Annotated in this window: 61 protein-coding genes, 1 tRNA gene and 1 pseudogene (2 of these 63 running past the window's edge); 36 read left to right on the top strand and 27 right to left on the bottom strand. The window is 69.9% G+C overall.

Annotated elements, in window-relative coordinates; all coding sequences use genetic code 11:
• The 3 genes from ABD086_RS04455 to ABD086_RS04445 form a co-directional block, all read left to right on the top strand.
• Nucleotides 1-159: the 3' portion of a hypothetical protein gene (locus ABD086_RS04455; RefSeq protein ID WP_343906034.1), read on the top strand. The gene continues 6 nt to the left of window position 1, outside the view; the window shows 159 of its 165 coding nt (coding positions 7-165); its start codon lies off the left edge, out of view; it ends in the stop codon at nucleotides 157-159.
• Between the two features lie 34 nt (nucleotides 160-193).
• On the top strand, nucleotides 194-394 hold the full coding sequence (locus tag ABD086_RS04450; protein ID WP_343906033.1) for a hypothetical protein: 201 nt from the start codon (nucleotides 194-196) through the stop codon (nucleotides 392-394).
• 100 nt (nucleotides 395-494) lie between these two features.
• Nucleotides 495-695, top strand: coding sequence for a hypothetical protein (locus ABD086_RS04445; protein WP_343906031.1), 201 nt, complete (start codon nucleotides 495-497; stop codon nucleotides 693-695).
• A 188-nt stretch (nucleotides 696-883) separates the two neighbouring features.
• Here the strand turns inward: ABD086_RS04445 and ABD086_RS04440 are convergent, their stop codons facing one another.
• Both ABD086_RS04440 and ABD086_RS04435 read right to left on the bottom strand, forming a co-directional pair.
• Complete coding sequence (locus tag ABD086_RS04440; RefSeq protein ID WP_343906030.1) at nucleotides 884-1618, bottom strand: hypothetical protein; 735 nt, start codon at nucleotides 1616-1618, stop codon at nucleotides 884-886.
• A 233-nt stretch (nucleotides 1619-1851) separates the two neighbouring features.
• Nucleotides 1852-2010 carry a DUF5679 domain-containing protein gene (locus ABD086_RS04435; protein ID WP_011754982.1) on the bottom strand — a complete coding sequence of 53 codons (159 nt, stop codon included), beginning with the start codon at nucleotides 2008-2010 and terminating at the stop codon, nucleotides 1852-1854.
• A 193-nt stretch (nucleotides 2011-2203) separates the two neighbouring features.
• Between ABD086_RS04435 and ABD086_RS04430 the strand changes: the two genes are divergently transcribed.
• From ABD086_RS04430 to ABD086_RS04420, 3 genes are all read left to right on the top strand, one after another.
• Complete coding sequence (locus ABD086_RS04430; RefSeq protein ID WP_343906025.1) at nucleotides 2204-2998, top strand: enoyl-CoA hydratase/isomerase family protein; 795 nt, start codon at nucleotides 2204-2206, stop codon at nucleotides 2996-2998.
• 312 nt (nucleotides 2999-3310) lie between these two features.
• Nucleotides 3311-4357, top strand: coding sequence for a PHP domain-containing protein (locus tag ABD086_RS04425; RefSeq protein ID WP_343906023.1), 1047 nt, complete (start codon nucleotides 3311-3313; stop codon nucleotides 4355-4357).
• 9 nt (nucleotides 4358-4366) lie between these two features.
• Nucleotides 4367-4906, top strand: coding sequence for a M48 metallopeptidase family protein (locus tag ABD086_RS04420; RefSeq protein WP_343906022.1), 540 nt, complete (start codon nucleotides 4367-4369; stop codon nucleotides 4904-4906).
• A 117-nt stretch (nucleotides 4907-5023) separates the two neighbouring features.
• Here ABD086_RS04420 and ABD086_RS04415 read toward each other — a convergent pair whose 3' ends face one another.
• Together ABD086_RS04415 and ABD086_RS04410 are read right to left on the bottom strand one after the other, a co-directional pair.
• Nucleotides 5024-5593 carry an NUDIX hydrolase gene (locus tag ABD086_RS04415; RefSeq protein ID WP_343906020.1) on the bottom strand — a complete coding sequence of 190 codons (570 nt, stop codon included), beginning with the start codon at nucleotides 5591-5593 and terminating at the stop codon, nucleotides 5024-5026.
• Nucleotides 5590-6921, bottom strand: a complete 1332-nt coding sequence (locus tag ABD086_RS04410; RefSeq protein WP_343906018.1) for a zinc-dependent metalloprotease — start codon at nucleotides 6919-6921, stop codon at nucleotides 5590-5592. Before ABD086_RS04410 ends, ABD086_RS04415 begins: the two co-directional genes overlap by 4 nt.
• Nucleotides 6922-7130: 209 nt before the next feature.
• Between ABD086_RS04410 and ABD086_RS04405 the strand changes: the two genes are divergently transcribed.
• The 6 genes from ABD086_RS04405 to ABD086_RS04380 all read left to right on the top strand — a co-directional run bounded on the left by ABD086_RS04405 (nucleotide 7131) and on the right by ABD086_RS04380 (nucleotide 12799).
• Nucleotides 7131-7556, top strand: a complete 426-nt coding sequence (locus ABD086_RS04405; RefSeq protein ID WP_343906016.1) for a molybdenum cofactor biosynthesis protein MoaE — start codon at nucleotides 7131-7133, stop codon at nucleotides 7554-7556.
• A 107-nt stretch (nucleotides 7557-7663) separates the two neighbouring features.
• The gene (locus ABD086_RS04400; protein WP_343906015.1) at nucleotides 7664-7909 is read left to right on the top strand and encodes a hypothetical protein; all 246 of its coding nucleotides are present in this window, start codon (nucleotides 7664-7666) and stop codon (nucleotides 7907-7909) included.
• Between the two features lie 35 nt (nucleotides 7910-7944).
• Nucleotides 7945-9009 (top strand): YlbL family protein, encoded by a 1065-nt coding sequence (locus ABD086_RS04395; RefSeq protein WP_343906014.1) that lies wholly within the window; start codon nucleotides 7945-7947, stop codon nucleotides 9007-9009.
• On the top strand, nucleotides 9006-9560 hold the full coding sequence (locus ABD086_RS04390) for a PPA1309 family protein (RefSeq protein WP_343906012.1): 555 nt from the start codon (nucleotides 9006-9008) through the stop codon (nucleotides 9558-9560). The genes ABD086_RS04395 and ABD086_RS04390 overlap by 4 nt, the downstream gene beginning before the upstream one ends.
• 67 nt (nucleotides 9561-9627) lie before the next feature.
• Nucleotides 9628-12663 carry a UPF0182 family membrane protein gene (locus ABD086_RS04385; protein WP_343906009.1) on the top strand — a complete coding sequence of 1012 codons (3036 nt, stop codon included), beginning with the start codon at nucleotides 9628-9630 and terminating at the stop codon, nucleotides 12661-12663.
• Between the two features lie 62 nt (nucleotides 12664-12725).
• Nucleotides 12726-12799: transfer RNA gene (locus ABD086_RS04380), tRNA-Met, on the top strand.
• A gap of 166 nt (nucleotides 12800-12965) precedes the next feature.
• On the opposite strand, the gene ABD086_RS04375 is transcribed toward ABD086_RS04380, so the two are convergent.
• The 5 genes from ABD086_RS04375 to ABD086_RS04355 all read right to left on the bottom strand — a co-directional run bounded on the left by ABD086_RS04375 (nucleotide 12966) and on the right by ABD086_RS04355 (nucleotide 16596).
• Nucleotides 12966-14078, bottom strand: a complete 1113-nt coding sequence (locus ABD086_RS04375; protein ID WP_343906008.1) for a tyrosine-type recombinase/integrase — start codon at nucleotides 14076-14078, stop codon at nucleotides 12966-12968.
• Nucleotides 14079-14171: 93 nt separating this feature from the next.
• A complete protein-coding gene (locus ABD086_RS04370) occupies nucleotides 14172-14603 on the bottom strand; it encodes a helix-turn-helix transcriptional regulator (RefSeq protein ID WP_343906006.1) in 432 nt (143 codons plus the stop codon).
• Nucleotides 14604-14668: 65 nt separating this feature from the next.
• Nucleotides 14669-16243: a hypothetical protein gene (locus tag ABD086_RS04365; protein ID WP_343906004.1), complete on the bottom strand. Its 1575-nt coding sequence runs from the start codon at nucleotides 16241-16243 to the stop codon at nucleotides 14669-14671.
• Complete coding sequence (locus ABD086_RS04360; protein ID WP_343906002.1) at nucleotides 16233-16394, bottom strand: hypothetical protein; 162 nt, start codon at nucleotides 16392-16394, stop codon at nucleotides 16233-16235. The genes ABD086_RS04365 and ABD086_RS04360 overlap by 11 nt, the downstream gene beginning before the upstream one ends.
• Nucleotides 16384-16596: a hypothetical protein gene (locus tag ABD086_RS04355; protein ID WP_343906000.1), complete on the bottom strand. Its 213-nt coding sequence runs from the start codon at nucleotides 16594-16596 to the stop codon at nucleotides 16384-16386. Before ABD086_RS04355 ends, ABD086_RS04360 begins: the two co-directional genes overlap by 11 nt.
• A 218-nt stretch (nucleotides 16597-16814) precedes the next feature.
• On the opposite strand from ABD086_RS04355, the gene ABD086_RS04350 reads away from it, so the two are divergent.
• Nucleotides 16815-17681, top strand: a complete 867-nt coding sequence (locus tag ABD086_RS04350; RefSeq protein WP_343905998.1) for a hypothetical protein — start codon at nucleotides 16815-16817, stop codon at nucleotides 17679-17681.
• A 41-nt stretch (nucleotides 17682-17722) separates the two neighbouring features.
• On the opposite strand, the gene ABD086_RS04345 is transcribed toward ABD086_RS04350, so the two are convergent.
• The 9 genes from ABD086_RS04345 to ABD086_RS04305 form a co-directional block, all read right to left on the bottom strand.
• Nucleotides 17723-17884, bottom strand: coding sequence for a hypothetical protein (locus tag ABD086_RS04345; protein ID WP_215816223.1), 162 nt, complete (start codon nucleotides 17882-17884; stop codon nucleotides 17723-17725).
• A gap of 10 nt (nucleotides 17885-17894) precedes the next feature.
• Nucleotides 17895-18125 (bottom strand): hypothetical protein, encoded by a 231-nt coding sequence (locus tag ABD086_RS04340; protein ID WP_343905993.1) that lies wholly within the window; start codon nucleotides 18123-18125, stop codon nucleotides 17895-17897.
• Between the two features lie 104 nt (nucleotides 18126-18229).
• Nucleotides 18230-18700, bottom strand: coding sequence for a molybdopterin-binding domain-containing protein (locus tag ABD086_RS04335; RefSeq protein ID WP_343905991.1), 471 nt, complete (start codon nucleotides 18698-18700; stop codon nucleotides 18230-18232).
• A gap of 14 nt (nucleotides 18701-18714) precedes the next feature.
• Nucleotides 18715-19239 (bottom strand): thermonuclease family protein, encoded by a 525-nt coding sequence (locus ABD086_RS04330; RefSeq protein ID WP_343905989.1) that lies wholly within the window; start codon nucleotides 19237-19239, stop codon nucleotides 18715-18717.
• Entirely contained in the window at nucleotides 19236-20174 is a 939-nt protein-coding gene (locus tag ABD086_RS04325; protein WP_343905987.1) for a helix-turn-helix domain-containing protein, read from the bottom strand. Before ABD086_RS04325 ends, ABD086_RS04330 begins: the two co-directional genes overlap by 4 nt.
• Nucleotides 20175-20189: 15 nt before the next feature.
• Complete coding sequence (locus ABD086_RS04320) at nucleotides 20190-20903, bottom strand: hypothetical protein (protein ID WP_343905986.1); 714 nt, start codon at nucleotides 20901-20903, stop codon at nucleotides 20190-20192.
• A 282-nt stretch (nucleotides 20904-21185) separates the two neighbouring features.
• Nucleotides 21186-21572 carry a hypothetical protein gene (locus tag ABD086_RS04315; RefSeq protein ID WP_343905984.1) on the bottom strand — a complete coding sequence of 129 codons (387 nt, stop codon included), beginning with the start codon at nucleotides 21570-21572 and terminating at the stop codon, nucleotides 21186-21188.
• A 392-nt stretch (nucleotides 21573-21964) separates the two neighbouring features.
• On the bottom strand, nucleotides 21965-23257 hold the full coding sequence (locus ABD086_RS04310; RefSeq protein WP_343905982.1) for an ATP-binding protein: 1293 nt from the start codon (nucleotides 23255-23257) through the stop codon (nucleotides 21965-21967).
• Nucleotides 23258-23320: 63 nt separating this feature from the next.
• Nucleotides 23321-23662, bottom strand: a complete 342-nt coding sequence (locus ABD086_RS04305; protein ID WP_343905980.1) for a hypothetical protein — start codon at nucleotides 23660-23662, stop codon at nucleotides 23321-23323.
• Nucleotides 23663-23983: 321 nt separating this feature from the next.
• Between ABD086_RS04305 and ABD086_RS25300 the strand changes: the two genes are divergently transcribed.
• The 15 genes from ABD086_RS25300 to ABD086_RS04235 all read left to right on the top strand — a co-directional run bounded on the left by ABD086_RS25300 (nucleotide 23984) and on the right by ABD086_RS04235 (nucleotide 36870).
• Nucleotides 23984-24448 (top strand): helix-turn-helix transcriptional regulator, encoded by a 465-nt coding sequence (locus ABD086_RS25300; protein ID WP_403113122.1) that lies wholly within the window; start codon nucleotides 23984-23986, stop codon nucleotides 24446-24448.
• A gap of 301 nt (nucleotides 24449-24749) precedes the next feature.
• Nucleotides 24750-25436: an SAF domain-containing protein gene (locus ABD086_RS04300; protein WP_343905979.1), complete on the top strand. Its 687-nt coding sequence runs from the start codon at nucleotides 24750-24752 to the stop codon at nucleotides 25434-25436.
• A gap of 3 nt (nucleotides 25437-25439) precedes the next feature.
• The gene (locus ABD086_RS04295) at nucleotides 25440-26279 is read left to right on the top strand and encodes a MinD/ParA family ATP-binding protein (RefSeq protein ID WP_343905977.1); all 840 of its coding nucleotides are present in this window, start codon (nucleotides 25440-25442) and stop codon (nucleotides 26277-26279) included.
• On the top strand, nucleotides 26276-27946 hold the full coding sequence (locus ABD086_RS04290; protein ID WP_343905975.1) for a TadA family conjugal transfer-associated ATPase: 1671 nt from the start codon (nucleotides 26276-26278) through the stop codon (nucleotides 27944-27946). The genes ABD086_RS04295 and ABD086_RS04290 overlap by 4 nt, the downstream gene beginning before the upstream one ends.
• Before the next feature lie 5 nt (nucleotides 27947-27951).
• On the top strand, nucleotides 27952-28884 hold the full coding sequence (locus tag ABD086_RS04285; protein WP_343905973.1) for a type II secretion system F family protein: 933 nt from the start codon (nucleotides 27952-27954) through the stop codon (nucleotides 28882-28884).
• Nucleotides 28881-29795, top strand: a complete 915-nt coding sequence (locus ABD086_RS04280) for a type II secretion system F family protein (protein ID WP_343905971.1) — start codon at nucleotides 28881-28883, stop codon at nucleotides 29793-29795. The genes ABD086_RS04285 and ABD086_RS04280 overlap by 4 nt, the downstream gene beginning before the upstream one ends.
• A gap of 69 nt (nucleotides 29796-29864) precedes the next feature.
• Nucleotides 29865-30068, top strand: coding sequence for a hypothetical protein (locus tag ABD086_RS04275; RefSeq protein ID WP_343905969.1), 204 nt, complete (start codon nucleotides 29865-29867; stop codon nucleotides 30066-30068).
• A 64-nt stretch (nucleotides 30069-30132) separates the two neighbouring features.
• Nucleotides 30133-30483 carry a TadE family protein gene (locus ABD086_RS04270; protein ID WP_343905968.1) on the top strand — a complete coding sequence of 117 codons (351 nt, stop codon included), beginning with the start codon at nucleotides 30133-30135 and terminating at the stop codon, nucleotides 30481-30483.
• On the top strand, nucleotides 30480-30929 hold the full coding sequence (locus tag ABD086_RS04265) for a TadE/TadG family type IV pilus assembly protein (RefSeq protein ID WP_343905966.1): 450 nt from the start codon (nucleotides 30480-30482) through the stop codon (nucleotides 30927-30929). Before ABD086_RS04270 ends, ABD086_RS04265 begins: the two co-directional genes overlap by 4 nt.
• A complete protein-coding gene (locus ABD086_RS04260) occupies nucleotides 30926-31375 on the top strand; it encodes a TadE/TadG family type IV pilus assembly protein (protein WP_343905964.1) in 450 nt (149 codons plus the stop codon). The genes ABD086_RS04265 and ABD086_RS04260 overlap by 4 nt, the downstream gene beginning before the upstream one ends.
• Nucleotides 31372-34629, top strand: a complete 3258-nt coding sequence (locus tag ABD086_RS04255; protein ID WP_343905963.1) for a LysM peptidoglycan-binding domain-containing protein — start codon at nucleotides 31372-31374, stop codon at nucleotides 34627-34629. The genes ABD086_RS04260 and ABD086_RS04255 overlap by 4 nt, the downstream gene beginning before the upstream one ends.
• Nucleotides 34630-34653: 24 nt before the next feature.
• Nucleotides 34654-34929 carry a hypothetical protein gene (locus ABD086_RS04250; RefSeq protein WP_343905962.1) on the top strand — a complete coding sequence of 92 codons (276 nt, stop codon included), beginning with the start codon at nucleotides 34654-34656 and terminating at the stop codon, nucleotides 34927-34929.
• A gap of 26 nt (nucleotides 34930-34955) precedes the next feature.
• Nucleotides 34956-35492: a hypothetical protein gene (locus ABD086_RS04245; RefSeq protein ID WP_343905960.1), complete on the top strand. Its 537-nt coding sequence runs from the start codon at nucleotides 34956-34958 to the stop codon at nucleotides 35490-35492.
• Between the two features lie 23 nt (nucleotides 35493-35515).
• Complete coding sequence (locus tag ABD086_RS04240; protein WP_343905958.1) at nucleotides 35516-36385, top strand: hypothetical protein; 870 nt, start codon at nucleotides 35516-35518, stop codon at nucleotides 36383-36385.
• Between the two features lie 56 nt (nucleotides 36386-36441).
• On the top strand, nucleotides 36442-36870 hold the full coding sequence (locus ABD086_RS04235) for an adenine nucleotide alpha hydrolase family protein (protein WP_343905956.1): 429 nt from the start codon (nucleotides 36442-36444) through the stop codon (nucleotides 36868-36870).
• A 225-nt stretch (nucleotides 36871-37095) separates the two neighbouring features.
• Here ABD086_RS04235 and ABD086_RS04230 read toward each other — a convergent pair whose 3' ends face one another.
• The 6 genes from ABD086_RS04230 to ABD086_RS04205 form a co-directional block, all read right to left on the bottom strand.
• Nucleotides 37096-39639, bottom strand: coding sequence for a DEAD/DEAH box helicase (locus ABD086_RS04230; protein ID WP_343905955.1), 2544 nt, complete (start codon nucleotides 39637-39639; stop codon nucleotides 37096-37098).
• Complete coding sequence (locus ABD086_RS04225) at nucleotides 39636-41612, bottom strand: site-specific DNA-methyltransferase (protein WP_343905953.1); 1977 nt, start codon at nucleotides 41610-41612, stop codon at nucleotides 39636-39638. Before ABD086_RS04225 ends, ABD086_RS04230 begins: the two co-directional genes overlap by 4 nt.
• 489 nt (nucleotides 41613-42101) lie before the next feature.
• The gene (locus tag ABD086_RS04220; protein ID WP_343905952.1) at nucleotides 42102-42440 is read right to left on the bottom strand and encodes a YnfA family protein; all 339 of its coding nucleotides are present in this window, start codon (nucleotides 42438-42440) and stop codon (nucleotides 42102-42104) included.
• Between the two features lie 13 nt (nucleotides 42441-42453).
• The gene (locus tag ABD086_RS04215; protein ID WP_343905951.1) at nucleotides 42454-43155 is read right to left on the bottom strand and encodes a MerR family DNA-binding protein; all 702 of its coding nucleotides are present in this window, start codon (nucleotides 43153-43155) and stop codon (nucleotides 42454-42456) included.
• Nucleotides 43156-43232: 77 nt separating this feature from the next.
• On the bottom strand, nucleotides 43233-43628 hold the full coding sequence (locus tag ABD086_RS04210; RefSeq protein WP_343905949.1) for a hypothetical protein: 396 nt from the start codon (nucleotides 43626-43628) through the stop codon (nucleotides 43233-43235).
• Nucleotides 43629-43802: 174 nt separating this feature from the next.
• Nucleotides 43803-44477: an arsenate reductase ArsC gene (locus ABD086_RS04205; protein WP_343905947.1), complete on the bottom strand. Its 675-nt coding sequence runs from the start codon at nucleotides 44475-44477 to the stop codon at nucleotides 43803-43805.
• A gap of 101 nt (nucleotides 44478-44578) precedes the next feature.
• Between ABD086_RS04205 and ABD086_RS04200 the strand changes: the two genes are divergently transcribed.
• From ABD086_RS04200 to ABD086_RS04185, 4 genes are read left to right on the top strand one after another with little or no spacing between them, the layout of a single operon-like run.
• Nucleotides 44579-44971 carry an ArsR/SmtB family transcription factor gene (locus ABD086_RS04200; protein WP_343905945.1) on the top strand — a complete coding sequence of 131 codons (393 nt, stop codon included), beginning with the start codon at nucleotides 44579-44581 and terminating at the stop codon, nucleotides 44969-44971.
• A complete protein-coding gene (gene arsB, locus ABD086_RS04195; RefSeq protein ID WP_343905943.1) occupies nucleotides 44968-46095 on the top strand; it encodes an ACR3 family arsenite efflux transporter in 1128 nt (375 codons plus the stop codon). The genes ABD086_RS04200 and arsB overlap by 4 nt, the downstream gene beginning before the upstream one ends.
• The gene (locus tag ABD086_RS04190; protein ID WP_343905941.1) at nucleotides 46092-46541 is read left to right on the top strand and encodes an arsenate-mycothiol transferase ArsC; all 450 of its coding nucleotides are present in this window, start codon (nucleotides 46092-46094) and stop codon (nucleotides 46539-46541) included. The genes arsB and ABD086_RS04190 overlap by 4 nt, the downstream gene beginning before the upstream one ends.
• Before the next feature lie 15 nt (nucleotides 46542-46556).
• Complete coding sequence (locus tag ABD086_RS04185) at nucleotides 46557-47012, top strand: arsenate-mycothiol transferase ArsC (protein ID WP_343905939.1); 456 nt, start codon at nucleotides 46557-46559, stop codon at nucleotides 47010-47012.
• A 7-nt stretch (nucleotides 47013-47019) separates the two neighbouring features.
• Here the strand turns inward: ABD086_RS04185 and ABD086_RS04180 are convergent, their stop codons facing one another.
• Together ABD086_RS04180 and ABD086_RS04175 are read right to left on the bottom strand one after the other, a co-directional pair.
• Entirely contained in the window at nucleotides 47020-48231 is a 1212-nt protein-coding gene (locus ABD086_RS04180) for an MFS transporter (RefSeq protein ID WP_343905937.1), read from the bottom strand.
• Between the two features lie 95 nt (nucleotides 48232-48326).
• Nucleotides 48327-49694, bottom strand: coding sequence for an FAD-dependent oxidoreductase (locus tag ABD086_RS04175; protein ID WP_343905935.1), 1368 nt, complete (start codon nucleotides 49692-49694; stop codon nucleotides 48327-48329).
• Between the two features lie 94 nt (nucleotides 49695-49788).
• Here ABD086_RS04175 and ABD086_RS04170 point away from each other — a divergent pair, with 94 nt between their 5' ends.
• Nucleotides 49789-50697, top strand: coding sequence for a helix-turn-helix domain-containing GNAT family N-acetyltransferase (locus ABD086_RS04170; RefSeq protein ID WP_343905933.1), 909 nt, complete (start codon nucleotides 49789-49791; stop codon nucleotides 50695-50697).
• Between the two features lie 130 nt (nucleotides 50698-50827).
• Here ABD086_RS04170 and ABD086_RS04165 read toward each other — a convergent pair whose 3' ends face one another.
• On the bottom strand, nucleotides 50828-51232 hold the full coding sequence (locus tag ABD086_RS04165) for a four-helix bundle copper-binding protein (RefSeq protein ID WP_343905931.1): 405 nt from the start codon (nucleotides 51230-51232) through the stop codon (nucleotides 50828-50830).
• 129 nt (nucleotides 51233-51361) lie between these two features.
• On the opposite strand from ABD086_RS04165, the gene ABD086_RS04160 reads away from it, so the two are divergent.
• From ABD086_RS04160 to ABD086_RS04150, 3 genes and pseudogenes are all read left to right on the top strand, one after another.
• Nucleotides 51362-51799 carry an ArsR/SmtB family transcription factor gene (locus ABD086_RS04160; RefSeq protein ID WP_343905929.1) on the top strand — a complete coding sequence of 146 codons (438 nt, stop codon included), beginning with the start codon at nucleotides 51362-51364 and terminating at the stop codon, nucleotides 51797-51799.
• A gap of 60 nt (nucleotides 51800-51859) precedes the next feature.
• Entirely contained in the window at nucleotides 51860-52537 is a 678-nt protein-coding gene (locus ABD086_RS04155; protein WP_343905927.1) for a DUF305 domain-containing protein, read from the top strand.
• A 30-nt stretch (nucleotides 52538-52567) separates the two neighbouring features.
• Nucleotides 52568-54156, top strand: a pseudogene (locus ABD086_RS04150) (heavy metal translocating P-type ATPase); its annotated part runs 367 nt beyond the window's last position; the annotation flags it as partial.

Raw genomic sequence — 54156 nt, 5'->3', positions numbered from 1 at the left:
CTCAGCCACGAGAACCTGGCCCGCGCTCAGGTGAGCGCCCGCCTGGGTGAGGCACAGCAGTGCCGACCGGGTCGCCAGCTGACCCGCGTGCTCCGCACCGGCCGCCGCGCCGAGGAGATCGCCCAGCAGGCCCGGCTCGCCCTCGCCCGGTCGCTCTGAGCGCGCCGACGACACCAGAAAGCACTCCACACCGATGAACACGAACTTCAACCCGAACGGACGCAAGAACATGAATCTCATGCACGAAAACCTGGCCCGCGCACAAATGTCCGCGCGCCTGGGAGAGGCGCAGCAGCTCCAGCGCGGAGCCCAGATGGCTCGCGCTCGCCGGCTCAGCCGCAAGGCGGAGCAGGCGGCACAGCAGGCTCGACTGGCCCTCGCCCGAGCGCTGTGACGACACTCCAGGTCTGACCTGATCGCGGGTGTCTGAGAGGGGCCCGGTACGACGGAACGTCGTACCGGGCCCCTCGGCATTTCGGGCGTACGTTGGTGCCGTGCCCTTCGAGACGGTTGCAGAACAACCTCCTCAGGAACCAACCACCTGCGACTTCTGCGGCCGCGTGGAGACCGACGAGGCGAAGACGCTGACCTGGACCGTCGCGGTCGAGAACGGGCGGAAGCGGACCTTCTGCGACCGGTGCTCCCGGGCAAACCTGCGTTCGATGGAGGGCAAACTCGACTCCGAGTTCTGGTGAGCCCCGCCGACTCGGCGCTACTGCAGGTCCCAGGAGTGCCGAGTCGGCGCTACTGCAGGTCCGAGGAGTGCCGAGTCGGCGCTACTGCAGGTCCGAGGAGTGCCGAGTCGGCGCTACTGCAGGTCCCAGGAGTGCCGAGTCGGCGCTACTGCAGATTCTGCGTCTGCATTCGCGCCGACTCGGCAGCCCTAGGCCCAGGAGCAGCCGCAGTGCGGGTGCCGGGACCACTCGCGGCGCCGCGGCCGCAGGTCCGCGCCGAGCTCGACCGTCGCCGACCAGGTCGAGGGTCGCCCGCCCGCGAGGTGGGTGAGGACGTCGCGGACCGCCCACGCCACCGCTACCGCGGCCAGCGCCGGGTCGTCGGGGGCCGCCGGGAGCCCGGCGAGCTGCTCGACCACGAGCGCGCGCCGCGGGTCCTGCTCGCCGCGGTGCGCGTCGACGCAGCGCAGGCAGGCGGCCTCGCCGGGCACGACGAACGGCCCGAGGGTCCAGCCGCGGGCGCTCCCGGTCACCAGCAGGTGCGGGCGCCCCTCGCGCACGTGGGCGTCCGCGTCGGTCCGGGCGATCTCGCCGGGGGAGAGGACCAGGGCGACCGGGCCGTCGCCGACCTCGCACCCGGCGGCGCGCAGCACCCGCGCGACCTCGTCGCCCATGTCGCCGGCGGCCTGCACCGCGACCGTGTGCCGGGCCGGCGGGACCGACCCCGGCCGCTCGCCGAGCATCTCCGCGCGCAGCAGCGCCTGGAGTGCCCGGTGCTCCGCGTCGGTTGCCGGGGCGGTCGGCCGGCCCTCGGCCAGGTCGCCGAGCAGCCGGCGGACGCCGGGCTGGTCGGGCAGCACCACCCGCCACGGTGGGTCGACGCCCACCTGGAGGTGGTGGTCGTCGCGGCGGACGACGTGCAGCCCGGGGCGCAGGACGGTCATGCAGGTGGGTCTACCCGCTCCTGACCGGACCGGGTCGCTCCTCCACACCTCGGTTTCGAGACGGCTCGCTGTCGCCCGCGCTGGCGCCCGTGCGACAGCCGACCCTCCTCAACCTCCTCGGCGACGCTCGCCCCTCGCAGGCTCGGTCCGAGCCGCCTCGGACACAGAACGACGACACCCGCCCGGTCGGGGACCGGGCGGGTGCCGTAGAACTCGTGGGGCGCTGCGCTGCGTCAGGCCTTGCCGAGGATCCGGTTGAGGTTGGTGCCACAGACCGGGCAGACGGCCTTCGCCATCCGGGTGCCCTTGTCGTTCACTTTGACCTCGCCCTCGGCCTCGCGCTTCTCCTTGCACTTCACGCAGTAGAACTCGCCGCTCCAGGTCTCCGCCATGACGGCCTCCTTGCCTAGTTCAATCTCTCGGTCGTCGCGACGGGGTACGAGGGGAAGACCCGCCGGAGTCCGACGAAGGTGCCGTCGAACCGACACGACCCTACGACACGCACGCTCAGAACCCACGCAGGCGCACCGCGAGCGGGTGAAACCGGTCACGGCGTGTCGCGGCGGCGATCAGTACGGTGACGCCATGCCTGAGTACTCCCACCTGCGCCTCGAGCGGCCGTCCGAAGGCGTCGCGCTCCTCGTCCTGGACAACCCCGACCAGCGCAACGCGATGTCCGACCAGATGACCGACTCTTGGGTGGCGGCGATCGACGAGCTGGCCGCGGACCGGTCGGTACGTGCGGTGGTGGTCACCGGGGAGGGTTCGGCGTTCTGCTCCGGAGGCAACACCTCGTGGATCGCGGGCGAGCCGGACGCCACCGTGGACCACCTGCGCACCCGGATGGTCGCGTTCTACCGGGCCTGGCTGTCGATCCGCCGGCTCGAGGTGCCGACGATCGCCGCCGTCAACGGGCCCGCGATCGGCGCGGGGCTGTGCCTGGCCCTGGCCTGCGACCTGCGGTACGCCGCGTCCGGCGCCCGCCTGGGCGCCCCGTTCGTGAAGCTGGGCATGCACGCGGGCATGGGCGGCACGTACCTGCTGCCGAACGTCGTGGGGGAGGCGCACGCGCGGGACCTGCTGCTCACCGGCCGGGTGGTCGACGCCGACGAGGCGCTGCGGCTGGGCCTGGTGTCGCGGGTGATCGAGGCGGCGTCGTTCCGCGAGGAGGTGCTGGCCACCGCCGCGGGCATCGCGGCGACCGCGCCGATCGCCAGCAAGCTGACGACGCTGGCCCTGCGCGACGGCGGGCACGCGGACCTCGAGAGCTGCCTGCAGTGGGAGGCGCTGGCGCAGCCCGTCACGCTCGCGACCGCCGACCTGCAGGAGGGGATCCGGGCCGCGCAGGAGAAGCGCCCGCCCGTCTTCACCGGCCGCTGAACGAGAGAGGCCCCCGGAACCACCGGTGGACACTTGCCTTCCCCTTGCGAGTGTCCGACGGTGGGCCGGGGGCCTCGTCTGCCGCCCACGCTAGGAGCCGCCGCCGACGAGGGTCAACGCGGACCGGCCCTCGCCTGTGGACAGACCTGGGGACAAACCTGTGGAGGAGCGGGCCTTGACGGTGGACGAGCACGGGATGCGGCTGTGGAGGAGCGGTCCGGTGGCCCGCCGTACCGTGGGCTGACCAGCGACAATGGCCGTCCACGGGGTGTGGACGAAAGAAACTACGAGGAAATCGTTGAGGTGGTCGGCGTGTCGGAGCGGTACGACGGCGGTCCGGTGGCGGCGCTGCGCCGGATCGCCTTCCTGCTCGAGCGCGGGCGCGAGGAGACCTACAAGGTCAAGGCGTACCGGAACGCCGCCGCCGCGATCCTGCCGCTGCCGGCGGACCGGGTCGCCGCGATGGTCGCGGACGGCACGATCACCAAGGTCGCGGGCGTCGGCGCCAGCACCGCGAAGGTGATCACCGCGGCCGTCCGCGGGGAGATGCCGGAGCGGCTGGCGGCGCTCGAGAAGGAGCACGGCGGCCCGCTGGTGCCGAACGGCGCCGGCCTCCGCGCCCGGCTGCGCGGCGACCTGCACTCCCACTCCGACTGGTCCGACGGCGGCTCGCCGATCGAGGAGATGGCGTTCACGGCGATCGAGCTCGGCCACGACTATCTCGTGCTCACCGACCACTCGCCGCGGCTGACCGTGGCCCGCGGGCTCAGCCCGGAGCGGCTGGCCCGCCAGCTCGGCGTCGTGGAGGCGGTCAACGACCACCTGTCGTCGTTGGGGGGCGACGGGTTCACCCTGCTCAAGGGCATCGAGGTCGACATCCTCGACGACGGCTCGCTGGACCAGGAGGACGACCTGCTGGCGCGGCTCGACGTCCGGGTCGCCAGCGTCCACTCCAAGCTGAAGATGGACGCGAAGGACATGACGAAGCGGATGATCGGCGCGATCCGCAACCCGCGCACGAACGTGCTCGGCCACTGCACCGGCCGGCTGGTCACCGGCGGCCGCGGGACCCGGCCGGAGTCGCAGTTCGACGCGCGGGCGGTGTTCGAGGCGTGTGTCGAGCACGACGTGGCCGTGGAGATCAACAGCCGGCCCGAGCGGCGCGACCCCCCGACCGCCCTGCTGGAGCTGGCGCGCGACCTGGGCTGCCTGTTCTCGATCGACAGCGACGCGCACGCGCCCGGGCAGCTGGACTTCCAGGTCTACGGCTGCGAGCGCGCCGAGGCGGCCGGGATCGACCCCGACCGGATCGTCAACACCTGGCCCGAGGACCGCCTCCTGACCTGGGCGAACAGGTAGGTTCAGCTCATGTCGCCCACCTCACCCCGGCCGGAGGTGGAGGTGCGGCGCTCGAAGCGGCGCCGGCGCACGGTCTCGGCGTACCGCGACGGCGACCGGGTGATCGTGCTGATCCCCGCCTCGCTCTCCCGCAAGGAGGAGGCGGAGTGGGTCGAGACGATGATCGCGCGGCTGGAGCGGTCCGAGCGACGGCGCAAGCCCAGCGACGGCGACCTGATGCGCCGGGCCCGCGAGCTCAGCGACAAGTACCTCGGCGGGCTCGCCACGCCCGAGTCGGTCCGCTGGGTCGACAACCAGCAGTCCCGGTGGGGGTCGTGCACGCCGGGTGACCGCACGATCCGGCTGTCGACGCGGCTGAAGGGGATGCCGCAGTGGGTGGTCGACTACGTGCTCGTGCACGAGCTGGCGCACCTGCTGGAGGCGGGCCACGACGCCAACTTCTGGGCGTGGGTCGACCGCTACCCGCAGGCCGAGCGCGCCAAGGGCTACCTCATCGGCTGGTCGACCGCGGCGCACCTGGAGCCGCCCCACGGCGACGAGCTGGACTGAGCACCGCCCGCCCTGAGCCTGCGAAGGGCGGGAGCCCGGTGCCAGGTCGAGTAGCGCCCGCGACCGACGGAGGAGGTCGCGACGGCGCGTATCGAGACCCGGTCGACGTGCGACGGATCAACTCCGCGCGCGAGCCCGGGCCAAGGACACCAGCTCCACCAGGTCCGGCTCCGGGTCGGGGAGCGCGTCGGCGGGCCACCACCGCAGGTCCAGCGACTCCTCGCTGACGGCGTGCCCCGCGCCCGCCGGCGCCCGGGCGACGAACCGCACGTCCAGGTGGTGCACGTCCCCGTGCGGGCCGCAGAACGGTACGGCGTGCTCGCTCAGCTGCACCGGCACCGGGTCGAGCTCGAGGCCGTCGATGCCGGACTCCTCGGTCGCCTCGCGCAGCGCGGCACCCGCCAGCGTCCGGTCACCCGGCTCGCAGTGGCCGCCGAGCTGGAACCACGCCCGGGCCTTCGCGTGCAGGGTCAGCAGCACGGCCGCCCCGTCGGCGTCCAGCACCAGGGTGCTCGCGGTGACGTGGTCGGGCCGGCAGTCCCGGCTCAGGCCGTCCGGGTGGGCGCGCAGGTGCTCGACGTACCGGCGCCGCAGCGCCTCCTGGCGGTCGTGGGGCGCGCGCCAGCCCTCGAGGAGCGCCAGCGCGTCGGCGTGCAGCGTCACCCGGTCGCCCGGCCGCTCGGTCACTCGGTGTCGTCGGGGCCGAGCAGCTTCTTCAGCTCCGCGTCGAAGTCCTCGTCGCTGAGCTCCGGCGGCGCGGTCGCGCCCTCCCGGAAGCCGAGCGGGTCGTCGAGGTCGGCGGCGGTCGGCAGCAGGTCGGGGTGCATCCACACGCCGTCGCGGGCCTCGGTGCCCTGGCGGGTGCGCAGCGAGCCCCACAGCGTCGAGGCGTCGCGGAGCCGGCGCGGGCGCAGCTCGAGGCCGACCAGCGTCGCGAACGTCTGCTCGGCGGGTCCGCCGGCGGCCCGGCGCCGCCGGAACGCCTCCTGCAGCTTCGCCGCGGCCGGCATCCGCTCGGCGGTGGCCTGGCCGACGACCTCGTCGACCCAGCCCTCGACCAGCGCGAGGGTGACCTCGAGCCGCTGCAGCGCGGCGTCCTGGGCGGGGGAGCGCGGCATGTCGAACAGCCCGCCCTCGAGCAGCTCCTGCATCGACTCCGGGTTGGTCGGGTCGACCCCGCGCATCTGCTCCTCGATCTTCGCCTGGATGCCCTGGGCGTTGATCTCGATGCCGCGGGCGTAGTCGGCCACGGCGCCGATCAGGTGGTCGCGCAGCCACGGCACGTGCGCGAACAGCCGCTGGTGGGCGGCCTCGCGCAGGGCGAGGTAGAGCAGCACGTCGTCCTCGCTCACGTCGAGGCCCTCGGCGAACGCCGCCACGTTGGCGGGCAGGATCGCGGCCGTGCCGACCGGCGCGATCGGAAGGCCGATGTCGGAGACGCTCAGCACCTCGGACGCGAGCGCACCGAGGCCGGAGCCGACCTGCTGGGCCAGCATGCCGCCGACCGCCTTGCCGAGGATGCCGAGCAGCGGCCCGGACATCGCCTGCGCCTCCTCGGGCAGCGCGCCGGAGAGCGCGTTCACCGAGGACTCGGCGATCGGCTCGACCAGCACCTTCCAGACGTCGGTCGTGCCGACGATCCACTCGGCGCGGCTCCAGGCCGCGGTCGACCTGACGCCCGACGGGAACGTCGTGGTCTCGTCGAGCCAGTGGTCGGCGAGACGGACGGCGTCCGCGACCGCGTCCTTCTGCTTCTGTCCGGGCGTCGGGTCGGGCTCCTGCGCGACGGTCTTGCGCGCGATGTCGAGGGCGAAGTCCCAGTTGAGGGGGCCGTCGTACGGCTGCATGAGGAACTGGATCTGGCTGAAGATCTGGTTGAGGTCGGGCAGGCCGCCGCCGGCGCCGCCCAGCGCGCCGCCCATGCCGCCGCCGAAGGCGCCGAAGAACTGCTCGAACGGCGTGCCCTTGAACGGGTTCTGGCCGTCGTCGGGCGTCTCGCCCGGCTTGTCGCTCATGCCTCCACCGTACGCGCCCGCACTAGGCCTGACTCAGAGGCCACATGGACCGGCCGTTGCCTGCTGCGCGCCGCCCCAGCACGCACCTGGACTGCGTTGTCGTCGGTCGCCGTGGCTCCGCCACGTCTCCCTCCTCCGCCTTGCCAGGCACGCACTGGAACGCCGCTCGCGATGGCAGAGCCGATCCATGCAACCTCTAAGGTCGTCCTGTGAGCTCCGTCGTGCGTCTGGTCGACCTCCGTGACACCCCCCTGGACGTCGCCGAGGTGGTGGCCGCCCTCGACGACGACGCCTCCGGCGGGCTGACCCTGTTCGTGGGCCGGGTGCGCGACCACGACGGCGGCAAGGGCGTCGACGGCCTGGACTACTCCGCCCACCCCACCGCGCTGGACACCATGCGCGAGGTGTGCGAGCGGGTCGCGGCCGAGTACGACGTGCACGGCGTCGCCGCGGTGCACCGGGTCGGCACGCTGGCCATTGGCGACATCGCCGTGGTCATCGCGACCACCGCCGCCCACCGGGGCACCGCCTTCGACGCGTCCCGCGCGCTCATCGACACGCTCAAGGCCGAGGTCCCGATCTGGAAGCACCAGCGGTTCGCCGACGGCAGCGACGAGTGGGTCGGCACGCCGTGAGTCGCTCGATGCGGCGAACGGCGTCGGCGATCCCCGAGCGGGCCTCGACGTGGATGCCGACGGCGAGGTGCGCGGGTTTGCCTGAAGATTCGTCCTACCCTCAGCGTGTGGAGATCCTGTTCTGGCTGGTGCCGTCGGCGGTCGTGACGGTCGTGGCGATGCTGTGGGTCGCCTGGCTGGGGCGGGAGGGCCGCGGCGAGGTCGACCGCGAGGTCGCCGTACGCCGCCTGGCGACCGCCCTGGAGCGGGATCCGCGCCGGCGCCGCCGGCCCGCGCCCGGGTACGCCGCCGAGCGGCCGGCGCCCGACCGCTCGACCGGGGTCGCCGTGCGGCCCTCGCGCCGGGCGTCCTGATCGACGCCTAGGGCACATCTGACAGTCTTGGCGGCATGACGCAGCGCACCCTCGCCGGCATCCTCGCCGTGCCGCTGCTGATCGGGCTGTGGGTGACCGCTGCGCTGGTACCCCTCCCGTACGTCACCTATGAGCCCGGGCTGACGGTGAACGTGCTGGGCAAGAACGACGAGGGCAAGCCGATCATCGAGATCCAGGGCCGCCCGTCGTACCCGGACGACGGCCAGCTGCGGATGACCACGGTCTTCGTCTCCCAGCCGAAGCCGGAGGGTCGCAACAACCTCTTCGAGCTGATGCACGACTGGATGAGCGACGAGGACGCGGTCTACCCCTACGACGCGGTCTACCGCCAGGACGAGACCGTCGAGCAGAACAAGCAGGAGGGCGAGGCGCAGATGACCTCCTCCCAGGACGCGGCCACCGCGGTGGCGCTCGAGGAGCTGGGGTACCACGTCACCGAGCCGGCCGTCGCCGCGGTGACCGACGGGGCGCCGGCGGACGGCGCGCTCCAGACCGGCGACGTCATCCTCCGGGTGGATGGCACCCGCGTCTCGACCGCCGACGACGTCGTCGCCGCGGTCACGGCCGCACCGGCCGGTGAGCCGGTCGTGTTCGCCGTCCGCCGCGGCGACGAGCAGAAGACCGTCCAGGTCACGCCCGACACGGTCGACGGCAAGCCCCAGGTCGGCATCCAGGTCGGCACCCAGGTCAAGAAGGACCTGCCCGCCGACGTGACCATCAACATCAGCCCGAACATCGGCGGTCCGAGCGCCGGGCTGATGTTCTCCCTGGGGATCTACGACACCCTGACCCCGGGCTCGCTGACCGGTGGCAGGACGGTCGCCGGCACCGGCACCATGGACACCGCGGGGACGGTCGGCCCGATCGGCGGCATCCAGCAGAAGATCGTGGGTGCCCGGGACGCGGGAGCCCAGCTGTTCCTCGTCCCACCCGACAACTGCACCGAGGCGCTCGGTGCGCCCAACAAGGACATGCGGCTGGTGAAGGCGGACACGATGCACGACGCGCGGCTCGCCATCGAGCAGTGGGTCAAGGACCCCGACGCCGACCTGCCCAGCTGTGAGGAGGCGGCCTCGTGACCGAGTTCGACGCCGGACTGGACGTCGACCCGGCGCTCGCCGCGGTCGTGCTGGAGATCGAGGGCCACGCCGCCGCCGAGGGCTGGGACCGGCCCGCGCGGCTCTATGCGCTGGTCGACACCGCGCAGCTCGTGGAGCGCGAGCCGGCCCTGGCCGCCGCGATGGAGCTCGACGCCGCGTCCGCGGAGGGGTCCTTCACCCCCGTCGAGCAGGACCAGCTCGCGGCCGACCAGCCGCTCGAGGTGGCGCTGGAGTCGATCGTCTGGCCGCCCGGGGTCACCGGCTGCGCGGCCGTGGTCGAGCGGCTCGTGCTGCCGCCGGACGCCGACGCGCACATCCCCGAGGACCCGACGTCCGCGGAGGAGTTCGCCCGCGAGCACCCGGACCGGCAGGAGGTCCGGATCGTCGCGGGCGCGACCCGCGCCGGTGCGACGTACTGCGCGCTGCGGTTGCGCGCCCATGACGACGACCAGTCCGTGGTCGGCGGCGCCGACCTGGTGCCCGGGCTGCTGCAGCTGCTGGTCGCCACGCTTGAGGAGGAAGACGGATGATCACCCCACGAAACTGCGGGCTTCCCCCGCTTCGCTCCTCCAGCCCGCACTTCCGAGGGGACCCCGAATGAGCGAGCTGTTCGACGAGGGCGCGCGGAACGACCTGCCCCCGCCGCGCTCCGGGTCGCGGCGCTCCCGGGCGCTGATCATCACCGCGGTCGTGCTCGTGCTCGCGTTCCTGGGCTTGAGCACGTTCGCGAACATCTACACCGACCGGCTCTGGTACCAGGACGGCGGCTACTCCGAGGTCTTCACCACGCTGTTCTGGACCAAGACGCTGCTCTTCCTCGTCTTCGGCGTGCTGATGGCGGTCGTGGTCGGGCTGAACATCTACCTCGCCTACCGGTTCCGCCCGTTCTTCCGGCCGTCCTCGGCCGAGCAGACCGGGCTGGACCGCTACCGCGACGCGGTCACCCCGATCCGCACCTGGCTGCTGGTCGGCGTCGCCGTCGTGCTCGGCGCGTTCGCCGGCAGCTCGGCCATCGGGGAGTGGCGCAACTTCCTCATGTGGCGCCACGGCGTGCCGTTCGGCCAGCAGGACGTCTGGTTCCACAAGGACATCGGGTTCTACGTCTTCGACCTCCCCTGGCTGCACTACGTGGTCGACTTCGCGATGGCGACGCTGGTGATCTCGCTGATCGCCGCGGCCGTCGTCCACTACCTGTACGGCGGCATCCGGCTGCAGACCCCGCGCGACCGGTTCTCCGGCGCGGCGCAGGTGCAGCTGTCGGTGCTGCTCGGGCTGTTCGTGCTCGCCAAGGCCGCGGACTACTGGCTGGACCGGTTCGACCTGGTCAACCAGGGCGGCTCCCTGATCACCGGCATGACCTACACCGACGACCACGCGGTGCTGCCGGCCAAGAACATCCTGCTCGGCATCTCGGTGATCTGCGCGGTGCTGTTCTTCGTCAACGTCTGGCGGCGCACCTGGCTGCTCCCGTCGGTCGGCCTGGCGCTGCTCGCGGTCTCCGCGATCCTGCTCGGCCTGATCTGGCCGGGCATCGTCCAGCAGTTCCAGGTCAAGCCGTCCGAGGCCGACAAGGAGCAGCCGTACATCAAGGCCAACATCGACGCCACGCGAGCGGCGTACGACCTCGACAAGATCCAGGTCAGCAAGGTCGGCGACGCGACCATCGACAACGTCGACCTCGACGCGCTCGACGCGCAGACGGCGTCGGTACCGCTGGTCGACCCCAAGCTGGTCAGCCCGACCTTCGAGCAGGTCCAGCAGGGCCGGGCGTACTACTCGGTCGCCGACGTGTTGGACGTCGACCACTACGACATCGAGGACACCGACCGCGCCCTCGTGCTCGGCGTGCGCGAGCTGGACCAGGCCGGCATCCCCGACGGGGACCACAACTGGTCGAACCTGCACACCGTCTACACGCACGGCTCGGGCGTCATCGCGGCCTACGGCAACCAGCGGACGACGCAGGACGAGCTGCCGGCGAGCACCAACGACGACCGGACCCAGTGGGCACAGGGGCTGCTCGCCGGTCAGGACGCCCTGTCGCAGGCGACCGGTGGGTTCAACCCGCGCGTCTACTTCGGCGAGCAGAGCCCCGACTACTCGGTGGTCGGCACCGCCCCCGGCTCGAAGCCGGTCGAGCTCGACCTGCCGACCACGGGGACCGGGGGCAGCGGTGACGGCGACACGTACACGACCTACGACGGCAGCGGCGGCGTCCCGATCGGCAGCACCTTCCGCCAGCTGCTGTACGCGGTGAAGTTCGGCGAGACCAACTTCCTGCTGTCCGGGCGGGTCAACAGCAACAGCGAGATCCTCTACAACCGCGACCCGCGCACCCGCGTCGAGAAGTTCGCGCCGTGGCTGACCGTCGACGGCGACCCCTACCCGGTCGTCGCCGACGGCAAGATCCTGTGGGTGCTCGACGGCTACACCACCACCGACCGGTACCCCGGCGCCAAGCGCGAGTCCTTCGACACGATGACCAACGACTCGCTGCAGCCCAACGCCGGCCTGCGGACGGTGCCGACCGACGAGATCAACTACATGCGGAACGCGGTCAAGGCGACCGTCGACGCGTACGACGGCACGGTCAAGCTGTACGCCTGGAACGAGAGCGACCCGATCCTGCGGACGTGGGAGCAGGTCTTCCCGGGCGTCGTGCAGCCGAAGTCGGAGATCCCCCAGGACGTCATGGACCACATGCGCTACCCCGAGGACATGTTCAAGGTCCAGCGCTACCAGTTCGCGCGCTACCACGTGACGAACCCGAGCGACTTCTACACCGGCAACCAGCGGTGGGAGGTCCCGCCGGACCCGAACGCGCCGAGCAGCCTGCAGCCGCCGTACCGGATGTTCGTCGACCAGCCGATCGGCAGCACGGACACACCGCAGCAACCGGTGTTCTCGCTGACCTCGACGTTCGTGCCGTACAAGAAGAGCAACCTGGCCGCGTTCGTCACCGTCGACTCCGAGGCGAGCTCGGACGACTACGGCACCATCCAGGTCCGCGAGCTCACCGACCAGAGCGCGAAGGGCCCGGGCCAGGTCGCCAACGACTTCAACTCCGACTCCGACGTCGCCAACCAGCTCGCGCTCTTCAACCGAAGTGGCGGCCAGGTCATCAACGGCAACCTGTTGACGCTGCCGGTCGGCGACGGCTTCCTGTACGTCGAGCCGGTGTACGCCGTCCGCGCGGCCTCGTCGGTGAGCTACCCGAGTCTGGCCTTCGTGCTGGTGTCCTACAACGGCGAGGTCGGCATCGGCACGTCGCTGCCCGCCGCGCTGGCGAACGCCCTCGAGACCAGCCTGCCGCCGAGCACCGGTGGCGGGGCCAGTCCCGGCGGCGGGAACGAGGGCGGCGGCCAGGGCGAGCCGTCCGGCCCGATCGCGGACCAGATCCGTGCGCTCCTGGCGCAGGCCCAGCGGCACTTCGACGCCGCCGACGCCGCGCAACGCCAGGGCGACACCGTCACCTGGGCCCGGCAGATGGAACTCGGCAAGGAACTGGTGCAGCAGGCGTTCGAGCTGTCCAGCCAGCTCCCGAAGAGCCAGCAGCCGGGCTCGGGCCAGGGCTCGGAGCAGCCGAGCCCGAGCGCGTCCCCGTCGGCCTCGCCCTCCGACACCGCGGGGTGATGGTCCCCACGCCGGTGCGATTTGGGTTGGCGGTCGCGATCCCCTAAGGTTGTGCTCACCGACGCGGGGTGGAGCAGCTCGGTAGCTCGCTGGGCTCATAACCCAGAGGTCGCAGGTTCAAATCCTGCCCCCGCTACAAGAAAGTGGCCCCTGACCTGCGGAAACGCAGATCAGGGGCCACTTGGTTTCTTGAGTCACATAGCCTTGTGTCGCGTTTATGTCCCGAAAACCTTCGCCCTGGCGGCGCATTGTGGCCCGGGGTGAGGGGCCAGGGCTGCGCTCGACGCGGCCGCCTGAGGACGTCAGGCGTCCGACTTGGTCGTCGTGGCTTTGCCGGCGAAGGACTGAAGGATGTGCGTCACGTCGGGTGTCGTCCTGTCCTTCTCGATGTAGAACTCTTTGGTGATCGCGTCTGAGGAGTGGCCGAGAACGCGGGCTGCGGTGTCCGAGTCGACTAGGCGGTCGATCAAGGTCGCGACGGTCTTGCGGAAGGTGTGTGGCGTCACCCAGTCGAAGCCTGTGTCTGCTCGGATCGTGCGCCACCGGCGCTCGATGTTGCCGACTTGGTGCCATGTGCCGTTGCGGGTGGCGAAGACCGCGTTGTAGTGGTTCGGTCGTTGCTCGATACGTCGCCTCATCAGAACATCGACTGCGAACGGCGGCAGGGCGATGGTGCGCTTAGAAGCGTCGGACTTCGGCTTGGGCTTGCGGTAGGTGCCTTTTCCCGTCTCCGTCTTGATCGTGCCGCTGATTGACACGGTCGGTGGTGTCGCACTCAAGTCGATGTCCGTCCATCGGATGGCGAGTACTTCTCCGATCCGGCAGCCCGTGGCGAGTAGCAGGTCGATGATGTCGGGCATGTCCTGGTTCGGCTTTGGGCCCGGCCGCTTCTTGGTCATCCAGGAGTCCACGGCAGAGCGGACGGCGTTGAGGTCCTCCACCGAGAGCGCTTGGACGTCCTTCTTCTGGCCTCGAAGCCGTGATGTGGAGGAGACCGGGTTGGCTGGGAGTGCGTCGTCGATGACCGCGGCGTCGAACATCATCTTGAGCACCGTCTTGGTCTTCTTGCGGCGGCTGTGGGAGTCCTGCGACCTGATTAGCCGTTCCAGGCGCCCAGCTGTTGCCTCCCGCAGGCGGATGTTGCCGATGGCTGGATTGATGACGTTCTCGATGATGCGTTGGTATTCGTTTGCGGTAGTTGCTTCGGAGCGCTGTTCGGCGCGATACAGCGAGAGCCAGATGTCAGCCACCTGGCTGATTCGCATGTCGGGGCCGATGAGGTCGCCGGACGGGGCGCTTCGGTCGGCGATCTTGGTCTTGAGTTCTCGTACTGCGGCGGCGGCGCTTCGACCGGTCCCCTTGATTTCGCGCGTGACGCCGTCGAAGTCTCGGAAGCGGGTTCGCGCGCGGTACACGCCAGGGCGTACCTCTCTCGTTGTGATGCTCCCGAATGTTCCGATGGGGAGCGGGGGGCGAGCCATGTGCGTTCCTTCTTGACCTCTGAGCTGCTAGGGACGCCGCGGACGGGAGCGTCGTGACATGGAACCTAGTGTGCGGGATGTTGCTTGCTGGTCGCCCCCCGAGCGTCGACCCTCATCGTCGATGTCCGTTTCCGCCTGGAGGTCCAGGGTCTCGGCGTGGGCCTCGATCCATGCATCGAGATCGGAACGGCGGTACCGCAATGCGCCGCCCGCCTTCACCGCGCGCGGTCCGAATCCCGGGCGTCGCGTGCGCCAGGTATAGAGCGTCGACTTAGCGATCCCGATGTAGGCAGCCGCCTGGGCAATGTTCATTGTGGCAGGGGAGAGTGCGGGCCGGCCGCGTTCTGTCAGGCGTTGCTCGTCGGGTTCTGCGCCTGCATCGTCGGGGATGCGTTCGCTCTCCTGAGCAGCGAGCATCCGGTGACCGCCAACGATGAGGGTCTCCTTCACGGTTTCCATCTCGTGTCCTCCGACCTGCTGTGGTGGGCCTCGGGTGGATCCAAGCCCACGTTGGTGTCTGATGGTCACCTAAGTGGTCCAACAGGTGCCGAGCGATCAATGCTGCAGGGCGGCTTTCTGGGTGGCACGCCGGGTTGCGGCGAAAAGGCCGAGGTGACGTGGGCGTCATACTGCGCGTGGGCGGTCACTGATCGCCCACCGGGCCGATAACTAGGGCAGTTGGAGTGCGCGAGCATGGCAGAGGCTGCCGCGGTGGATGCCGCGGCCGCGGTGGCGGTACTTGCCGAGCGCAGGGTCTCCCGTACCGGCTGCGGAACTCTGACGGCACGTCGGGCGAGGATGTCGGCCGGGGAGACCCAGACGACGTCGCCCTCGGCGGGCGGGGTGGCCAGCCCGGACTCGACGTCGTTGTGCGCTCGGCGGGACAGGGCACGCGCTGGGCCGGTCAGGTTGGGGGTGTCGGCCTTCTCGGCGACGACGTGCGCGAGCTCGGAGCCGGCCCCGATCGCGCGGAGGCTTGCCATGGTGGCCTGGGGGAGCTCGGGGCAGGCGGCGATGGCCTCTGGTGTCGCCAGGGTGGTGGTGTCGTGGGTGATGTGGCGATAGGCGGCTCGGACCTCTGCGGCCGCGCGAGCCAAGGGCTCGTCGAGGCGGGCGGCCGGGGGAACCAGGTCTCCCCAGCGGCTGGCCAGGTTGCTCCAGGAGCGGCCTGCGTCGGCGATCGCGGCGACCAGGCGGTCCGAGGGCTCGAGGACGCCGGCGGTGGCGGCCGCGTCGATGAGCACCATGCTGGCGCCGGCGATGAGGCCTTGTGTGCGGGTGATGAGCAGGACGTTCGACGGCTCGAGGTCGCGGGCGAGGGCGCGGTGGGACTGGATGTCCCAGTTGGCCAGCGCCTGGGCCAGTCGGCCGGGGTTGTCGACGGGCCGAGTTGCCTCGCCGGCGAGCGCCTGGGGGAACCGGTCGGTCAGGTAGCTGCGGGCGGTGTTCTCGCACACCGAGATTCGGTCGACCCAGACCCCGGTGGGTGCCACCGCGTAGGGGGAGTGGTGCTGGGCCAGCTGGACCCGGCGGCCTGATTCGCGGGCGTCGGTGACGCGGTTGCGGCCGTTGTCGTGCAGGGCGACGTTGACGGCGTGGGCGGTCAGGTAGAGGCCGTGCATGATCCTGGTGCGCGCTGCCTCGAGATCGCGGTGGGCCTCGGTCTGCTCGTGCGGGATCTCGGCGCCGTAGCGGCGGACCAGGGCGGCGGCGTTGAGGAGGGTCTGGGTCATCTGGTCGACGCGGGGGTTGGTCGGGCCCTGACCTGGCCAGGCCTGCCGGCCGGACAGGCTGGACTCGATGGTGGCGGCCTGGGCGGAGAGGCTGGTGATGGGGCGGTCGCGCTCGTCGACGCCAGGTCGCCGGCCAGGGAGGGAGGCCCACAGGTCCTCGGCGGCCGCGACCATCGTCGGCCAGCTGCGCAGCAGCGTGCCGGCGTCGTCGCCTCCGACGTCCATGAGCAGCTGGCGGGCCAGGTAGTCGACGTCGAAGAGCATCTCGCCGACGCTGCGCACGTCGCGCGAGGTCATCGGGATCTGGTCGACGTCGAAGAGCTCCTCGTCGATGTCGGCGTACGCCGGGCGCAGGTCAGTAGCCAAGGCCGCGGGCTTCCCGGATTAGGTCGCACAGGTCGACGACCAGCTGCGAGCCGTGGACGAGGTCCGGCTGGTGCAGCGGCAGTGGGCGGGTCAGCTCCTCAGCTTCGGTGAGCAGCTGCAGCGGGGTGCGCTCCTCGAGGTCAGCCAGCACCGACGTCCTCGGGCAGCTCGTAGTCGTCGGGCAGCAGGGCGCTGGCCCGGGAGTGAGCGAGGTAGACACCCAGCCCGAGGTCGTGGAGCGGGGAGTCGGCGGCCGCGTCGGCGTCGGTCCACACCTGGGTAGCGGCCTGGTGCAGCAGCTGGGCGATCGAGCCGAGACGGTCCCAGGTGCCGTCAGCGTTGAGGGTGTCCACGGGCGTTCCCTTTCGGTTGGAGGTCGGTCTGGCCCATGAACCCACGTCCCGGTCGCGGCCCGCTGCGCCGAGCGGCGGGCTGTGGATAACTCGGGGTGCTGTCGGCACCTGGGCACAAACTGGTCTCGTTCGCCTATGTCGTCCGGCGGGTGTCGGACGATCACCGCGAGCCAAGTCAAGAGATCCGCACTAGTGCTGAAAGATGGAGGAGGGTCGAGATGAGGTTCCCGATGATCGTGCTGAGGGTGGTGACGCTTGGGCCGGCACTGCTGGTGAGCTTCGTCCTCACCGTGGTGGTGTGCGCCCTGCTCCCGCCGGCACTTGGCCTGCTGGTGTTCATGGCTGCGGCCGGCGTGCTGGTCGCGCTCGCGCTGGGGCAGCTGCAAGAGCCGGCGATCGCCGCGCTGACTAGGTCGCGGCCGGCGACCGAGGCCGAGTACGGCGTGCTGGCGCTGGCGCTGGCCGAGCTGGGCGGCCGCGGCGTCGACGTCGGGGCGCTGTTCGTACGCCGTGTGCAGCGGCCGAGCACTCCGGTGGCGGTGGCGATCGGCCGGCGCACCGTGGTGGTCAGTGCCGGGCTGGTCGAGGCGACGTACCGCGGCGGCGTGACGGGCGCGGAGGCGGCCGCCGCGGTGGCTCATGCTGTCGGCCGACATCAGGCGCTCCGGCCGAGGCTGGAGCTGGCCGTGCACGCGGCGACGACGCCGTGGCGGGTGCTGGTGGCGACGTTCCGCGGCGTGGGCCGGGCGTTCGCCTGGCTTCCGTTCATGCGGCTGGCCTGGACGCTGCGGGGTGTCGTGGGGGTCATCTGCGTGGTGCAGTCGGTCGCCGAGGGGCGCGCCGCGCCTGGGCTTCTGGGCGGCGCGGTGATCGCGCTGACCTACCTGGTGCCGGCAGCAGGTCGGCGGATCGAGCTCCGCGTCGAGGCCGAGGCAGACCGGTTCGTGCTTGCGCTCGGTCTCGGTCCCGTGCTGGCAGGCCTGCTGCGGCGCGTCGGGCACCCGATGACCCTCGAGCGGATGCGGCAGCTGGATGCGGCCGTCGAGCAGCCTCAGCGGCCGCGGCTGCATCTGGTGCACGGCTGAGGCTGTTGGCTGGCAGGTCTCGCGGCGGCCGGGCAGTTGGGCTACTCGTCGTCGGCGAAGCCGGACGTGGAGTGATGCACGCAGCCGCGGCCGTCGCCCTCGTGCGGCTTGTGGTTCATGCACGGCAGCGAACCCAGCTTGTGCGAGCAGTCGACCCAGCGGACGGTCGAAGGTCCGGTGGTCGGGGCTAGTGCGGTAGCCATCACGAGCCTCCTACCGGCGCGGGCCGCGGCGGCGGCCGAGCTGGGGCCGCTGGTAGGCGGCGGTGTCGGTGTGGTCGTGCTGGCGGCCGGACCGGTGAACCTGCGCGATCTCGGCGTCGGGGGAGGGACCGGTGTCGGCGGCCGCGGCCTGGGCGGCTTCTTCCACGGTGGCCCTGATCTCCTCGGCGCGCTGTCGCGCCTCTTCCTCGAGCGCGGCTTCCTCGCGAGCGGCGTCACTCATTGTGAACTCCCATGGATCCCGTGGACCGGCACCGGCTGCGCCGGTCCTCCTGGTCACCTATGTGCGGGGCGAGGGTCTGGGCGATCACCGCGGCCGAACTCCTTCTAGGCGTGTTGCCCCCGGGGTTCAGGGGGCTGGGTCAGCAGCGTGGCGCCCAGCAGTTGCGCCGTGTGCTCGAGGACGGTGGGGGAACTGGTCGAGCCCGGGTTGTCGCAGCTCGGATGGGTGTCGTAGCCCTCGGCGACGACGATGCGGTGCAGCTGGCCACCGCAGGCGCGACAGCGTCGACCGGCGTGGGTGGGGCACTGCTCGGCTGCCACTGCGCAGGGCAGGCATGCCGCGGCCGGCGGGGGAGTGCCCTGGTGGTCGCGGTCCCAGTCGCGCCGCTGGCGCAGGAGCATGGCGGTCTGTTGCCACAGCGCGTGCTCGAGGTGAGCCGGCACAGATCGGCCGATCGCCTGGTCGACGGCCTTCTTGAGCAGCTGGTCACCGCAGGTGAGGATCCGCTCGTCGACGCCGCGGGCGTAGCACCAGCGGGCGAGTGTCTTGGCGGCCGTCTTCAGCTGCTCGTCCATGCCCGCCCCGTCCTTCAGCAGGTGCCCCACAGGCCGCTGGCGGCGTCCTGGGCGTCATCGGTGGCTGTGGCGTAGGGGTCTGCGCGGGTGAGGTCCTGGGTGGCCTCGTAGCAGCGTGCGGCGCCGCGGGCCAGGAGCTCGTGGGCTACGTCGACGTCGTCGTGGTCGACGTAGCGAAGCAGGCGGTCGTATTGGTCGCGGTCGGGCTGGCCGCTGTCGGTGACGAGCTGGACGGTGCTGCCGACCGGCGTGAGGTCCTCGAGCAGGTCGGTTGCCTGGTCGGCGTAGCACTCGGCGGGCGTCGGCGGGTGGGCGACTTCGGGGGCGTCGATGCCGAGCAGGCGGACTCGGCCGAGTGGGCGACCGGCGAGGTCCTCGACGCGGAGGGTGTCTCCGTCGACGACGGCCGTCACCCTGACCTGGGTGGCCTTGCCCTCCGATGGGTCGGCGCCCTTGGGGGTGCCGGGGAGGGTTGCGGTGATTCCGCCGGCGGTGAGCGCGGCGATGGCAGCGGCGGCCAGGCCGATGAGGGCCTTCACCGGGCGACCCTCAGCTGTGGAGGTTCGCCGGAGACGGGAACCGCGCGGTCCTGGGCCCGGGCGCCGGGAGACCGGTAGCGGGCCTCGGGGATCTGCTCGGCGACATCGGCCGAGCGGGCGCCGGCGCCGGCCGGCTCCTCGGGGAGCTCGGCTGCGATCTTCGCGGCCAGGTCGCGCAGCGGCGGAGTCTTCTCGATCCGCCGGGTGGCATGGAGCACGGTCGTGTGGTCGCGCTCGAAGTGCCGCGCGATCGTCGGCAGGCTGTGGCCGTGGATGCGGGCCGCGGTCATGGCCACCGCTCGGGCGTCGGCGGCCGTCCGGGTCCGATCGGCGCCCAGGAGGACCTCTGGGGTGGTGCCGAAGGCCTCGGCGGCCGCCACGACGGCATGCTCGACCGGGCCATCGGGCACGAAGGTCGACGCGGGCTCGTCCTGGTGGGGGCTGACGACGGTGGCCTCAGGGCGGGGCAGTTGCGCGGTGTAGCGGTCGTTGACGTGCTCGGTGACCCGGGCCGCGGCGTCGGCCAGCCGGGGGCGTTCGGCGGTGCGGCGTACGGCGTGGATCACCGAGCCGTGGTCCTTGTTGAAGTGTTCGGCGATCGCCGGCAGGGACAGGCCGACCTCGCGGGCGGCGGTCATGGCCACGGCGCGGGCGTCGCTGACCGGTCGGCTGCGCTCGGCGCTGAGGATCGCCTCCGGGGTGGTGCCGAACATCGGCGCGGCGGCAGTGATGGCCAGCTCGCACACCGCTGCCGGGCCGGTTGCCGGCGCCGCCGGCAGGGTCTGGTCGACCTGGACGGCGAGGACGGCCACCAGCGACCGCAACTGGTCGGCGTCCAGCGGCGCCACCAGATCGGCGACCTGGTCATGATGCCCGCGGCCGGCGGCATCGAGGATGAGGCCAGCGAACTGGCGGCCGCCCTGATCAGGGTCCATGCTCGTCCTCCCCGGCTACCGCACCGGCGATCCGGGGACCGGTAACGCCTGGCGAGGCACCTGGCCGCAGCCCTGCTCGGCCATGCGCCGGCGGGCGTTGTCGGCGATGTCGCTGGCGATCCCGGCCGACTGCCGGGCGTTGGCCGCGGCGTGGTCGACGACGTTCTCGAGCAGGCGCACGTCCTCGTCGGCGCGGCCGAGCTCCTTGCCGGCGGTCGCGATGCTCCGCTGGAGGGTGACCGGCTCCAGCAGCGACGGCGGAGTGACCTGCTGGGCCGCCAGTTCCGCGCTGTCGACGTGCCGGAGCGCGGCGCGCGCAACTGGCTTCGCGAGGACGACCATCTCGCTGACCACTGCGATTCTGGGTCTCAGGTCAGCCAGGTCGGCAACGACCGCGGAATCGAGGCCGTCGGCAGCCGCGAGCAGATCGCCCAGCGCAGCAAGAGCCTGTACGGCAAGGTCCAGATGGCCGTAGACACCGTGAATCAGGTGCTTGGCATCTTCACACCGCGTCTGTAGCCGGTCCAAGTGCTCGCCGGCTGACTCGAGGTAGTAGTCGCCACGGTCACTGAGGCGGGCCCTAGCTGAGTCGAGCTCAGCGTCATCCAGAACCCGGAGCGCAGAGTTGATCATTGTGTGCAGTTCGTCGACGACCCGGCGGGCGCCTCCAACAGCCTGCTCGGCCATGAACACGGCGTCAGCAGCCTGCAAAGCGGTGTCGGTCCTCATACAGACTCACCGCTTCCCGTGTCGGGCGGGGGGCGTGCTGCTCGACGGGGGCAGGACCTCACGGAGATGGTCGAGCGCGACCAGCGCCTGCTCGAGGTGTTCGCGGACCTCCTGAACCGGGTCACGGTCGGTCGCGACGGAGGGTGAATCGGTGGGCGTGCTCACGAGCAGCTCCTTGGTTGACCGGTGTCATGTCTCAGTCACCAAAGGAAGGTCGACCCGCTCCAGCGATCACCGAGCGCGAGAAATCTCGCCGCGAACAGTCAGGGCTGTCCCAGGGCATCAGTCCTGCCCGTCGTCGACGCCCTGGCTGATGATGTGCGCGGTGGCGTTGCGGGCGGCGTCGAGGTGCTTGTAGAGGTCGACCGCCAGGCCGCGGGCCTCCTCCAGGTGGAGCCGCGCGACGCCGATCGTCATGGCGGGGTCGGATTCGTCGGTCATCGAATCCATGCTGAGCACCTGGTCGGCCAGTGCCCGCTCAAGCGTGCTCGACAGCTGCGCGAACGCCTGGGGGAGCGCGGCCGCGAGGTCGGCGAACTCCGCGAGCTCATCGGAGGTCTCAGCCGGGATCTGGTCGCGCTCCCAGATCGTGGCGCGGTTGAAGCCGTAGACGTGTTCGCGGGCCGCCGTCGCGTGCCCTCTTGCCTCGAGCTCGTCGTAGTTGTCCACCAGGCCGCCCCTTCCTGCCGGGATGTCTCGTCGCGTTGAGTCTCGCGGATCTCAACGGCGTACGAGCGACGCTGCCTGCGGGCTGTGGATAACGGCGGGGGTTCCATCAGCGGGTTCGGGCGGGAGACTGATCGGCCGTGGACGACCAGGCGGGCTTGATCGCGCGACGCGTGGCCATGGCGGCGGCCGCCTGGTTCAACGCTCCGGCCGACGTCGAGGCCTCCCCACCGCGGCCGCGGTGGGGAGTGGAACGCCTACAGCGCACTTCAGCAGTTGGAGAACGTCGGCGTCGACGAGCTGCTCGACGGCCTGGCGGACGTCGCGCCACCGATGCTGCTGGCGAGGGGTCGCCGACATCGAGGCCGTCCTGCGGGGCAGGTTCGCTGGCAGCTCTAGTGGCGAGGGGCGCCCCGGCCGGGATCGGGGGCCGGCGGAAGCTCGCGTCTGCGGCGACCGGCACCCAGCTGGGCCGTGGCCTGATCGGGGTCCGCGGATGCTCCTGTGGCCAGGGACTCTCGGATGTAGCGGTCGAAGCCTGGCATCGTGAAGCGCACTTCGCCGCGGCCGGCGGGCTCTATGATGCCCTTGTCGATCAGCCGTTCGCGTGGGACGCCCAGAGCCTGCGTGGATCGGCCGAGCTGCGATGCGATCTCCGCTCTAGTCACCGTGGGCGTGGCGGCTTGGGCCATCACGGCCAGGATCTGCCGCTCCAGGTCGGTCGCGGCGGCCCACCGGGCGGCGTACATCGAGGTCAGCTGGTCATCTGCCAGCGGTAGGCCTGCCTGGAACTGCTCGACGTCGAGAACGTCACCGGTTGCTGAGGGCCTGGCTACCTCCCAGGTCGCGTGGGCGAGGACCTGCAGTAGGTACGGAAATCCCTGCGCCTCGTCCGCGATCGCCTGCAGCGCGGCGTGCGTCCAGGTCACGCCCAGCTCGGTGGCCGGCTCGGCCACGGCGGAGGCCGCGGCGCCGGGGTCGAGTCGCGGCAGGGTTAGGAAGGTGCTGCGCTCCCCAAAGGTGGCTGCGTTGACCAGTACCCCGGGAGTGGAGGGCAGTCCGGCGCCGATGATGGCGAGTGGGTTGTCCTCGCGCCTTCCAGCCAGGTTCTGCATCGCGTTGAGCAGGACCGCGAGGTCATCACGGGCAGCCGCGTGCAGCTCGTCGACGAAGACCACGAGGCCAGCGCCACCGCGTGCGCGGACTTGCGAGCTGGTCTCGTGCAGGAGGTCCTCCATCGCCGAGATCTGGGCCCCGCGGGGAGGGCCGTCCGCCCCGGCGCGGTCGGCGGCCGCCGTGGCGGTTACCTTGACCCCGCTCGGCAGCCCGAACTCCAGGCCGATGCTCTCCAGGCGGAGCTTCCAGGTGGCCTTCTCGGCGCGCGGCAGAATATCTGCGGTCTCGATCGCCTTCCCGACCCGGCTGACCAGGTCGGGGAGGAACGGCGCATTGCGGCGGCAGGCCACCCACGCGGTGATGAACCCGTGCGCCTCGGCGTCACGCTGCGCCTCGCGCAGCAGCGACGTCTTTCCCACGCCACGCGGGCCCTGGAAAACCAGCAGGGGCCCACCCATTTCGCCGTAGGTGCCGATCCGGCTCAGATAGCCTCGAATCCGGTCCTTCTGCTGCTCTCGGCCGGCGAGCACGCGCGGGAGCTCGCCAGGGGCATAGGGATTGGGCAGCACCATCGTCTCCCATACAGTCTGTTACATAGCCGCGTTGTGTAACGAAGTGTATGCCGCGGCGGTGGATCATCGGCCGACGTCAAGGCTGCGTGTCCGTGCACCGGCTGCGCCTGGCGTGTGCGCCCCCAAACGTCGACGTGCCGCCTCGTCAGGGCTCGCCGCGGCCGGTCCGACCTCGTCGATGTCGCGGTCAGGCAGATCGGGATCCGGCCGGGTTGCCTCACTGAGGGTTTCGGCCAGGTCCTCGATGTCGGCTTTCAGCACCCGCTCGAGGAGATCCGCGATGCTCGCTGGGGAGCCGTCGCACTTGGCCACCAGATCGTCGGCCAGTTGGTCGAGGGCGGCCGTGCCGCGCGCGGTGAAGGTGACGACGCCGGTGACCGGGTTCTCGGTTGGGGAAGTGCTCATGGTCCACCTCGCTTTCTGGTCCCCTATGTGCGCGGCGGCTTGGTAAGCGATCAGCCCATCGGCGATCCGAGGGAATCCAGCAGGCTCGCCCTCAGGTTCGCCCGTGGGTGGCCAGTAGGGAAGATCGCCGACACGAGGGTTGAACCGAGGCTGGGCGATCTCGCGCCCAGTCCTTCGTCGCGCGGCAAGTTGTGCCCGTGGCGCATCGGCATCCTCGCTGGGATCGGCAGACGGGATCAGCGGTCCCGTGTCGTCGGTCCGGTGCCGGGCGGACTGGCCCCGATCCTGCAGACGATTGATCACCGCTAGTGTTCGTCGGCGATGACCTCCGGAATCGACCCCAATGCGTTGAGGGCAGCTCGCGAGGAGGCGGGGTTGACTCAGCATGAGTTGGCGCGCCTGGTGGGGGCCGCTGGAGGTGAGCGCATCTCTCGCTGGGAGTTGGGTACCTCAACCCCGCGCCCGGACTTCCTGCTCAGACTCGCCAAAGCCCTCGACATCCCGGCAATACGGCTAGTTCACCTCGACGGTGATGTCCCCGATCTCCGAGCGCTCCGCCTGCAGGCAGGACTCACCGTTGCCGATCTCGTCACCTCCGTGAACGTGGCTGTGCCGACGTATTACGCCTGGGAGCAAGGGCGCTGGGTCCGGCTCCCTGCGCCACAGTCGCTCGAAGCGCTTGCTCGGGCACTCGGGGAGTCCGTCGAAGTTGTTGTCGCAGCATTCCATGAGGCGCAGCGGCACCGCCGGCGCGACGAAACAGGCTCAGCCCGACCGAGTTCGTAGCGAAGGTGGGTTTGACCGATATCCACAGGTGAGAAATTCATGGCGGGAGACCGGACGAATTTGTGGTCCCATGGACTCCGGATCGTTCGGAGGCGTTGATGCTCGGTCCCATCGGGGGGATTGAGCCGCGCGACCCTCTGGTCAGGACTGGGCGATGGCATCTCGGAATCGGTCATCTGTGGATAGCGAGAACCTCGATAGAAATGCACTAGTGTCATTCTATCGAGTTGGGCTCGTGCTGATCGCTCCGGGCCCGTCTTGACACGTAGGTGATCGAGACACGAGAGGACTCGGGATCCATATGTCGCAGAACACCGCTCAAGGGTTGTCAGTCGAGGCATCGACCAAGAGTCGTCCCATGCCTGATCTCAACCACACTCCGCGACCAAGACCCAGGCGGCGCCGCAGACCATGGGTGTTCGCACTCTGCGCGGCGCTTGTCGCTGCAGGAGCGCTGGGCACCGCCTTCGCGTTCACATCTGTCAACGACACGCAGGAAGTCCTCGTGGTCAGCCGCGACATCAAGCGCGGAGAGACCATCGAGCCCGCGGACCTCGCCGTCGTGCGGGTGAGCGTCGACCCAGCTCTGACCCCGATCGCCGGGAGCCAAAAGGCCGAGCTCGAGGGCAGCCGCGCCGCTGTTGACCTGTGGGCCGGCACCCTGCTCACAGAGCAGGCCGTGACCGACAGCCTGGTGCCGGGGGAGGGGGAGTCCCTCGTGGGCATCAGCCTCACTCCTGGCCAGATGCCCGCCGAGCCGCTCTACTCCGGCGACGTCGTCCGGATCGTCACCACGCCCGGCGATCAGGGTGAGGTGACCGACGGGGACCCGGTCACCGTCAAGGCGACCGTGGTCGGTGTTAGCCGGGTCGAGGAGACAGGGGAGACCGTCGTCGACGTCGCGGTGCCCGAGGCCGATGCCGCCGACCTTGCTGCCCGCGCCGCGACCGGACGGGTCGCGCTCGTTCTGGACGCCCGGGAGCGCTGACGCATGGCGCTGATCGTCCTGGCCTCCGCGAGCGGTTCGCCCGGTGTCTCGACCACGGCTCTCGGACTCACCCTCAACTGGCACCGGCCGGTGCTCCTCGTCGACGCCGACCCGACCGGCTCCTCCTCGGTTTTCGCCGGCTACTTCCATGGCACCCAGGAGCCGACCGGCGGGCTGATCAACCTCGCCCTCTCCCTGCGCGAGGGAACGCTCGCCGAGGCGCTGCCTCGCGAGACGCTGCTGCTGGACCCCGACGCACCGGCTGAGCGGTCGGCATGGTTCCTGCCCGGCATCCGGGCCCACGAGCAGGCCCCCAGCCTGCTGCCCCTGTGGGACCCGCTGACCGAGCGGCTGCGCGGGCTGGAGCGCAACGGCCAGGACGTCATCGTCGACGGCGGCCGGCTCGGCCTGGCCGGCTGGCCCCAGCCGCTCATTGCCGCGTCCGACCTGACCCTCCTGGTAATCCGCAGCTCGCTGCCGGCCTTGGCCGGCGCCACCAGCTGGGCCAAGACCCTGCAGACGGAGTTTGCTGGAGTCGGTGGCCTGTCTCGGCTCGGGGTCCTCCTCGTCGACGAGGCGCGACGCTGGCCCGCGGTGCCGACCGGTGCCCGAGTCCGGCCCTACACCGCCCGCCACATCGCGAAGGCCCTGCAGGTCCCCGTCGTCGCGTCGGTGGAGTGGGAGCCCGAGGTGGCCGAGGTCTACTCCCACGGCGCGCGCAAGCCGCGCAAGTTCGAGTCCTCCGGGCTGCTGCGCGGCTACCGGGCCAGCGCCGCGGCCATCGAGTCCGTCCTCGGCGCCAACAGGGCCGCCCTCGCTCCCACGAACGGAGGCCATACATGAGCACCAACGGACACCACCCTGACTCCGACGGTCGCGACCCGCTGCGCGCCGACGAGTGGCTCGAGGCACGTCACGCCGCGAGCCGGGGGCAGACCTCTCCCTTCGCCCGCGGCCGCACCAACGGCACCCCGCCGCCCCCGCCCCCGGTCGTTGAGGACCACGACCCGACCTCGCTGCCGATCTTCGCCGGCGCCTGGACCATCGAGCAGGAACTGCCGGGCCGCGCACGCTCGGAGTTCAGCCTGCGCCCGCTCGTGGGGCCTGCGCCGGAGGAGCACTACAGCCATGGCTCGGACGGCCACGTCGAGCTGGACTGGGAGCTGGTGGCGCAGTACCGCGCGGAGGTCTCCTCGCGACTGACCGCACGGCTCGACAAGGAAGGTGGCCGGGTCACCGAAGAGGACCGCGAGCAGATGGGCCTCGACGTCATCGAGGAGCTCATCAAGTCCGAGGCCGAGGCGCTGGTCTCGACCGGCCGGCCTCCGTGGACCAAGGACCAGGAGAAGGCGCTCAAGTCAGCCCTCCACGCCGCCCTGTTCGGTCTGGGCCGCCTCCAGCCCCTGGTCGAGCGCGAGGACGTTGAGAACATCATCGTCATCGCCCGCGGCCCAGTGTGCTCGGTGTGGCTGGAGCTGGTCGACGGCACCCTGGTCGAGGCCGCCCCGATCGCCGATTCCGAGGACGAGCTGCGCGAGTTCCTCGCCGACCTCGGTGCCCGGCAGAACCGGCCCTTCACCGAGGCCCGCCCGCACCTGGACCTCCGGCTGCCCGGGGGAGCACGACTCGCGGCCGGCTCCTGGGTGATGGCTTACACGTCGGTCGTGATCCGCCGCCACGGCATGCGGGAGGTGTCGATGGACGAGATGGTCTACGACCGCAAGGCGTGCAGCCCGGTCCTGGCAGATTTCCTCGCGGCCTGCGTGCGCGCCGGCAAGAGCATCGTCGTCTCCGGCGTCCAGGGCTCGGGCAAGACCACCTGGGTCCGCGCGCTGTGCTCGTGCATCCCGCCCTGGGAGATGATCGGCACCTTCGAGACCGAGTTCGAGCTGCACCTGCACGAGCTGGTCGACCGGCACAAGATCGTCCACGCCTGGGAGCATCGCCCCGGATCCGGAGAGGTCGGCCTCGACGGCCGCCAGGCCGGTGAGTTCAGCCTCGAGGAGGCCATCCACCACTCCTTCCGGTTCAACCTCGCCCGCCAGATCGTCGGCGAGGTCCGCGGCCCGGAGGTCTGGAACATGCTCAAGGCCATGGAGTCCGGCCCCGGGTCGATCAGCACCACCCACGCCCGCAGCGCCGAGCACACCATCGAGAAACTCGTCTCCTGCGCCATGGAGAAGGGCCCCCAGGTCACGCGCGAGCTGGCGATCAGCAAACTGGCCGCTGCGATCGACATCGTGATGTACCTGCGCTCCGAGGTCGTCCCCAACGACGACGGGACCTTCCGCAAGCAGCGCTGGGTCCAGGAGGTCCTGGTCGTCCAGCCGAGCATCGACGCAGCCCGCGGGTACGCCACCACCCCGATCTTCGCGCCCAACCAGCTCGGACACGCCGTCGCGACCGGCAAGCTCGACAACTTCCTCGCCCAGGAACTAACACGCCACGGCTTCGACCTCGAGGCCTACAAGGCCGAGTCCCAGGCCAACCCGGGGGTGGCCACCTCATGAGTCCAATGTCATCGGGGTTCCTGCCCGCCGTCTTCGGCGCCCTCATCGTCATCGGCCTGATCGGCATGGTCTACGCGATGATCCCGGCGCCACCCAAGCAGCCGACGCCGGCCCGGACCACCACCCCGTTCGGACGGCTGGGAAACTGGTTCGTCCGGCTCGACCGTCGTACCCGGATGCTGATGCTCGGCGGCGCCGTGGCCGGCCTTCTGGTCGCGCTGGTGACCGGGTGGGTGATCGCGATCGTCCTCGTCCCGGCCGCGATCGTCGGCATTCCGCTGCTACTGACGCCGCCGCCGGCCGCCGCCAGCATCGAGAAGCTCGAAGCGCTCGAGGAGTGGACCCGGTCCCTGTCCGGCAAGCTGACCGCCGGACAGTCCCTGCGCTCGGCACTCATCAAGTCGCTGCAGTCGACACCGGAGGCGATCCATCGCGAGGTCGGGCTGATGGTCTCCCGGCTGTGGAACAACACCTCCTCCACTGAGGACGTCCTGCGCGCCTTCGCCGAGGACCTCAACGACTCCACCGGCGACGTTGTGGCCAGCCAGTTGATCCTCGCCGCCAGCGGACGCGGACAGGCCGGACTGTCGAAGGCACTGGACGCCCTCGCCGAGACCGTCGCGGCCGATGTCCGCGCCCGCCGCCAGATCGCCGCAGACCAGGCCAAGCCCCGCACCACCGCCCGCACCGTCACCGTCATCACCCTCGGCGTGCTCGGCATCCTCGCCTTCACCGGCGACTACATCGAGCCCTACGGCACCCCACTGGGCCAGGTCGTCCTCGCCGTCCTGCTCACCGCCTACGTGGCCACCCTGCTCTGGATGCGCCGGATGGCCGTCGCCAAGCCGCTCCCGCGCTTCCTCGACCTCCAGGCCCGAAACGCCCACCGCGCCGCCCAGCGCACAGCACCGGCCGAGAAGGAAGGAGCACTGGCATGACCGGCCTGCAGCTCGCGCTCGCCAGCGGCACCCTCCTCGGACTGGCCCTCGCCGTGCTCGTCTGGCGCCTCGCGCCCTCCGGCCCCGACCTGGTCGACGCGCTGGACCGGCTCTCGCCCGACCACGTCGCGCCCCGCCGCGGCACCCCCGGCCTCGACGACGCCGGCACCGACACCGGCTCGGCCGTGGACCGGATCGGCCTGTGGGCGATGAAGAACCTGCCCGGCGGCGCTTGGGCACACACGCCCCGCAAGGACCTGGCCATCCTGCAGATCAGTGAGACCCGGTTCTACGGCGAGAAGGTCGTCTGGGCCCTGCTCGGCCTCGTCATGCCGCCGCTGCTGGCCACCTTCTTCTCGCTGATCGGGCTGCCGCTGCCGTTCGCGATCCCCACGCTCGGCTCGCTGGCCCTGGCCGCCCTGTTCTGGTTCATGCCCAACTACAACGCCGCCGATGACGCCAAGAAGGCCCGCATCGAGTTCAACCGGGCCCTCGGCGCCTACATCGACATGGTCGCCACCGGCGTCCGCGACGGATCCAGCGGCCAGCAGGCGCTGCGCTCGGCAGCCGAGGTCGGAGACAAGTGGGTGTTCAAGCGCATCGAGAGCGAGCTGCGCCGCGCCCGCTACATGACCCGCGCACCGTGGGACTCCTTACACGGGCTGGCCGACGAGCTCGGCGTCCCCGAGCTCGACGACCTCGCCGACATCATGCAGCAGTCCGGCCAGGACGGAGCCCAGATCTACAACAACCTCCGGGCCCGCGCCGCCGCACTCCGCTCGGCGATGCTCAGCGCCGAGCTCGGCAAGGCCAACGCCGCCTCCGAGCGCATGTACATCCCGGCCAGCCTCCTCGGCATCGTCTTCATGGCGATCCTCGTCACCCCCTCGATGCTCCGCTTCGCCACCTGACCGACCTAACACCGACCCGGATCACGGGGCATAGACCGCACCCAAACAACCAAGGAAGGAAGACCCCCGATGTTGAAGCTCTGCATCGCCCTCCAACTGGCGGCCATGGCCGCGCTCGCATCCCTCGAGAACCGCGTCACCAGACAGCGCGACGAGCGCGGCTCGGTCACCATTCAGGAAGTGCTCTGGGCGGTGGCAGCCATCGCCATCGTCGGCATCGTCGTCGCAGCCATCAAGGCCTTCGTGACCAGCGAGTCCGGCAAGATCAAGTAGGCAGGACCGGCTTCTCGTCATGTTCGCCAGCTCTCAGCGCCGCAGCCGGGACGAGCGCGGATCAGTGACCATACAGATGGTCTTCTTGATGCCCGCGCTGTTCCTGCTGATGTTCCTCGGCCTCCAGGGAGCCCTGTACTACCACGCGAAGCAGGTAGCGCTCGCGGCCGCGCAAGAGGGCGCCCGCGAGGCAGGCAGCGAGACCGGAACCCGCCAGTCCGGCGTCGCCACGGCGAACACCTTCCTCAACCACGCCGGTGGCTCCGACGTGATGACCTCCACCAGCGTCTCCGGATCACGAACCACGACAACGGCAACGATCACCGTCACCGGCAAGTCGCTGAGCGTGATCCCCGGCTGGCACGTGACCGTCACGCAGAGCGCCAGCGTCCCGGTCGAAAGGCTGACCGAATGACCTGGCGAGTTCATGATTCCCGACGCCGCCGGGACGAGCGCGGATCCGTTGCCATCGAGGCCGCGATCGGCGTCCCGGCCTTCGGCCTGTTCATCGCGATGATCATCCTCGGCGGACGCGTCGAGATCGCCAAGCAGTCGGTGGAGGCCGCCGCCTACGAGGCAGCCCGAGCAGCGTCCATCGAGCGAACCCAGAGCGAGGCGATCAACTCAGGCAAGGCCGCGGCCACCAGCAGCCTGAACGACCAGGGCCTGCAGTGCGCGACCACCAACGTCACAGTCAACGCCGCGGCGTTCAACGCCCCGCTGGGCACCACCGCCCAGGTGACCGCCACGGTGACCTGCAAGGTCGACGTCGCCGACCTCGCCATCCCCGGCCTGCCCGGCACCAGGACGATCACCGCGACCGCCAGCAGCCCCGTCGACGCCTACCGGGAGCGCCGATGATCAGCCACCTGCGCCGCCTCGGAACGCGTCGTGCGCGCGATGAGCGCGGCTCCATCAGCGTCTGGTTCGCCACCGCGTCCTTCGCAATGATCATCCTCGTCGGGATGGCCGTCGACCTCGGCGGCAAGGTCCACACCCAGCAGCAAGCCCGCAGCGCCGCATCCCAAGCCGCCCGCACCGGCGCCCAGGAGGTCCAGGGCTCCACCGCAGTGCGCGGTGAGGACCTCCGGGTCGACATCAACGCCGCCAAGGCCGCCGCCCAGGACTACCTCCACGCCGCCCGCGTGGAAGGAACCGCGCGCGTCATCAACGGCGACACCCTGATCGTCACCACCACCGACACCTACACCAGCAAGTTCCTCGGGATCATCGGCCTGGACTCCATGCAGGTCACCGGGGAGGCGTCCGCGCGGCTCATCCGCGCCGAAGGAGGCATCGAACGATGACCACGCCCCACCCCACCATCGGCCAGCGACTCACCGGCCTCGCCGCCTCGCTCGCCGTGCTGGGCATCGTCCTCGGCCTGCCCGCCCTCTTCCTCGCGATCGGCGCCAGCCCGATCCCCGACCAGATGCCCACCCTGGACAGCGTCAAGAACGCGCTCCTGGCGCCCGACGACGGCACACTCGTCCTCGGCCTGTTCAAGGTGATCGGCTGGGTCGCCTGGGCGTTCATGGCTCTCAGCCTTGTTGTGGAGGCCATCGCAGCGCTCCGCAAGGTCCAGGCGCCCCAACTGCCGGGTCTGGGTAGGCCCCAGGCAGCAGCGCGCGGCCTCATCGGCCTGGCCGCCCTGCTGTTCATCGCCGCCCCCATCGCCACGCAGGCAGCAACGATCAGTTCGGCCGCCGCGGCCCCGGCGACGGTGGGGCACGTCACCGCCGGCGCCGACCACGCCTCACAGCAGGGACCCGCCCGCCAGGACGTCAAGGCCGAGACGACGCAGGAGCGCCAGGGCCCCACGACCGTCGACCACGCCGTGAAGCCGGGGGAGAGCCTCTGGTCGATCGCCGAGGACCACTTCGGCGACGGAGCCCGCTACAAGGAGATCGCCGAGCTCAACCGCGACCTGCTCGGCAACCAGCCCAGCTTCCTCGAGCCCGGGTGGGTGCTCAAGCTGCCGGCGCCCGCCGACGCAGCACCGGCTCACAGCTACACCGTGCAGCCCAACGACACCCTCAGCGACATCGCGCACGACAAGCTCGGAGACGCCGACCGGTGGCCGGAGATCTACAAGGCCTCCACGACGATCACCCAGCCCGGCGGCGGCAAGCTGACCGACCCCGACGTGATCGACGTGGGCTGGAAGCTCAACATCCCCGGCGGCGAGACGCCGGCCGCCGACCGGCAGGACCAGTCGCAGCCGCGAGAGGACAAGCCGGAGACCCCAGCGGAGCCCAAGGACGAGCAGCCGCCGGTCGACCCGCCGGCCGAGGAGACCCCGCCGGTCGCCGAGGAGACCCCGGCGCCGGAGACCGCCGCACCCGAGGTCCCGCAGGCCGAGGAGCCGGCGGCGCCGTCCGCCGACGTCGACCAGGTCGACGACACCGACGACTCGATCCTCGAGGCACCCTGGGTCCTCGCCGGTCTCACCGGCGGGGGCGTCCTGCTGTCCGGAGCCCTGCTCATGGCCCTGCGGTCGCGCCGGCGCTCCGCCTTCCGGAACCGGCCGCCCGGGCGCGCTATCGCCGCCCCGCCGCCCGAGCTCGCGCCGGTGGAGATGACCCTGAACGCGACCGGTGCCGCCGCGGCCGCCACCGTGGAGTTCGCCGACGAGGCCCTGCGGCGCCTCGCGGCCGCGGTCGGAGCCCAGGGCACCACGATGCCGCCGCTCGCCGCGGTGGAGCTCGGGCACGGCAAGCTGACGCTGCACCTGAGCGCTCCGGCCGAGGTCCCCGCTCCCTGGGTGGGCAGCCCCGACCAGACCCACTGGCACGTCACCACCGACACCGCGTTCGAGGACCTCGGGCCCGACACCGGCAACGTCGAGCCGCCCTACCCGCTGCTGGCCACCATCGGCATGAGCGACGCCGGCGAGACCTGGCTGCTGAACTGCGAGGAGCTCTCCACGCTGACCATCAGCGGCGACCCCACCTACGGCCGCGACTTCGCCCGCCACCTCGCCGCCCAGCTGGCCGTCAACCCGTGGTCGCGCCGCGTCCAGGTCGACTGCATCGGCGTGGCCGAGGAGGCCGTCGCCATGGACGAGCGGATCACCTACTACCCGACCGGCGAGGCCGGGACGCCCGCAACCGCAGAGATCCTCGCCGCGGCGGTGACCACCGTCGACCGGGCGAAGCGACACGACACCGACGTGTCCACGGCCCGCACCGGCAGCGTCGACGACGACACCTGGCCCGCGCGGATGCTCCTGCTGGACGCCGCGGCCGGCGACCCCGCCGACCTCGAGCAGCTGCTGCAGTTGGTCAACGACCACGTCGGCCAGTCCGCGACCTCCATCGTGGTCGCCGGCGAGCGCCCCAACACTCCCGGCGCCGTGCTGCACATGACCAACACCGGCCGCGTCGTCCTCGAGCACGCCGGCCTCAACCTGATCGCTGTCGGACTCACCAGCGACGAGGCCCGCGGCTGCGCCCTGGTCTATGCCCAGAGTGAGACCCCGGAGTACGTCGACACCCCGGTGGACGAGACCGCCACCGACGGCTGGGAGGCCTACACCGACTCCTCCGGAGCCCTGCGCCGCGAGTACACCCTGCCGCGCAACACCCCCGAGGATGCCGTCGACGAGCCGATGTCCTCCCTGCTCGAGGGAGAGGACGAGGAGTACATCCGCGAGAGCGCCATCGTCCAGGAGGATCTCGAGGCCCTGGCCCCCAAGGTCCCGGCGCACGTCCGCGCCGAGGTCGAGGAGAAGGACCCCACTCTCGACAAGGACATCGCCGACTGGTTCTCGGCCGACTGCGACCGTCCGCGGCTCACCCTGCTCGGCCCGGTCGCCGCGCGCACCCACGGCAAGGCACTCGCCAAGCGCAAGCCGTACTTCACCGAGCTGCTCGCGTTCCTCGCCCTGCACCGCAAGCACGGGGCCACCCGTGAGCAGATCCGCGAGGCGTTCTCGATCTCCGACGGCAAGGTGCGCGACTACACAAACATCGTTCGCGACTGGCTCGGCACGAACCCGCGCACCGGAGAGGACCACCTGCCTTACGCGGACAAGGCGCCGGCTGCCAAGGTCACCGGGGTCAACGTCTACCAGGTCGACGACGGCCTGCTCGTCGACCTGGACCTGTTCCTCCGGCTCCGCAAGCGTGGGCAGGCCCGTGGCGGCGCGGAAGGTGTCGCGGACCTGTGCACCGCGCTCGAGCTGGTCGGGGAGGCCCAGCCGTTCAGCCAGCTGCGCGAGGAAGGGTGGGCCTGGCTGGCCAACGAGCCCGACCGCGTCGACCTGATGGCTGGCGGCTGGATCGCCGACGTCGCCCTGATCGTCGTCACCGAGGCCCTCGCGGCCGGCGACCTGGTCAAGGCGCGCTCCGCGGCGTACGTCGCCAACAGGGCCGACCCCGACGGCGAGAGCACCCGTCTGTGCCTGGCCCACGTCATGAAGGCCGAGGGCGACCAGCTCGAGGCCGACCGGATTCTGCGCGAGGAGATCTGCAACCGGTCCGACGACGGCGACGCCCCCATGGAATTGTCGGAGCGCACGAAGACAATCATCCGTACGCACGGCTGGCTCGCGAGCTGACTCGGGGAAGGGAGCACCAGCAACATGGCAACGTTCGACCAGGAGCTCACCGGCCGCTACGCCGCGGCCGGCGCCGACCATGCCGACCTCGACGCCCGCCGCGTCGCCCGGGCCGTGTTCGTGCGCGACACCATCCGAACCCTCTACAACGCCGACAAGAAGTTCGGATTCGACCCGGCCGACAACGGCTCGCTCGCCGAGCTCGTCGACGCCGCCGAAGAACACCTCGAGCACATCGCCAACGACGTCAACCAGCGATCCGTCATAGCCCCGCCCACCACAGGAGGAGACACCGCATGAGGAAGCACCACTCCGCACTCGGGGGAGTGGCCCTCGCCCTCGCCCTGGCTCTCACCGGCTGCGGCGGCGACGACAATGAGCCCACGGTCCAGGAGACCCCGAGCCAGTCCCCGTCACCGACGACGCCCACCGCCTCTCCGACTCCGCAGACGCCGGAGGAGAAGGCGGCCGCCCAGCTGACGAAGTACCTCGAGGTGAGGGATCTGGCACAGCGAAAGCGGACGATCGACTTCAAGACCCTCAACCCGGTCGCGACGGGAGACGTGTTCCTGGGTCTGCAGGAGACGGTCGTCAACATGAAGATGGGCGACGTCACCGAGACCGGCAGCTACGTCCACACGCTCGGTGAGCCCCGAAACCGAGGCAACTCGATCGAGATCACCGACTGCGAGGACCGATCTGGAGTGACCGTCAAGGTGAAGGGGAAGGCTCGGGTTCCCGACTACACCGCGCCGGATGGGAAGCCGCTCCGCAACCCGGCGCCGGTCAAGTACACCCTCGTCAAGGACAAGGGGACGTGGAAGGTGTCCGAATCTGACCTCCTCTGGGATCAGCCGTGCTGAGGCGCATCCTCGCTCTGCTGGCGATGCTCGGTGCGTCGTTTGTCGTCGCGATCGCAGTAGCGCCCTCGGCCAGCGCTGTCTGCGAGGTCGACAAGGTCACGGGTGAGGTCGTCTGTGACGACGAGGACGGTGGCGGCAACGGCGGTGACAACGGCAGTGACAACACTGGTGGCTCTTCGACCTGCAACTACAACGGCCGCGAGATTCCGTGCACCGGTCCCGGAGGATCGGTGTGGAGCAGCCTGCACGAGTGCTGGATCGGACCGTCTGCTGAGGAGCTGGGCGAGGATCTCATTCCGCCGGCTGGCCAGACGAAGGAAGACGGCGCGTGGCACGTCTGCTACTTCCCCCCGCCCGGATCGTCCTGGGAGTACACGTGGGTTCGGAGCGGTGAAGTCGGAATCGATCCGGTAGTGCTCGCCCAGCGGGCGATCGCCTCGATGGACCTGGACCCCATCAAGATCGGCATCGTCCCCGAGTCAGGTCCGAACCGGGTCGGCCTCGTCGGACTGCCGGTGTGGATGTGGGTCGACAGCCCGACCGACGACACATTCGGCCCGATCACTGCATCGGCCAGCGAGGGGTCGGTGTCGGTCAGCGCCACCGCCAGCGTCTCCAGCATCGTGTGGGACATGGGTGACGGGACCATCGTGAACTGCACGGGCAAGGGCACCCCGTACGCCGATCACTACGGCAAGCAGGACTCGCCGACCTGCGGGCACCGCTACGCGAAGATGTCGACGGACCAGCCCGACGGCGCCTACGAGGTCACTGCCACGAGCCACTGGGTTGTCGAGTGGACCGGCGGCGGCCAGTCCGGAACCATCGAGTTCGACCTGACCACCGACCCGCTGCCCATCCGCATCGGCGAGGCCCAGGTGCTGACCCAGTGACGGGCATGGAGAACGTCTGGGCTCGCCTCACCGAGCTCCCGAGCATCCCGCCGCGGATGGGTCTGTTCGCCGGGCTTGCCGAGTGGCTCGAGCGGGGGATCGACCCGCGGCCGCGGATGTATGACATGGCGCCAACCTGGCGGGCGTTTCAGGCCGGCCTGCTCCAGCCCGGGAACCCGATCCAGTACCCCAGGCTGAGCGGATGGGCTCTCGACGTTGGCCAGGGCCGGGACGTTCGGATCATCGAGGCGCCAGAGGGTGAGTTCGTCGCCGAGCCGCCGGTGGTCGTGGAGGGCGAGTTCGTCGACGACCACCCGGCCGAGTGGATCGCACGGCTGGCCCGCGACGGAGAGGCGATCGTGGCCGTGGGGGAGCAGGGGCCGGGCGGCTTCTCGACCTTCGCTGAGTGGAGCGCCACCTGGCACCTGGGCATCGTTCCGGTCGCGACCTACATGAGCCCACGCGGTGTCGGCGTCACCCCCTAGCTCCCCGTTCAGAAGCAGGTCCCCGTCCTCGAGCAAGGACGGGGACCTGTTCTCGTGTCTGCGGCGGATCGAGGCGGGGACGGCTCGGCGATAACCGGCCCGTTGGGGTGCCTGATCCAAGGGGAAAGCCCCAGGCGTCTCGGGTCACCTGGGGCTTGGGATGCAGTAGAGCATGCGTCGCCACGGCCGCGCAGGAGAATCGGAAATGTGACTCGGGTGGGGTGTCTAGTAGGCCATGCCCTCGCGCGTGAACAGCGATTCCATGAGGTCCTTGTTGGTCGCTGCGGCGACCTGCTCGCGGATGCCGTCCTTGGTGAGGTCCAGCGCCCTGAGGCTGCCGGAACTATCCCGGATCACGGCCAGGACGCGCCGCACCAGAGTGCCGTGATCGGAGGCGTACTGGGCAAGAGCAGCCCACTTGGGCGCTGCGTCAACCAGGTCGTGACGGTGCGGGTCGATGATGTCGAGGACGTAGTCGCCGGCGCCGTCGTCGTGCCAGAACAGGAAGTCTGGGTGCATGAGGAGCGTCTTCTCGCCGAACTCGTAGGGGATCGCGAGTGCGTAGCGCCCGGACGACGGGTTGCGGTACCAGCCGACGAGTGTCTCGGCCGTGACCTCGAGCTCGAGAACCTCGGCCTCCCACGCTGACCGGGAGGTATCGACAGGGAACCGGCCGGCGCCCCTCGTTCCGGGCGGGATCACGTAAAGGTGCTTGGGGTAGGTCGTGAGCTCGACAGTGGTGTCGCCGACGATGCGCTCCGTGGCGGCGGCGTAGGTCTGTCGGGCTTCCACCGTGGTGGGGTGCATGGGGGAGGAGCCCAGGTACCAAAGCGGCTCGATCAGGTCGCGGGCTGCTCGGGGCATGCGGGAGACGGCTGAGGCGTGGGCGTCGCGCCAAGCCTTGATCTGCTCGGCGGCCTGGCGCTCGATGACGTCCTTGAAGCCCAGGCCGGCCATGGCGGCCAGGCGGACGCCGGCGTCGATCTCGTCGTCCCCCCGGTCGCATAGGTCGTTGAAGTACCAGGAAGCCGACCCGTCGGGGAGGAGTCGTTGGGCGCGCGTGTAGTAGCCGTCAAGGTCGCGCTCGACGGTGGGGGCCTCGCTTGTGCTGGTCGACGTGGTGAGATCGGCTCCGAGGCCGACCGTGAGGGTGCCGACAGTGAGAGCGAGGGTGTCGGTGACCTTGGCGTCGATCTCGTCCTGCTGCTGGGAGTCTGCGGCCCGCATCTGGTCGACGATCCACGCCCGAGCCTTCTTCGAGGCGTTGGCGACGAGACCGTGCTCGTTGAGCGTGGCGGCCAGGCGCATGAGCTGAGCGGTGCGGGTCGAGAAGGTGGCCTTCGGGCGCATGTAGGACGGCAGAGTGTCGAGCAGCTCGAACAGCTCTGACGGAACGTCGCTGGAGCGCTCGCACACCACGGGCGCGATCAGGACCTCCATCTCGACCGTCTCGTCCTCGGTCAGTGCCTTCACGACGCGGGTGACGTGCTCGGTCTTGAAACCGGGCAGGTAGGCCACGACCTCGTTGAGCCGGTCGTCTCCGCCGTCGACGCGCTGCGCGAGGGGAGTACGGACGAGCCGTCCGATCAGCTGGGCGATCTCGGTGAAGGAGTCCTTGCCCTGGAAGGAGACCAGCACCTCGGCGCGGGGACAGTCCCAGCCGGTGGTGAGGGCGGACTTGAACAGCACGACGCGTGCGCGGTCGTCGCCGGCGATCGCCTCGGGAGGCAGGTAGCGGACTGTTTTGTCGCCGATCTTGAGCGGTCCATGGGGGTCTCCGAAGGCGTGCGCGATCGCGTAGTCGCTCAGCTCGGGCCACGTCGACTCGATCACCGCGAGCATCTCCGCCAGACGGGCGTCGGTGACCTTGGGCGGCACCTGGACGACGAGCAGGGGGTCGACCAGGCGATCACCGGTGTTCTCGTGATGCGTCTTCCAGGCCGTGGCGGCTTCCCTCAGGTCGGCCACCGCCAGGGCGAGCATCGTGTTGTCGGCAGTCTGGTCCTCGGCGATGTTGCGGAGCAGGATCCGGTCCTTCAGCAGACCTGACTGGCGCACCTCGTTCGCGGGGACCTCGACCAGCCGCATGGTGCGGCCCGAGGCGCTCATGGCCGCCTGGAACTTCTCGGGCGTCGCCGAGATCCCGAGCACGATCGGGGCAGCCGGCTGCTGGGTGCCGATGTTGGTGGTGCCGCCGTTGACGATGGTTCCGGCGATCGTCTTCCGGTCCGTCGACGTCGTGCCTGCACCGCGGTGCGCCTCGTCCCAGACGACGACGAAATCACCGCCGCGCTCACGTGCAGTGTTGGCGATCATCTCCCAAGCGCCGTAGGTCCGCTTGTCGGAGCGGGAGCCGTCCGCCCGGGTGGCGTGCAGGTTCGAGTTCCGCTGCAGCGCCTGGATGTGAACGAAGTAGATGAACCCTGGCTCGAGGGTGCGTTCATCGGTGTCGGCGAGGAACCGGATGCGGTTGGCATCGAGGCGGCCACCGGAGGCCTGGAGAATCTTGTTGATCGTCTGCCGATTCAGTGCCGGGTCATCGGTCAACCAGAGCACGGTCACGTTGGGGTCGGCCTCACGGGTCGCGGTGCCGAAGTAGAGCCCCTCGAGCACAGCCGTGGCGATCACGGTCTTGCCGGCTCCGGTAGGCGCGGTCAGACCCACCGCGGTGCGTTCCCCGTCTTCGCGGTAGTCACGCCGGGCGCGGCCGATGCCAGTCAGAACCCCCTCGGTCGCGGCGACCTGGTAGTCCTCAAGGGTGAACCTCATCGCGCACCCCCGAGCACGTTGATCGTGTAGTTGGCCAGGTACGACTCGTAGAGCCTGACGGCATCGACCCCAGCTGGAAGGCGCTCGGCGGCCGCCTGAAACTCAGTGGGGGAGTCGGTGATGATGAACACGACCCGAGGTGCTCGGTCGGCTTGGGCAGCATCGCTCACGGCCGCGGCGAATGGTGCCATGGCATCGACGCTGAACAAGATCCCGTAGTACTCCGTCAGCGCCCACCCGTCCTCCGGCTCCTGGACGATGCGTTCCCCTCGTGCGCCGCCCTCGAGCCATAGCAGCGGGGCGATCGCCTCGAACTCGCGGCCGCGGCGCACCATGCCGGGGTCCAGGTAGGTCAGCTTGAGGAAGTCGACGTTGGCAGCCAGGCCATCGGAGTAGACCGACCCGTCGGGCCGCTTGCCGGTGACAACGGTGGTGATGCGCGGCCGGGTGACGTACTCGAACACACCCATGGATTCCCATTCGGGGTCGCCTGGGTGGTGGCCGGTCTTGCGGAGCGCCTTGGCCTGTTTGGCGCCGAGCTCGTTGTTCGTCACCAGGATCGACTGCCTGGTGCCGCCGTCCTCGTCATTGAGCCGCAGCACTGCCTCGGTAGTGGTGCCGGAGCCGCCGAAGAAGTCGAGGATCAGGCCGTCCGGAGGGCAGGTCATCCGGAGCCAGCGCATCAGCACTTCGTGGTCCTTGGGGAATGGGAACCGCTTCTCCCCGAGGACGCGCTCCAGGTGTGCGTTGGCGGTGTTGCGGGAGTGGTAGAAGGTTGGGACCGGCATGTTGTAGGCGTAGTCCCGAAGTGACTTCTTCTTGCGCGGTCGCTTGCCGAAGGCGATGAGCCCGGCTTGGACCCACTCCTCCATGAGCTCGCGCTTGACCGTCCACCCGTTCTCGGGCGGGTCGTAGATCCGTCCGGTGTCGGGGTCGGTCACGGGGTATCGAAGGTTTGGCCTCGGGAGGCGGTTGGTGAGGTCGGCCGTCTCGAAGATGATCCCGTTCGCGTCGACGTTGTTGAAGCGGGTCACGCCCTCGGGCATGTCCTTGGAGTTCGCCTTGATGAACGCCCGGAGGCGCTCTTGGGCCTCCGCAGCGGTGGCGCCCGCTGCGAGGGTTTCATCGACCAGGCGGAGCATCTCTGGGACGTACGGCTTGGGGTCGAGGAACCGGGGCACCAGCTCCGCGTTTCGGCCATAGATCAGCATGTAGTCGGCGCCTCCGGCGTGGTGGCGTGCAAGTGCCGAGCCGCCGCCTTGCCAGGTGATGTTCATGATGAAGTTCTCGGCGCCAAAGACCTGATCCAGGAGCATCCGAAGCCGGTGGTGCTCGTCGTCTCCGATCGCGGCGATGAACACGCCGCTCGGCTTGAGTAGGTCCCTCGCGATGATGAGTCGTCGCTCGAGGAAGGAGAGCCACTTACTCGACTTGGCTCGATCGCTGGCATCAACATGACGGTCGTTGTAGATCCAGTCGTCGTTGCCGGTGTTGTACGGCGGGTCGATATAGATCAGGTCGACCTTGCCGCGGTGCGTCGAGCGGAGCGCCTGGAGAACATGGAAGTTCTCGCCGTTGATCACGGTGTGCCACGGGGCATCGTCAGCGTCGTGGGGGAGCCGGTCGACGGAGACCAAACCCGGAAACACAGGTTCTCCGAACTCGCGAACCACCACGAGCTCGGAGACCGGCCGCTCACCACCCTCGCCGCTCAGGACGGCGACCTGTCGACCGGAGTCTGTGAAGCCAACAACGCGCCACGTTTCGGGCGACGACTCATCCCGAAGGCCGACCCGGACGCCCTTGCGGATCGGATGTTCGGCCAGGCGAACGGACTCGGGAAGGTGTCGGTCGAAGACCAACCCGAACCGCCGAGAGCCTCGCAGTAGCTCGACCTCGCGGGCGATCCGTTGACGAAGAGCCTCGTCCTCGATCCTGGCGATTGCCTCATCCAGGATGGTCTCTTCTGTCACCGGTCAGGTGCTCCTCGTGCTGGTGTCCGAACGTCGTGGCTCATCCTGCCGCACCGCCGTCTGATGGCGGCTCGTAACGGCGAAGGTGCAGCACTGCGGTCCACCGTCCGAACCGGCCTGGCACCCGGCCGGCCACCGACTCGGCTCGCGGATCAGGTGGCGACGCAGGCGACGGCTAGGGCGCGAGGACGTGGTGCTGACTGTCGAGATGCAGGGAAGATTGACGACGCGCCCGCGGGACAGTTTGGCGAGATCGGTCGATAAGTGGCTCGTCGTCAAGGTAGGCGATGGGCCCCGCCTCGTGGCCACGGCGGCCCGTCCGAATGGGGCCCCTTCACCGGAACACATCACCGGACGGGATAGACGGACGCCGGCCAGAGGCGCAGGCACGCTGGCCTGCGACATTCCCGTGGGAGGTTCGGCCGACGGGACATCCGAACATAGCCGAGATCCGGTTGTTCCCGCCGTGGCTTGTCCGTCGTGCCCGAATCAGACAGAAGCGCGGGGGGCGTACATGATGACGGCGACGCCGACCAGGCAGATGAACGCTCCGGCGATGTCGTAGCGGTCGGGTCGGAAGCCGTCGGCGACCATCCCCCAAGCGAGCGACCCAGCCACGAACACGCCGCCGTAGGCGGCGAGGATGCGGCCGAAGTTGGCGTCGGGCTGGAGGGTGGCGACGAAGCCGTAGAGACCGAGGGCGATGACGCCTGCACCGATCCAGATCCAGCCCTTGTGTTCGCGCACGCCCTGCCAGACCAGCCAGGCTCCGCCGATCTCCGCGACGGCTGCAAGGGCGAACAGGAGCAGGGACTTGGCGATGAGCATGTCCCGAAGTGTGTCAGTGCTGCCGGTGGGGAGGACCGGTCGTGAGATCGATACCCACGGGTTCGGACCGAGCCGTGCTGCATGCTGCACGTGAGGCGTGGGCGGGGTTTCGGGCGCGGCGGCGCAGCACCACGCCGGCGAGGACGGCGATACCGACGACGAGCGCGAACACGGCCCCGGCGAAGGCGAACGTGGCGACGGTGGCTGCGGCTCCTGCTCCAGCGATGCCGAGGATGCCGAGGACGGGTGCAGCGCAGCACACGGCGCAGGCTGCTGCACCGGCGCCGACGAGGTGACGGTCACGCAAGGCCACTAGGGGTTCCTGTCTGTGGTGGGTCGGGTGGTGATCTGGACGTAACGGCAAGGGGCAGCAGTCGGTGTTGGCGCAGACGGTGAGGTCGTCGCAGCCTGCGTCGAGGGCTGTTTGGAGGTTGTCGCGGATGGTGCGGAGGTCGGCGATGCGGTCCTCGATCTCGGCGAGTTTCACCTTCGCCTGGGCCTGCAATCCGGCGTCGGGGCGGCTGCCGTGGCGGTGGCGGCCAATCTCCAGCAGGTCGGCCACTTCGTCGAGGGTGAACCCGAGTCGTTGGGCGGCCTTGATCACGCGAAGGACGGTGACTGCCTCGCTCGGGTACAGCCGGTGGCCGCCGGGGCTGCGACCTGGTTCAGCGAGCAGGCCGCGGCGTTCGTAGTAACGCAACGTCTCGCGGTTCACGCTAGCCGCCTCGGCGACCTGCCCAACCCGCAGCCCCTGAGGCGCCTCGGGTTCGGTGGAGTGGGGATGAGTCGCCGTCATGCCGTCCGTGCCCCGGTCCCGCCCTGTCGGGCTTCGTGCGCCCGCCTAACCAGCGCAGCAAGCACCTCGGCTCGCTCGCTAGGAACGGTGACGTCCATGACGACCGAGTCGCCGTCTGCTGGGGTGATGGTGAAGGTGAAGAACGAGCAGCACCCCGTCTCACGGTCGCTCAGCACCTGCGCACGTTGAGCCAGGTCCGCGCCACCGGTCAGGACGAACCGCGCACTAGTTGCCGTGCGCTGGTCGACGCTGGCGAACGACTCAGCGAACAGAGCATCGAACTCCGCTACCCGCACCGGCTGCTCCACCGTCGGCAGGGCGCACGCATCGACCGGCACCCAAGCCGGCAGCATGACACCACTCGACGCGGAGATGTTCACTGGTTCGCTCATGCATCGAGCGTAAACCCGGACCTAGGTACCGATTGCAAGCGAGGAGCGAGCCTCATTTGCTCAGTTTCGATCCCGGCCCCTTCGCCTGGAAGCAGCATCCGGCTCTAGCCCCTGGACCGATGATGGAAGCGATCTGTCCACGTGACGCTGCCGTCCGCAAGGGCATGCGGCCGGCTATGGCTGAGGGACGGCGAGCAGCTCGTCGAGCAGCACGCCGACGCGTTCGTCGATGTCGTCGCGGATGCGACGAACCGCGGCCAGGTCGCGGCCGGCGGGGTCCTCGACACCCCAGTCGAGGTAGCGACGCCCGGGCAGTACCGGGCACGAGTCCCCGCACCCCATCGTCACCACCACGTCCGCCCCCGCCACGACTTCGTCGGTCAGCGGCTTGGGAAACATCTCACCGGCGTCGATGCCGAGCTCTCCGAGCACCAGTACCACCTCCGGCTGCACGACCGCAGCCGGAGACGTGCCGGCAGAGGCCACCTCCACCCGACCTCCCGCGCGGTGAGCGACCAGCGCCGCGGCGAGCTGGGAGCGTCCCGAGTTCGCGGTGCACACGAACAGCACCAAGGGCGCCCACCCCGCCCTGCCCTTGTCACCGACGTACGCGGCGGCCGGGCCGGTCGTACGGGCCGCGGCGCGCAGCCGCTCACGAGCGAACCGCTGCGCCAACAGCGGAAGGTACGCGGCAATGCTGGCTGGCAGGAGGCGCTCGTAGGAGTCGTCTAGGCACCTGGCCACGGTCTCGGGCGCGAACACGCCGGAGAACTCCTCGACCAGCGACGCCTGAGAAGCCGCCAACGTGTTCTGTCGCTCAAGCGTGCGTAGAGGGTCGGACTCGGTCACTTGAGACTCCTTCGGGCCAGGGACACGAAAGACATGGATAGGAGTGAATGTCGATGACCGTCAATGTGGCGGATCGCATCGACGTCTGTCAACATTGAGCCATGCCGAAGTCCTCCGCAGGTCCGGACCTGCTTCCCCTGACCGACGGGCTCGCGTGTTGCGTGCCGCTGGCTCGTGAACCCATCAGCGTCGAGCAGGCCAACGGTGTCGTACCGATGTTGAAGGCCATCGCCGAACCCGCACGTCTGCGGCTGCTGTCGCTGGTGCTGTCACACGAGGGCGGCGAGGCGTGCGTCTGCGACTTGCTTCCTTACTTCGACCTCTCCCAGCCCACCATCAGCCACCACCTCAAGGTGCTGCACGAGGCAGGACTGGTGGACCGAGAGAAGCGCGGCACCTGGGTGTACTACATCGCCCGCCCCGACGCGATGGCCGCTCTCGGCAGCCTCTTCACCGCCGCCGGCTCGAGGGCCTTTGAAGGAGCAGGCGCATGAGCGACACCGTGCACGACACCGCCGCCGGCGCATCCAATGACGCCGTCGCGGCCCGCCTGTCCACCCTCGACCGGTTCCTGCCGGTGTGGATCGGGATCGCCATGGCTGTCGGGCTGCTCCTGGGCCGCCTCGTCGACGGCCTCGATGACGCGCTCGCCGCCGTCGAGGTGGGCTCGGTCTCCCTGCCCATCGCCATCGGTCTGCTCATCATGATGTACCCGGTGCTCGCCAAGGTGCGCTACGACGAGCTCGGCCACGTCACCCGCGACACCCGGATGCTCGTCACGTCCATCTTCCTCAACTGGGTGCTCGGGCCGGCGCTGATGTTCGCCCTCGCGTGGTTGCTGCTGCCCGACCTGCCCGAGTACCGCACAGGCCTCATCATCGTTGGCCTGGCCCGCTGCATCGCGATGGTGCTCATCTGGAACGACCTCGCCTGCGGCGACCGGGAAGCGGCCGCCATCCTGGTCGCCATCAACGCAGTGTTCCAGATCCTGGCCTTCGCGTTCCTCGGCTACTTCTACCTCCAGGTCCTGCCCGGATGGCTCGGCCTCGACCAGTCCGCCCTCGACGTATCGGTCTGGGGCATCGCCAAGTCCGTGCTGGTCTTTCTCGGCATCCCGCTCCTGGCCGGGTATCTCACCCGCACCCTCGGCCAGCGCGCCAAGGGTCGCGACTGGTACGAGGGCACGTTCCTGCCCAAGATCGGCCCGGCCGCCCTGTACGGCCTGCTGTTCACCATCGTCCTGCTCTTCGCCCTCCAGGGCGACACCATCACCAGCAAGCCGCTCGACGTCGCCCGCATCGCGGTCCCGCTGCTGGCCTACTTCGCGCTCATGTGGGGCGGCTCCATGCTGCTCACCAAGGCGCTCGGCTTCGACTACCAGCGCGCCACCGCGGTCTCGTTCACCGCGGCTGGCAACAACTTCGAGCTCGCCATCGCCGTGGCCATCGGCGTCTTCGGCGTCACCTCCGGTCAAGCGTTGGCCGGTGTCGTCGGCCCGCTCATCGAGGTACCGGCCCTCATCGCGCTGGTCTACGTCAGCCTCTGGGCTCGCAAGTTCTACCGCGAGCGCACCACCAACCCCGACGACACCTCCGACGACACGGGAGCGACCCGATGACCGACACCATCCAGAAGGCCCCGCAGGTCGTGTTCGCCTGCGTCCGCAACGGCGGTCGCTCCGTCATCAGCCGCGTGCTGACCGAGCACTACGCCGGCGGTCGGGTCATCGCCTTGTCGGCCGGCACCCAGCCCGGCGACCACATCCACCCCGAAGTCGCCGCCGTCCTCGACAAGCTCGGCCTCGACACGTCGGCTGAGCAGCCAAAGCTGCTGACCCGCGACACCGTCGCGGCCAGCACCATGGCCATCACCCTCGGCTGCGGCGAGGAGTGCCCCTACGTCCCCGGCGTGAAGTACGTCGACTGGCCCGTCGCCGACCCCGGGGGCCAGGACGAGGAGACGGTGCGCGGCATCATCGCCGACCTCGACGCGCGCGTCAGGAACCTGCTCGTCGAGCTCGTCCCCGACATCGAGCTCCCTCCTTCCGTGCTCGACGAGCACTGAGACCCAGGACCGGAGATGAGTGAGCAGGTCGACGACAGGCCCAGCGTGCTGTTCGTCTGCGTGAAGAACGGCGGCAAGTCCCAGATGGCCGCCGGTCTGATGCGCCACCTGGCCGGCGACCAGGTACAGGTCGACTCGGCCGGCACCCGCCCCGGCAAGGATCTCAACGCCGAGTCGGTAGCCAGCCTTCACGAGGTCGGCATCGACATCTCGGACGAAGCACCCAAGCCGGTGACCGACAAGCTGGTGCGCGCCGCTGACCTGGTCGTCGTCCTCGGTGGCGACGCTGAGGTCGTCCCTCTCGACGGAACGCCGGTGGAAACCTGGGACACCGACGAGCCGTCGACGCGGGGCATCGAGGGGCCCGAGCGCATGCGCTTGGTCCGCGACGACATCGCGGCCCGCGTCGAGGAGCTGGCGCAGCGACTCGGCGTCCGCCAGGACGAGCGACCCTCGCCCCCCGAGTTCTAGGCGCCGCTCACCGGCGGTCTCCGCGTATGGCGCTGGGACCGCCTCGCCGACGGTCAACGGGCGTGGCGCCGAGCATCAGCACGGCCGCAACGCCCGCAACGCCGGCGAGGACCAGGAAGGCGTTCGCGTACGAGCCGAGCAGCTTGGCCAGCATCGCGCCCGCGAACGGCGCTACCGCTGCCGCAACGAGGGCCGGTGCGCTGAGAATCCCGTTCAACGTGCCGTACGAGGCTGGGCCCCACCGGTCGGTGACCGCTGTGGCGTGGACGAGCGTGTAGACGCCCCGTGCCAAGCCCAGGAGCATGCCGAGCACGATGAGCAACGCGGGAGCGGCCGGGGCCAACGCCAGGGCGGCGGTGGCGACCGCGACGCCGGCGAGGACGAGGACGCCTCGCGTCGTCACGGACGTGGCCGCCGCGAACCGGGCGTAGCCGAGCCGGCCGGCGACCTGACCGACTCCGCCGAGACCGAGAGCCACAGCGGCGAGGTTGCGGCTCATGCCCTGCTCGACGAGCATCGGCACCAGGTTGATGACGACCGCGAACACGGCCAGGCCAGTGAGCGCATTCGCCAGGGTGAGCAGCACGAACGGGGTGCTGCGCGCGACACCGCCCACGCGTGCCCGCGCCTGCTCGCGGCGCTGGTCCTCGGTTGGCCCGTCAGCGTGCTCCACGTGATCGACGTGCCATGGCAGGCCCAGGCCCCACCAGTGCAGCGGCACGGTGACGACGACGAGGCCGGTCAGCAGCATCAGGTAGGCAGCTCGCCACCCGATCGCGTCGTCGAGGACGGACGCGACCGGCGCGAACACGGTGCTGGCCAAGCCGGCGACCAGCGTCAGCGTGGTCAGCGCCCGGACACGCCGTGTGCCGCCCCAGTGGGTCAGTGCGGCGAATGCTGGCGGGTACAACGTGCCCGCCATGGCGACACCGGTGAGCACCCACCCGAGGTAGAACACGGCCAGGTTCGGAGCCAGGGCGACCGCCGCGACGCCCGGAATGGCGACCAGGGACGCGAGGGTCATCACCCGGCGAGGGCCGTAGGCATCGATGTGTCGCCCGACCCAGATGCCCGCGCCGCCGGAGCAGAGCTGCGCCAGCGAGAACGCCCCTGTGACCTCGACGTTCGACCAGCCGGTGTCGGCAGTGATGGATGACTGCAGCGCCGCGAACGCGTAGTACAGGACGCCCCACGAGACGATCTGCACGGTGCTGAGCACCGCGACCGCCCGCCGCAGCCCGGCCGCATCGAGCGCGCCGGACTGCGGGTCGTGCGTCTGGGTGACGGCTGTCTCGCCGCTCACCGCAGGGTGCGTCACTGGCCGGGGCGACCGAGCGTCACGAGCTGCGGCTCCGACGCGGCGGCCGGGCCGCAGCACCCGCCGCCGCCTGAGCCGGCGAGGACGGCGACGGCGTCGGGGTCGTCAAATGCGCCGGCTCCGTTGCACACCCCGGTCTCGGGCAGCACCAGCTCGACACGGCCCGCGGCCTCGAGGTCGCCGTCGAGGGCGGCGATGACGGAGCGGACCTGCTCGTAACCGGTCATGGCCAGGAACGACGGCGCGCGGCCGTAGGACTTCATCCCGACCAGGTACAGGCCCTGCTCCGGCTGCGAGAGCTCCTTGAATCCGTGGGGGGCCACGTCACCACAGCTGTGGTGGTCGGGGTGGATCTGCTCGGCGAGGACGCGTGCCGCGCCGAGGGCCGGGTCGAGGTCGAGGCGTACCTCGGACAGGAACCCGAAGTCGGGGCGGAACCCGGTGACGACGATGACCTCGTCCACGTCGGCGACCTGCTGGTCGTTGACCGAGGCGATGGTGAGGCGCCCGTCGTCCTGGGCTCGGACAGACTCCGTGCGGAACTGGGTCACGTTGGTCACCAGTCCGCTGGACGCAGCGGCCTTGGCGTCCTGGCCGAGCTTGCCGCGCTGCTCGAGCTGGTCGTTGTCGCCGCCACCGAACGCGTCGCCCACCTCTGGGCGGCGCAACAGCCAAGAGACCCGTGTACTGGGTGCCATCCTGGCCAGCTTGGCGAGACCGACGAGGACTCCCTGCGCCGAGGCTCCCTTGCCTGCTACGGCCACGTGCTTGCCGGCGTACCGGGCGGCAACCTCAGGGTCATTCAGGTCAGGGATGCCGTAGGTGATGCGTGCCGCGTTCTCCGACTCGCCCAGGGCCGGGTAGCCGTCGGCTCCCAAGGGGTTCGGCCGGGTCCACGTGCCGGACGCGTCGACCACGGCGCTGGCGAGCAGTCGCTCACGGCCAGCGGGGCCCTCGACGTGCACCGCGAACGGGTCGCTCTCGCGGCCGGAGTCGACCATCAGGTCGCGGCCGGCACGACCCACGCCGACCACCCGGGCGTGGTAGCGGACCGACCCGCCGGTCGCGGCGGCCAGGACGTCGGCGAGCGGCTGCAGGTAGGTGTCGCGCCACTCTCCGCCGGTCGGGTAGGCGCCGTCGTCCGGGGCGGTCCAAGTGCCAGCCGCGTCCAAGAGACGACGCGCAGCAGGGTCGACGAGCTCAGACCATGACGAGAACAGTCGCACGTGTGCCCATTCGCCCACGGCCGAGCCCGCGTCCGCGCCGGCCTCGAGGACGACGAAGTCCATCCCGCGCTCGGCGGCGTTGGCGGCGGCGGCCAGCCCGATGGGGCCGGCTCCGATGATGACCACGGGGTGCTGCATGACTGGCTCCTCAAGTTCCGAACTGTCCATCGACGGTTGTCGATGAATAGGACTGTATCGACCAGTGTCGATGAAAGCAAGGTACTCTTCGAACATGAGCGCGTCACAGACCACTTCGCCTCCCGCGACTGCGCAAGGACGGACCGAGCTCCCGCTGCTGGCGCCCGACGGCGGCCGGTCGTCGACCGCCTTGGGCAAGACGGAGGCGGAGAACTACGCCGAGTGGTTCGCCGTCCTCGCAGACCCCACCCGGGTGCGGCTCTTGCACACGCTGTCCACGTCACCGACCTCGGCGATGAGGGTCGGAGACCTGGCCGCCGCCCTGGGGGTGAGCCAGTCGACGTGCTCGCACCACGTCGAACTCCTCCGGAAGGTCGGCTTCGTCGCAGTCGACAAGGTGGGCACCTCGAGCATGGTGTCGGTCAACGCTGCCTGCTGCACCGGTCTTCCGCACGCCGCAGACGTCGTCATGGGCACCCTGGCCTCGCCACCCTGCTGCCCCGAGGACCTGCCCGCTGACGTCACCACCCGCCCGGTCACCGACGACGACATGGAGGCGGTGCTCGCCATCTACGCCGAAGGCCTCGCGACCCGCAACGCCACCTTCGAGACGACGGTGCCCACCGCCGACCAGCTGCGCAAGCGGTGGCTGCCTGACCTGGCCTGGGTCGCCGAGCTCGACGGCGGGGTCGTCGGATGGACCGCCGTCACACCCGTGTCCACACGTGAGTGCTACTCCGGCGTTGGGGAGACGTCCGTCTACGTCACCGAAACGGCTCGCGGACGTGGCGTCGGGAAGGCGCTGCTGTTCACCCAGGTCACCGAAGCCGACCGGGCAAGCATGTGGACCCTGCAGACCTCGATCTTCCCGGAGAACCGGGCCAGCTTGGCGCTGCATCACTCCGCCGGGTACCGCACCCTCGCCGTACGCACCCGCATCGCGCAGCTCGACGGCGTCTGGCGCGACACCGTGCTGCTCGAGCGGCGGAGCGACGTGAACTAGCAAGGACCCCGACACGCTACGACCGTCGTGGGCGGATCGTGTGCGGTGGAAGTCCTAGTGCCGGAAGTTTGCAACGAGATGCTCCGCGTGACGATGAAGAGGATGGCCACGAAGGTCCCCGGACCGACCTCTACCCCAGATTGGCGAGGAGGTCACGACAGGCTTGCTCGCAGCGTCGGCAGGCCTCGGCGCAGATGCGGCAGTGCTCGTGCATGTCGGCATGGCTCTCGCACTCGTCGCCGCACGCCTTGCAGGCGGTCGCGCAGGCCTCCAGAAACGCGCGGGTCACATTCGCGTCGTACCCGGTGTGCCGCGACAGCGCGTTGCCGGCGGCCACGCAAATGTCGGCGCAGTCCAGATTGGTACGAATGCACTTGGTCAACTCGGCGACCATGTCCTCCGACAGACACGCGTCGGCACACGCGGTGCAAACTTGTGCGCACTCAAAACAGGCTGCGATGCACTCGGCCAGCTTCTCCTTGTCGATGTGTCCCAGGTCCTTCGGGTAAGCCTCCAACATCTTGGTGTGAGCCACGACTCCTCCTCTGGTTACGGCAGCGGGATCCCCCGGCTGGTGACCCTGAATTTGCCTCTTGCTGTTGCCTGTACCCACCGAACGCAACATCATCCGCATAGCCGCACGGGTATCGGGTACTTCTTCGGAATGACTGACGAGCACCCGGTGCGCGCTCGCGGAGACGAGCCCGACCAGATCGCCGGTGGCGGCGACCGGCACCAGCACCCGGTCGACCCCAGGAGGGTTGCCATGGCCCGGGAACGTCTGCCGTCGGCGGAGGAGGGGGATCGGCTCACCAGCGTGCTGTCGCTGATGGCCGACCCCACTCGGGCGCGACTGTTGTACGCCCTTGACGTGGTCGAGGAGCTCTGTGTGGGCGACCTCGCCATTGCGTTGTCGGTGAGCGAGGACGCGGTCTCCTACGGACTGCGGGTGCTGCGTACCGCCGGGCTGGTGACACGACGTAAGGAGGGCCGGATCGTGTACTACCGACTCGCAGAGGGCTTTCCCGAGCCACTGCGCCAGCACTGCTTACGTCAGCTCATCGAGATGTCTCGCGCTCCGATCGAGGACGACGACAGCTGACTCCAAAACTGAGCGACCCCAACCACCGCACCACCACGCCATCCGGAAAGGACGATCCCCATGTCATCGCATCACACGCAGGAGCCGTCCGGTGCCAGCGAGCCCAGCGACCGGGAGACGAAGCCCGACCAGCAGAAGGAAGACAACGCCCATGAGCGGCGAATGTACGTACGTTTCGGGCTGATGATCGCCACCTCCACGGTGGTGATGTTCGTCCTGATGTACTCCAACGTCTTCGCCTTCGAGCACGTGCGGTGGAGTGAGGAGCGCTTCTACATGGCGCTGTTGATGGGCGGCGCCATGGCGCTGGTGATGTTCGCGTTCATGCGCAGCATGATGTACAAGAACCGCGCCTACAACCTCGTGCTCGTGGCGGTGGCGCTGCTGCTCGGTGCAGGTGGGCTGTACCTCTCGCGTTCCCAGGTGTTGGTCGACGACCAGGCGTACATGAAGGGCATGATCCCGCACCACTCGATCGCCATCTTGACCAGTGAGCGGGCCGACATCGATGACGTTCGCGTTCGCGAGCTCGCCGACGGAATCATCAGGGCCCAGCGCAAGGAGATCAAGGAGATGGACTGGCTGATCGAGGACATCGAGAAGAACGGCCCGGCCACCACTCAGAAGGAAGCCGATCAGCGTCCCGTCCCGAGCTTCGAGGGAACCGCCGCCGGCAACCTCGAAGATGTCAGCGATGCCCTGGCCATGCTGGCCCTGTTCGGCATCGAGCTTCCTTGACCAGATACCCTAGGGGGGTATGGTGAAGTTATGAACAAGCACACCCATCGTCCCGACGCCGCCACGATGGACCAGGTCACCGACCCGGTGTGCGGGATGAAGGCCGACCCGTCCGTGGCCGAGCACGTGGTCGACCACGGCGGTGAGCAGTTCCACTTCTGCTCAGCCGGCTGCAAGGGCAAGTTCCTCGCCGACCCCGACCAGTACATCGACCAGGACTTCCCGGATCGTGCCGGAGGGAACCACGCCGGGCAAGCAACTGAGCCCGGACACGGGCAGCTGAGCCCGAGCGAGGGCGAGACGGTCGAGTACACCTGCCCGATGCACCCCGAGATTCGGCAGGACGGTCCCGGTACCTGCCCGATCTGTGGCATGGCGCTCGAACCGGTCGTGGTCACTGCCAACACCGCTCCGTCAGAAGAGTTGCGCGACATGACGCGCCGCTTCTGGATCAGCGTCGCGTTGTCCGTCCCGGTCTTCATCCTCGGCATGGGCCGCGACCTCATCCCGTGGCTCCACGACAACCTCAGCGCAACGACGTCCGCGTGGACCCAGTTCGTGCTCGCCACCCCGGTGGTGTTGTGGGCCGGTTGGCCGTTCTTCGTCCGCGGCTGGGCGTCCGTGCGGACCCGCAACCTGAACATGTTCACGCTCATCGCGATGGGCACCGGGGTCGCCTGGCTGTTCAGCGTCGTCGCCACCGTCGCGCCCAGCATCTTCCCCGAGGCGTTCCGTGAGGACGGGGCCGTCGAGGTGTACTTCGAGGCCGCCGCCGTCATCACCACCCTCGTCCTCCTCGGCCAGGTCCTCGAGCTCCGCGCCCGCGAGGCGACGTCCGGTGCCATCAGGGCGTTGCTCGACCTGTCCCCGAAGACCGCTCGTCGCGTCGGCGACGACGGCGCGGAGGAGGAGATCACCCTCGACCAGGTCCAGATCGGTGACCTGCTCCGCGTCCGCCCCGGCGAGAAGGTCCCCGTCGACGGTCTCGTCGAGGACGGCAAGTCCGCGGTCGATGAGTCGCTGGTCACCGGCGAGTCCATGCCCGTGACGAAGACCGTGGGCGACAACGCGATCGGTGGCACCCTCAACTCCACCGGCGCACTCCTGGTGCGAGCCAACGCCGTCGGCCGCGACACCATGCTCGCCCGCATCGTGAACATGGTCGCCGAAGCACAACGCTCCCGCGCCCCCATCCAGCGCACCGTCGACCGCGTCTCCGCGGTGTTCGTACCCGCCGTGATCGGCGTCGCGGTGCTCGCGTTCATCATCTGGGCCGTCGTCGGACCCGACCCGAAGCTGGCCCACGCGCTCGTCGTCGCGGTCAGCGTCCTCATCATCGCCTGCCCGTGTGCACTCGGCCTGGCCACGCCCATGTCGATCATGGTCGGCGTCGGCCGAGGGGCCCAGATGGGGGTCCTCATCAAGAACGCCGAAGCGCTCGAGCTCATGGAGAAGGTCGACACCGTCATCGTCGACAAGACCGGCACCCTCACCGAGGGCAAGCCGGCCGTGGTCGCCATCGAGACCGCCGACGGCTACGACGACCTCACCGCATCGGAACTGCTGCGCCTTGCGGCTGCAGTCGAGAACGCCTCCGAGCACCCTTTGGGTCGCGCCAT

The organism is Nocardioides aquiterrae, assembly GCF_039526625.1.
Classification (GTDB): Bacteria; Actinomycetota; Actinomycetes; order Propionibacteriales; family Nocardioidaceae; genus Nocardioides; species Nocardioides aquiterrae.
This window is presented reverse-complemented; position numbering and strand designations above follow the sequence as displayed.

What these genes read in the sequence shown, in the direction of transcription:
- ABD086_RS04210 (WP_343905949.1), bottom strand. Translation starts at nt 43,628, where the DNA reads ATGAGCGAACCAGTGAACATCTCCGCGTCGAGTGGTGTCATGCTGCCG.
- ABD086_RS04345 (WP_215816223.1), bottom strand. Translation starts at nt 17,884, where the DNA reads ATGGCTACCGCACTAGCCCCGACCACCGGACCTTCGACCGTCCGCTGG.
- ABD086_RS04285 (WP_343905973.1), top strand. Translation starts at nt 27,952, where the DNA reads ATGTCATCGGGGTTCCTGCCCGCCGTCTTCGGCGCCCTCATCGTCATC.
- ABD086_RS04260 (WP_343905964.1), top strand. Translation starts at nt 30,926, where the DNA reads ATGATCAGCCACCTGCGCCGCCTCGGAACGCGTCGTGCGCGCGATGAG.
- ABD086_RS04275 (WP_343905969.1), top strand. Translation starts at nt 29,865, where the DNA reads ATGTTGAAGCTCTGCATCGCCCTCCAACTGGCGGCCATGGCCGCGCTC.
- ABD086_RS04290 (WP_343905975.1), top strand. Translation starts at nt 26,276, where the DNA reads ATGAGCACCAACGGACACCACCCTGACTCCGACGGTCGCGACCCGCTG.
- ABD086_RS04240 (WP_343905958.1), top strand. Translation starts at nt 35,516, where the DNA reads ATGCTCGGTGCGTCGTTTGTCGTCGCGATCGCAGTAGCGCCCTCGGCC.
- ABD086_RS04280 (WP_343905971.1), top strand. Translation starts at nt 28,881, where the DNA reads ATGACCGGCCTGCAGCTCGCGCTCGCCAGCGGCACCCTCCTCGGACTG.
- ABD086_RS04190 (WP_343905941.1), top strand. Translation starts at nt 46,092, where the DNA reads ATGACCGACACCATCCAGAAGGCCCCGCAGGTCGTGTTCGCCTGCGTC.
- ABD086_RS04325 (WP_343905987.1), bottom strand. Translation starts at nt 20,174, where the DNA reads ATGGACCCTGATCAGGGCGGCCGCCAGTTCGCTGGCCTCATCCTCGAT.
- ABD086_RS04175 (WP_343905935.1), bottom strand. Translation starts at nt 49,694, where the DNA reads ATGCAGCACCCCGTGGTCATCATCGGAGCCGGCCCCATCGGGCTGGCC.
- ABD086_RS04295 (WP_343905977.1), top strand. Translation starts at nt 25,440, where the DNA reads ATGGCGCTGATCGTCCTGGCCTCCGCGAGCGGTTCGCCCGGTGTCTCG.
- ABD086_RS04235 (WP_343905956.1), top strand. Translation starts at nt 36,442, where the DNA reads ATGGGTCTGTTCGCCGGGCTTGCCGAGTGGCTCGAGCGGGGGATCGAC.
- ABD086_RS04440 (WP_343906030.1), bottom strand. Translation starts at nt 1,618, where the DNA reads ATGACCGTCCTGCGCCCCGGGCTGCACGTCGTCCGCCGCGACGACCAC.
- ABD086_RS04305 (WP_343905980.1), bottom strand. Translation starts at nt 23,662, where the DNA reads ATGAGCACTTCCCCAACCGAGAACCCGGTCACCGGCGTCGTCACCTTC.
- ABD086_RS04230 (WP_343905955.1), bottom strand. Translation starts at nt 39,639, where the DNA reads ATGAGGTTCACCCTTGAGGACTACCAGGTCGCCGCGACCGAGGGGGTT.
- ABD086_RS04385 (WP_343906009.1), top strand. Translation starts at nt 9,628, where the DNA reads ATGAGCGAGCTGTTCGACGAGGGCGCGCGGAACGACCTGCCCCCGCCG.
- ABD086_RS04450 (WP_343906033.1), top strand. Translation starts at nt 194, where the DNA reads ATGAACACGAACTTCAACCCGAACGGACGCAAGAACATGAATCTCATG.
- ABD086_RS04185 (WP_343905939.1), top strand. Translation starts at nt 46,557, where the DNA reads ATGAGTGAGCAGGTCGACGACAGGCCCAGCGTGCTGTTCGTCTGCGTG.
- ABD086_RS04160 (WP_343905929.1), top strand. Translation starts at nt 51,362, where the DNA reads ATGACTGACGAGCACCCGGTGCGCGCTCGCGGAGACGAGCCCGACCAG.
- ABD086_RS04435 (WP_011754982.1), bottom strand. Translation starts at nt 2,010, where the DNA reads ATGGCGGAGACCTGGAGCGGCGAGTTCTACTGCGTGAAGTGCAAGGAG.
- ABD086_RS04350 (WP_343905998.1), top strand. Translation starts at nt 16,815, where the DNA reads ATGAGGTTCCCGATGATCGTGCTGAGGGTGGTGACGCTTGGGCCGGCA.
- ABD086_RS04265 (WP_343905966.1), top strand. Translation starts at nt 30,480, where the DNA reads ATGACCTGGCGAGTTCATGATTCCCGACGCCGCCGGGACGAGCGCGGA.
- ABD086_RS04300 (WP_343905979.1), top strand. Translation starts at nt 24,750, where the DNA reads ATGTCGCAGAACACCGCTCAAGGGTTGTCAGTCGAGGCATCGACCAAG.
- ABD086_RS04430 (WP_343906025.1), top strand. Translation starts at nt 2,204, where the DNA reads ATGCCTGAGTACTCCCACCTGCGCCTCGAGCGGCCGTCCGAAGGCGTC.
- ABD086_RS04250 (WP_343905962.1), top strand. Translation starts at nt 34,654, where the DNA reads ATGGCAACGTTCGACCAGGAGCTCACCGGCCGCTACGCCGCGGCCGGC.
- ABD086_RS25300 (WP_403113122.1), top strand. Translation starts at nt 23,984, where the DNA reads ATGACCTCCGGAATCGACCCCAATGCGTTGAGGGCAGCTCGCGAGGAG.
- arsB (WP_343905943.1), top strand. Translation starts at nt 44,968, where the DNA reads ATGAGCGACACCGTGCACGACACCGCCGCCGGCGCATCCAATGACGCC.
- ABD086_RS04335 (WP_343905991.1), bottom strand. Translation starts at nt 18,700, where the DNA reads ATGGACGAGCAGCTGAAGACGGCCGCCAAGACACTCGCCCGCTGGTGC.
- ABD086_RS04170 (WP_343905933.1), top strand. Translation starts at nt 49,789, where the DNA reads ATGAGCGCGTCACAGACCACTTCGCCTCCCGCGACTGCGCAAGGACGG.
- ABD086_RS04310 (WP_343905982.1), bottom strand. Translation starts at nt 23,257, where the DNA reads ATGGTGCTGCCCAATCCCTATGCCCCTGGCGAGCTCCCGCGCGTGCTC.
- ABD086_RS04370 (WP_343906006.1), bottom strand. Translation starts at nt 14,603, where the DNA reads ATGGAAACCGTGAAGGAGACCCTCATCGTTGGCGGTCACCGGATGCTC.
- ABD086_RS04255 (WP_343905963.1), top strand. Translation starts at nt 31,372, where the DNA reads ATGACCACGCCCCACCCCACCATCGGCCAGCGACTCACCGGCCTCGCC.
- ABD086_RS04220 (WP_343905952.1), bottom strand. Translation starts at nt 42,440, where the DNA reads ATGCTCATCGCCAAGTCCCTGCTCCTGTTCGCCCTTGCAGCCGTCGCG.
- ABD086_RS04155 (WP_343905927.1), top strand. Translation starts at nt 51,860, where the DNA reads ATGTCATCGCATCACACGCAGGAGCCGTCCGGTGCCAGCGAGCCCAGC.
- ABD086_RS04420 (WP_343906022.1), top strand. Translation starts at nt 4,367, where the DNA reads ATGTCGCCCACCTCACCCCGGCCGGAGGTGGAGGTGCGGCGCTCGAAG.
- ABD086_RS04395 (WP_343906014.1), top strand. Translation starts at nt 7,945, where the DNA reads ATGACGCAGCGCACCCTCGCCGGCATCCTCGCCGTGCCGCTGCTGATC.
- ABD086_RS04200 (WP_343905945.1), top strand. Translation starts at nt 44,579, where the DNA reads ATGCCGAAGTCCTCCGCAGGTCCGGACCTGCTTCCCCTGACCGACGGG.
- ABD086_RS04320 (WP_343905986.1), bottom strand. Translation starts at nt 20,903, where the DNA reads ATGAGGACCGACACCGCTTTGCAGGCTGCTGACGCCGTGTTCATGGCC.
- ABD086_RS04410 (WP_343906018.1), bottom strand. Translation starts at nt 6,921, where the DNA reads ATGAGCGACAAGCCGGGCGAGACGCCCGACGACGGCCAGAACCCGTTC.
- ABD086_RS04340 (WP_343905993.1), bottom strand. Translation starts at nt 18,125, where the DNA reads ATGAGTGACGCCGCTCGCGAGGAAGCCGCGCTCGAGGAAGAGGCGCGA.